Annotated in this window: 59 protein-coding genes (1 of these 59 running past the window's edge); 40 read left to right on the forward strand and 19 right to left on the reverse strand. The window is 55.1% G+C overall.

Translation table 11 applies throughout. The annotated features are described in order from the left end of the window. The 5 genes from PAE68_RS12255 to PAE68_RS12275 all read left to right on the forward strand — a co-directional run. Positions 1 to 351, forward strand: the 3' end of a protein-coding gene (locus PAE68_RS12255) for an acyl-CoA reductase (RefSeq protein ID WP_281887384.1). Its footprint begins 1113 nt before the window's first position; 351 of the gene's 1464 nt are visible here — the last part of the coding sequence; the start codon falls outside the window, past its left edge; its stop codon occupies positions 349 to 351. A gap of 11 nt (positions 352 to 362) precedes the next feature. Further along, entirely contained in the window at positions 363 to 1130 is a 768-nt protein-coding gene (locus PAE68_RS12260; RefSeq protein ID WP_281887385.1) for a 3-oxoacyl-ACP reductase, read from the forward strand. A 48-nt stretch (positions 1131 to 1178) separates the two neighbouring features. Continuing rightward, positions 1179 to 1838, forward strand: a complete 660-nt coding sequence (gene bluB / locus PAE68_RS12265; RefSeq protein ID WP_281887386.1) for a 5,6-dimethylbenzimidazole synthase — start codon at positions 1179 to 1181, stop codon at positions 1836 to 1838. Between the two features lie 79 nt (positions 1839 to 1917). Further along, positions 1918 to 4542: a DNA topoisomerase 3 gene (locus tag PAE68_RS12270; protein WP_281887387.1), complete on the forward strand. Its 2625-nt coding sequence runs from the start codon at positions 1918 to 1920 to the stop codon at positions 4540 to 4542. A 52-nt stretch (positions 4543 to 4594) separates the two neighbouring features. After that, positions 4595 to 5011 (forward strand): DUF4395 domain-containing protein, encoded by a 417-nt coding sequence (locus PAE68_RS12275; RefSeq protein WP_281887388.1) that lies wholly within the window; start codon positions 4595 to 4597, stop codon positions 5009 to 5011. 203 nt (positions 5012 to 5214) lie between these two features. Here PAE68_RS12275 and PAE68_RS12280 read toward each other — a convergent pair whose 3' ends face one another. Both PAE68_RS12280 and trhA read right to left on the reverse strand, forming a co-directional pair. Continuing rightward, a complete protein-coding gene (locus PAE68_RS12280) occupies positions 5215 to 5982 on the reverse strand; it encodes a GT-D fold domain-containing protein (protein WP_281887389.1) in 768 nt (255 codons plus the stop codon). A gap of 119 nt (positions 5983 to 6101) precedes the next feature. Then, positions 6102 to 6737 (reverse strand): PAQR family membrane homeostasis protein TrhA, encoded by a 636-nt coding sequence (trhA, locus tag PAE68_RS12285; protein WP_281887390.1) that lies wholly within the window; start codon positions 6735 to 6737, stop codon positions 6102 to 6104. Between the two features lie 136 nt (positions 6738 to 6873). On the opposite strand from trhA, the gene PAE68_RS12290 reads away from it, so the two are divergent. Both PAE68_RS12290 and PAE68_RS12295 read left to right on the forward strand, forming a co-directional pair. After that, positions 6874 to 7572, forward strand: a complete 699-nt coding sequence (locus PAE68_RS12290) for an SIR2 family NAD-dependent protein deacylase (protein ID WP_281891049.1) — start codon at positions 6874 to 6876, stop codon at positions 7570 to 7572. 28 nt (positions 7573 to 7600) lie between these two features. Further along, positions 7601 to 8572: a helix-turn-helix transcriptional regulator gene (locus PAE68_RS12295; RefSeq protein ID WP_281887391.1), complete on the forward strand. Its 972-nt coding sequence runs from the start codon at positions 7601 to 7603 to the stop codon at positions 8570 to 8572. 65 nt (positions 8573 to 8637) lie between these two features. On the opposite strand, the gene PAE68_RS12300 is transcribed toward PAE68_RS12295, so the two are convergent. The 4 genes from PAE68_RS12300 to PAE68_RS12315 are packed head-to-tail and all read right to left on the reverse strand — an operon-like array spanning position 8638 to position 11165. After that, on the reverse strand, positions 8638 to 9072 hold the full coding sequence (locus tag PAE68_RS12300; RefSeq protein WP_281887392.1) for a protein-tyrosine phosphatase family protein: 435 nt from the start codon (positions 9070 to 9072) through the stop codon (positions 8638 to 8640). Next, positions 9072 to 9494 carry an arsenate reductase (thioredoxin) gene (gene arsC / locus PAE68_RS12305; RefSeq protein WP_281887393.1) on the reverse strand — a complete coding sequence of 141 codons (423 nt, stop codon included), beginning with the start codon at positions 9492 to 9494 and terminating at the stop codon, positions 9072 to 9074. The genes PAE68_RS12300 and arsC overlap by 1 nt, the downstream gene beginning before the upstream one ends. Positions 9495 to 9543: 49 nt before the next feature. After that, positions 9544 to 10836, reverse strand: coding sequence for an arsenic transporter (locus tag PAE68_RS12310; protein ID WP_281887394.1), 1293 nt, complete (start codon positions 10834 to 10836; stop codon positions 9544 to 9546). Positions 10837 to 10850: 14 nt separating this feature from the next. Then, on the reverse strand, positions 10851 to 11165 hold the full coding sequence (locus PAE68_RS12315; protein WP_281887395.1) for an ArsR/SmtB family transcription factor: 315 nt from the start codon (positions 11163 to 11165) through the stop codon (positions 10851 to 10853). Between the two features lie 331 nt (positions 11166 to 11496). On the opposite strand from PAE68_RS12315, the gene PAE68_RS22825 reads away from it, so the two are divergent. Next, positions 11497 to 11703 (forward strand): hypothetical protein, encoded by a 207-nt coding sequence (locus PAE68_RS22825; RefSeq protein WP_397378678.1) that lies wholly within the window; start codon positions 11497 to 11499, stop codon positions 11701 to 11703. 210 nt (positions 11704 to 11913) lie between these two features. On the opposite strand, the gene PAE68_RS12325 is transcribed toward PAE68_RS22825, so the two are convergent. Then, positions 11914 to 13257 carry an N-acyl-D-glucosamine 2-epimerase gene (locus PAE68_RS12325; protein WP_281887396.1) on the reverse strand — a complete coding sequence of 448 codons (1344 nt, stop codon included), beginning with the start codon at positions 13255 to 13257 and terminating at the stop codon, positions 11914 to 11916. A 207-nt stretch (positions 13258 to 13464) separates the two neighbouring features. Here PAE68_RS12325 and PAE68_RS12330 point away from each other — a divergent pair, with 207 nt between their 5' ends. Both PAE68_RS12330 and PAE68_RS12335 read left to right on the forward strand, forming a co-directional pair. Continuing rightward, positions 13465 to 14598, forward strand: coding sequence for a CobW family GTP-binding protein (locus PAE68_RS12330; protein ID WP_281887397.1), 1134 nt, complete (start codon positions 13465 to 13467; stop codon positions 14596 to 14598). A gap of 73 nt (positions 14599 to 14671) precedes the next feature. Next, the gene (locus tag PAE68_RS12335) at positions 14672 to 15160 is read left to right on the forward strand and encodes a Fur family transcriptional regulator (protein ID WP_281887398.1); all 489 of its coding nucleotides are present in this window, start codon (positions 14672 to 14674) and stop codon (positions 15158 to 15160) included. 82 nt (positions 15161 to 15242) lie between these two features. On the opposite strand, the gene PAE68_RS12340 is transcribed toward PAE68_RS12335, so the two are convergent. The 4 genes from PAE68_RS12340 to PAE68_RS12355 all read right to left on the reverse strand — a co-directional run bounded on the left by PAE68_RS12340 (position 15243) and on the right by PAE68_RS12355 (position 18503). Next, a complete protein-coding gene (locus PAE68_RS12340; RefSeq protein WP_281887399.1) occupies positions 15243 to 16463 on the reverse strand; it encodes an MFS transporter in 1221 nt (406 codons plus the stop codon). Between the two features lie 201 nt (positions 16464 to 16664). After that, positions 16665 to 17843 carry a M20 family metallopeptidase gene (locus tag PAE68_RS12345; protein ID WP_281887400.1) on the reverse strand — a complete coding sequence of 393 codons (1179 nt, stop codon included), beginning with the start codon at positions 17841 to 17843 and terminating at the stop codon, positions 16665 to 16667. A 124-nt stretch (positions 17844 to 17967) separates the two neighbouring features. Then, positions 17968 to 18153: a hypothetical protein gene (locus PAE68_RS12350; protein WP_281887401.1), complete on the reverse strand. Its 186-nt coding sequence runs from the start codon at positions 18151 to 18153 to the stop codon at positions 17968 to 17970. 179 nt (positions 18154 to 18332) lie between these two features. Continuing rightward, positions 18333 to 18503 (reverse strand): Spo0E family sporulation regulatory protein-aspartic acid phosphatase, encoded by a 171-nt coding sequence (locus PAE68_RS12355; protein ID WP_281887402.1) that lies wholly within the window; start codon positions 18501 to 18503, stop codon positions 18333 to 18335. A 189-nt stretch (positions 18504 to 18692) separates the two neighbouring features. Here PAE68_RS12355 and PAE68_RS12360 point away from each other — a divergent pair, with 189 nt between their 5' ends. Further along, a complete protein-coding gene (locus PAE68_RS12360; RefSeq protein WP_281887403.1) occupies positions 18693 to 18839 on the forward strand; it encodes a hypothetical protein in 147 nt (48 codons plus the stop codon). A 147-nt stretch (positions 18840 to 18986) separates the two neighbouring features. Here PAE68_RS12360 and PAE68_RS12365 read toward each other — a convergent pair whose 3' ends face one another. After that, positions 18987 to 19163, reverse strand: a complete 177-nt coding sequence (locus PAE68_RS12365) for a hypothetical protein (RefSeq protein ID WP_281887404.1) — start codon at positions 19161 to 19163, stop codon at positions 18987 to 18989. A 132-nt stretch (positions 19164 to 19295) separates the two neighbouring features. Here PAE68_RS12365 and PAE68_RS12370 point away from each other — a divergent pair, with 132 nt between their 5' ends. Continuing rightward, positions 19296 to 20027 (forward strand): phosphonate ABC transporter ATP-binding protein, encoded by a 732-nt coding sequence (locus PAE68_RS12370; RefSeq protein ID WP_281887405.1) that lies wholly within the window; start codon positions 19296 to 19298, stop codon positions 20025 to 20027. A 75-nt stretch (positions 20028 to 20102) separates the two neighbouring features. On the opposite strand, the gene PAE68_RS12375 is transcribed toward PAE68_RS12370, so the two are convergent. After that, positions 20103 to 21077: a YpdA family putative bacillithiol disulfide reductase gene (locus PAE68_RS12375; protein ID WP_281887406.1), complete on the reverse strand. Its 975-nt coding sequence runs from the start codon at positions 21075 to 21077 to the stop codon at positions 20103 to 20105. Positions 21078 to 21268: 191 nt separating this feature from the next. Between PAE68_RS12375 and PAE68_RS12380 the strand changes: the two genes are divergently transcribed. The 3 genes from PAE68_RS12380 to PAE68_RS12390 all read left to right on the forward strand — a co-directional run bounded on the left by PAE68_RS12380 (position 21269) and on the right by PAE68_RS12390 (position 23031). Then, positions 21269 to 22084, forward strand: a complete 816-nt coding sequence (locus PAE68_RS12380) for a hypothetical protein (RefSeq protein ID WP_281887407.1) — start codon at positions 21269 to 21271, stop codon at positions 22082 to 22084. Between the two features lie 199 nt (positions 22085 to 22283). Continuing rightward, on the forward strand, positions 22284 to 22622 hold the full coding sequence (locus PAE68_RS12385) for a TM2 domain-containing protein (RefSeq protein WP_281887408.1): 339 nt from the start codon (positions 22284 to 22286) through the stop codon (positions 22620 to 22622). 13 nt (positions 22623 to 22635) lie between these two features. Next, positions 22636 to 23031 carry an NINE protein gene (locus PAE68_RS12390; protein WP_281887409.1) on the forward strand — a complete coding sequence of 132 codons (396 nt, stop codon included), beginning with the start codon at positions 22636 to 22638 and terminating at the stop codon, positions 23029 to 23031. A gap of 74 nt (positions 23032 to 23105) precedes the next feature. Here the strand turns inward: PAE68_RS12390 and PAE68_RS12395 are convergent, their stop codons facing one another. Next, positions 23106 to 23612 carry a tellurite resistance TerB family protein gene (locus PAE68_RS12395; protein ID WP_281887410.1) on the reverse strand — a complete coding sequence of 169 codons (507 nt, stop codon included), beginning with the start codon at positions 23610 to 23612 and terminating at the stop codon, positions 23106 to 23108. Positions 23613 to 23786: 174 nt separating this feature from the next. On the opposite strand from PAE68_RS12395, the gene PAE68_RS12400 reads away from it, so the two are divergent. Next, positions 23787 to 24329 (forward strand): NfeD family membrane protein, encoded by a 543-nt coding sequence (locus tag PAE68_RS12400; protein ID WP_281887411.1) that lies wholly within the window; start codon positions 23787 to 23789, stop codon positions 24327 to 24329. 8 nt (positions 24330 to 24337) lie between these two features. After that, on the forward strand, positions 24338 to 25909 hold the full coding sequence (locus tag PAE68_RS12405; RefSeq protein WP_281887412.1) for a flotillin family protein: 1572 nt from the start codon (positions 24338 to 24340) through the stop codon (positions 25907 to 25909). A 116-nt stretch (positions 25910 to 26025) separates the two neighbouring features. On the opposite strand, the gene udk is transcribed toward PAE68_RS12405, so the two are convergent. Beyond that, positions 26026 to 26640, reverse strand: coding sequence for a uridine kinase (gene udk, locus PAE68_RS12410; RefSeq protein WP_281887413.1), 615 nt, complete (start codon positions 26638 to 26640; stop codon positions 26026 to 26028). Between the two features lie 176 nt (positions 26641 to 26816). Here udk and PAE68_RS12415 point away from each other — a divergent pair, with 176 nt between their 5' ends. The 20 genes from PAE68_RS12415 (at position 26817) to PAE68_RS12510 (ending at position 49346) form a co-directional block, all read left to right on the forward strand. Beyond that, positions 26817 to 27503, forward strand: coding sequence for a response regulator transcription factor (locus PAE68_RS12415; RefSeq protein WP_281887414.1), 687 nt, complete (start codon positions 26817 to 26819; stop codon positions 27501 to 27503). Next, complete coding sequence (locus tag PAE68_RS12420; protein ID WP_281887415.1) at positions 27496 to 28713, forward strand: sensor histidine kinase; 1218 nt, start codon at positions 27496 to 27498, stop codon at positions 28711 to 28713. Before PAE68_RS12415 ends, PAE68_RS12420 begins: the two co-directional genes overlap by 8 nt. Positions 28714 to 28907: 194 nt before the next feature. Further along, positions 28908 to 30623 (forward strand): efflux RND transporter periplasmic adaptor subunit, encoded by a 1716-nt coding sequence (locus PAE68_RS12425; protein WP_281887416.1) that lies wholly within the window; start codon positions 28908 to 28910, stop codon positions 30621 to 30623. A gap of 23 nt (positions 30624 to 30646) precedes the next feature. After that, a complete protein-coding gene (locus PAE68_RS12430; protein WP_281887417.1) occupies positions 30647 to 31369 on the forward strand; it encodes an ABC transporter ATP-binding protein in 723 nt (240 codons plus the stop codon). Beyond that, complete coding sequence (locus PAE68_RS12435) at positions 31366 to 32541, forward strand: ABC transporter permease (protein WP_281887418.1); 1176 nt, start codon at positions 31366 to 31368, stop codon at positions 32539 to 32541. The genes PAE68_RS12430 and PAE68_RS12435 overlap by 4 nt, the downstream gene beginning before the upstream one ends. A 51-nt stretch (positions 32542 to 32592) precedes the next feature. Next, positions 32593 to 34803 (forward strand): hypothetical protein, encoded by a 2211-nt coding sequence (locus PAE68_RS12440; RefSeq protein WP_281887419.1) that lies wholly within the window; start codon positions 32593 to 32595, stop codon positions 34801 to 34803. Positions 34804 to 35040: 237 nt separating this feature from the next. Further along, positions 35041 to 35445 (forward strand): hypothetical protein, encoded by a 405-nt coding sequence (locus tag PAE68_RS12445; protein WP_281887420.1) that lies wholly within the window; start codon positions 35041 to 35043, stop codon positions 35443 to 35445. Positions 35446 to 35581: 136 nt separating this feature from the next. Further along, complete coding sequence (locus PAE68_RS12450) at positions 35582 to 37243, forward strand: AIPR family protein (RefSeq protein ID WP_281887421.1); 1662 nt, start codon at positions 35582 to 35584, stop codon at positions 37241 to 37243. 170 nt (positions 37244 to 37413) lie between these two features. Beyond that, positions 37414 to 38583: an iron-containing alcohol dehydrogenase gene (locus tag PAE68_RS12455; RefSeq protein WP_281887422.1), complete on the forward strand. Its 1170-nt coding sequence runs from the start codon at positions 37414 to 37416 to the stop codon at positions 38581 to 38583. 19 nt (positions 38584 to 38602) lie between these two features. Next, positions 38603 to 39817: an MFS transporter gene (locus PAE68_RS12460; protein ID WP_281891051.1), complete on the forward strand. Its 1215-nt coding sequence runs from the start codon at positions 38603 to 38605 to the stop codon at positions 39815 to 39817. Positions 39818 to 39869: 52 nt separating this feature from the next. Beyond that, positions 39870 to 40223, forward strand: a complete 354-nt coding sequence (locus tag PAE68_RS12465; RefSeq protein ID WP_281887423.1) for a hypothetical protein — start codon at positions 39870 to 39872, stop codon at positions 40221 to 40223. 291 nt (positions 40224 to 40514) lie between these two features. Beyond that, positions 40515 to 41525, forward strand: a complete 1011-nt coding sequence (locus PAE68_RS12470; protein ID WP_281887424.1) for a 2-oxoacid:acceptor oxidoreductase family protein — start codon at positions 40515 to 40517, stop codon at positions 41523 to 41525. Positions 41526 to 41548: 23 nt separating this feature from the next. Next, positions 41549 to 43852, forward strand: a complete 2304-nt coding sequence (locus tag PAE68_RS12475; RefSeq protein WP_281887425.1) for a thiamine pyrophosphate-dependent enzyme — start codon at positions 41549 to 41551, stop codon at positions 43850 to 43852. 121 nt (positions 43853 to 43973) lie between these two features. Further along, the gene (locus PAE68_RS12480; RefSeq protein ID WP_281887426.1) at positions 43974 to 44267 is read left to right on the forward strand and encodes a hypothetical protein; all 294 of its coding nucleotides are present in this window, start codon (positions 43974 to 43976) and stop codon (positions 44265 to 44267) included. A 30-nt stretch (positions 44268 to 44297) separates the two neighbouring features. Continuing rightward, on the forward strand, positions 44298 to 44828 hold the full coding sequence (locus PAE68_RS12485; protein WP_281887427.1) for a hypothetical protein: 531 nt from the start codon (positions 44298 to 44300) through the stop codon (positions 44826 to 44828). Between the two features lie 138 nt (positions 44829 to 44966). Continuing rightward, positions 44967 to 45671: a response regulator transcription factor gene (locus tag PAE68_RS12490; RefSeq protein ID WP_281887428.1), complete on the forward strand. Its 705-nt coding sequence runs from the start codon at positions 44967 to 44969 to the stop codon at positions 45669 to 45671. After that, entirely contained in the window at positions 45668 to 47053 is a 1386-nt protein-coding gene (locus PAE68_RS12495) for a sensor histidine kinase (RefSeq protein WP_281887429.1), read from the forward strand. Before PAE68_RS12490 ends, PAE68_RS12495 begins: the two co-directional genes overlap by 4 nt. 177 nt (positions 47054 to 47230) lie before the next feature. Then, a complete protein-coding gene (locus PAE68_RS12500) occupies positions 47231 to 47713 on the forward strand; it encodes a C40 family peptidase (RefSeq protein WP_309299328.1) in 483 nt (160 codons plus the stop codon). Between the two features lie 227 nt (positions 47714 to 47940). Then, a complete protein-coding gene (locus PAE68_RS12505) occupies positions 47941 to 48783 on the forward strand; it encodes a DegV family protein (protein WP_281887430.1) in 843 nt (280 codons plus the stop codon). Positions 48784 to 48821: 38 nt separating this feature from the next. Further along, on the forward strand, positions 48822 to 49346 hold the full coding sequence (locus PAE68_RS12510) for an ADP-heptose synthase (RefSeq protein ID WP_281887431.1): 525 nt from the start codon (positions 48822 to 48824) through the stop codon (positions 49344 to 49346). Positions 49347 to 49451: 105 nt separating this feature from the next. Here PAE68_RS12510 and PAE68_RS12515 read toward each other — a convergent pair whose 3' ends face one another. Continuing rightward, the gene (locus tag PAE68_RS12515) at positions 49452 to 50036 is read right to left on the reverse strand and encodes a hypothetical protein (protein WP_281887432.1); all 585 of its coding nucleotides are present in this window, start codon (positions 50034 to 50036) and stop codon (positions 49452 to 49454) included. A 236-nt stretch (positions 50037 to 50272) separates the two neighbouring features. Further along, positions 50273 to 51415, reverse strand: a complete 1143-nt coding sequence (locus PAE68_RS12520) for an IS4 family transposase (protein WP_281887433.1) — start codon at positions 51413 to 51415, stop codon at positions 50273 to 50275. 165 nt (positions 51416 to 51580) lie between these two features. Here PAE68_RS12520 and PAE68_RS12525 point away from each other — a divergent pair, with 165 nt between their 5' ends. Then, positions 51581 to 52360 carry a hypothetical protein gene (locus PAE68_RS12525; RefSeq protein WP_281887434.1) on the forward strand — a complete coding sequence of 260 codons (780 nt, stop codon included), beginning with the start codon at positions 51581 to 51583 and terminating at the stop codon, positions 52358 to 52360. 149 nt (positions 52361 to 52509) lie between these two features. Here PAE68_RS12525 and PAE68_RS12530 read toward each other — a convergent pair whose 3' ends face one another. After that, positions 52510 to 52773 carry a DUF2533 family protein gene (locus PAE68_RS12530; RefSeq protein ID WP_281887435.1) on the reverse strand — a complete coding sequence of 88 codons (264 nt, stop codon included), beginning with the start codon at positions 52771 to 52773 and terminating at the stop codon, positions 52510 to 52512. A 126-nt stretch (positions 52774 to 52899) separates the two neighbouring features. Between PAE68_RS12530 and PAE68_RS12535 the strand changes: the two genes are divergently transcribed. Continuing rightward, positions 52900 to 53544 (forward strand): NUDIX hydrolase, encoded by a 645-nt coding sequence (locus tag PAE68_RS12535; RefSeq protein ID WP_281887436.1) that lies wholly within the window; start codon positions 52900 to 52902, stop codon positions 53542 to 53544. A 278-nt stretch (positions 53545 to 53822) separates the two neighbouring features. On the opposite strand, the gene PAE68_RS12540 is transcribed toward PAE68_RS12535, so the two are convergent. After that, positions 53823 to 54914, reverse strand: coding sequence for an NADH:flavin oxidoreductase (locus PAE68_RS12540; RefSeq protein WP_281887437.1), 1092 nt, complete (start codon positions 54912 to 54914; stop codon positions 53823 to 53825). Positions 54915 to 55073: 159 nt separating this feature from the next. On the opposite strand from PAE68_RS12540, the gene PAE68_RS12545 reads away from it, so the two are divergent. Continuing rightward, a complete protein-coding gene (locus PAE68_RS12545; protein ID WP_281887438.1) occupies positions 55074 to 55940 on the forward strand; it encodes a LysR family transcriptional regulator in 867 nt (288 codons plus the stop codon). The last annotated feature ends 875 nt before the right edge of the window (positions 55941 to 56815 follow it).

Genomic DNA, 56815 nt, shown 5'->3' on the forward strand with positions numbered 1-56815 from the left:
GAGTGGACGGTCATCTACCATGGTCAACCGGGCTTCGAGCCGTCTCCGCTTAATCGGACGATTCATGTCGTTGCAAGCGCATCCTTGGAGGCTGCAGTTGAATATATATATGCGTATAGACCGTACCTGCAATCGGTTGGGCTTGCCGTCGCACCTGGCAGGCTGGAGCCGATGGCGAGTCTGCTCGGACGAGCGGGCGTTACCCGTATCTGCGCGATCGGTCAGATGGCGCATACGACAGCAGGCTGGCACCACGACGGTCGCATGAACCTCGTGGAGCTCATCCGCTGGGTCGATCTGGAGCGAAGCGTGGAGCTGGATGCCGAGCAGTACGATGCGGATGTGGAGTGAGGAGGAGCGGTATGCATTTTCGAGGAAAAACAGTGCTTATCACTGGAGGAAGCCGCGGCATCGGCGCCCGTATTGCGCAATCGTTCGGGGAGCTCGGGGCGACGGTTATCGTGAACTACGTGCGTAACGCAGAGGCTGCTGCTGAGGTGGTCGCTCAGATCGAGCGCTCAGGCGGCGTCGCGGTCGCGCTGCAGGCCGATGTCACCGACGCGGACAGTGTCGAGCGTATGGTAGGGACAGCTGCGGACGAATTCGGCACCATCGATGTGCTCGTCAACAACGCGCTGCGACCGTACAGCTTCGATCCTAAGCAGCGGAAGACGGCGTGGGAGCTGGAGTGGAGCGATTACAGCAGCCAGCTGGAGGGCAGTCTCGGCGGTGCTTTCCTAACGTGCAAGGCGGTCGTGCCTCTGATGAAGCAGCACGGTGGCGGGCGAATCGTGAACATGGTGACGAATCTCATTGACTTCCCGGTCGTGCCGTATCATGATTATACGACAGCCAAGTCTGCGCTGCTCGGCTACAGCCGCAGCCTCGCGGCCGAGCTCGGCGCGTTCAACATTACTGTCAATTGCGTCGCCCCAGGTCTGACGTATCCGACCGATTCGAGCCGGGATACGAAGGAGGACGTGCGCGAGGCGATTACGCGGCTGACGCCGTTAGGCAGACTGGCCACACCGGAGGACATTCCGGGCGCGGTGCTGTTCTTCGCCTCGGACTGGGCATCGTTCCTGACGGGTCAGTGCCTCTCGGTGGACGGCGGACTCGTAATGAGGTAGAAGGGTCCTTGGAGCCTGTTAATTAATTAGGGAATGGCGGTGTTACGTATGTTCTCGAATGAGGATAAGGAAGCGTTCTACAAAATTATGGCGAAGCGGCGCGATGTTCGTACGTTCAAATCGGACCCGATTCCGCACGAAACGATTATGAAGCTGCTCGAGGCCGGACATCAAGGTCCATCGGTCGGCTTCATGCAGCCGTGGAGCTTCATTATTGTTACGTCTCCGAAGGTGAAGGAAGAGCTGGCTTGGGCGGCAGATAAGGAGCGTCGGGCGCTCGCGATTCATTACGAGGGAGAGCGTCAGGATCATTTCTTAAGCTTGAAGGTCGAGGGGTTGAAGCAGGCGCCTGTGACGATCTGTGTGACGTGCGACCCGACTCGGGGCGGCTCCCATGTGCTCGGACGGAACTCGATTCCGGAGACGGACCTGCTATCTACGGCGTGCGCGATTCAGAATATGTGGCTGGCCGCCTGTGCGGAGGGGCTCGCGATGGGCTGGGTCAGCTTCTATAAGAAGAACGACGTTCGCGACATTCTCGGCATCCCGCCGCATGTGGACCCGACCGCACTCTTGTCCATTGGTTATACAGACCAATATCCGGATAAGCCGATTCTCGAATCGTCGAACTGGGAGAAGCGTCGCGAGCTGGAGAAGCTCATCTACACGGACCACTGGGGCGAGCGCTCGGATGAGCGTGCAGACTAGACAACATGGCGGCTTGCATGGCATCATGAGAGAATCATAGGCTTGCCAGAACTGTTCTCATGGGAGGTCCGATTACCGCTTGAAAACATTAGTCATCGCCGAGAAGCCGGACATGGGGCGCAACATTGCGGCTGCCATCGAGCCGAAGGCGAAGAACAACCGAACATATCTCGCAGGAGAGCAATATATCATTACGTGGGCGATCGGTCATCTGATCGGGCTGGCAGAGCCGGACCTGTACGATGAGCGATACAAAAAATGGAATTTCGCCGATCTGCCGATCATTCCGGATTCGTTCAAGCTCGTCGTCAATCCGCGCACGAAAGATCAGCTGAAGGTGATCAAGGAGCTGGCGGCGCAGTGCGACGTGCTCATCAATGCGTGCGACGCCGGGCGCGAGGGTCAGCACATCTTCTCGCTCATCCAGCGCCATCTGAAGCTGAAGCAGCCGGTGAAGCGGCTATGGATCTCGGACTTGACGCCGGAGACGATCCGCAAGGGGTTCGCCGAGCTGCGCGACGGCAAGGAGTTCGAGCCGCTCACGCGGGCGGCCCGGGCTCGCAGCGAGGCCGACTGGCTGATCGGGATGAACGGCTCGCGCGCGTTCACGACGAAGCACCGCGAGCTGCTGTCGGTCGGGCGAGTGCAGACGCCGGTGCTGGCGATTCTGTACGATCGGCAGAAGGAGATTGAGGCGTTCGAGTCTAACACGTTCTATGAGGTGGAGGCGTTCTTCTCACAGGGTGAAACCGAGTACCGCGGACTGTGGCAGGGCGAGCGTCTGACGGATAAGGAGAAGGCCGAAGGCATTGCTGCTCGTGTGAAGGGGAAGGCAGGTCGCATCGACAGCTACGAGGTGAAGGATACGAAGGAGTATCCGTACAAGCTGTATGATCTGACGCTGCTGCAGCGGGAGGCGAACGCGAAGTACGGCTTCTCCGCGAAGAAGACGCTCGACCTCGCGCAGACGCTGTACGAGAAGCATAAGGCAATCAGCTACCCGCGGACGAATTCGAACTATGTCACGGAGCAAAATATTCCGGAGATGCACCGGACGCTGGAGCAGCTGCGGCGGACGTCTTATGCTCCGCTCGTGAACGAAGCGGACAAGCGGTTCGTCCATACGGGCAACCGGGCCGTGTGCAATCCGTCGAAGGTCGAGGATCACCATGCGATCCTGCCGACTCACAAGACGCCGGGAGCGCTGCCGCCGGATGAGCAGAAGCTGTACGACTTGATTGTGAAGCGGTTTTTGTCTCACTTTTTCCCCCCGGCTACTTATAAGATTCATACGGTTCTGACCGAATGCGAGACGGAGCGGTTCAAGAGCACGGTGAAGGAGCAGCTGTCTCTAGGCTGGAAGCTCGTCTACGCGGGTGATGCGAAGGATAAGGAGGCACCGAAGCTTGCTCGCGGCGGCAAGAAGGCGGCGGACAAGGACGATGAGGACGACGGTCCGGGCTCGGCGGAGGATGAGATCAGCACGCCGTTCGCGGTCGATCCGAAGCAGGGCGTGAAGTGCCGCAAGTCCGCGGCGAAGGAGCGGCAGACGAAGCCGCCGAAGCCTTATACCGAGGGTACGCTGCTGAAGGCGATGGAGAGCGCTGGCAAGCAGATCGAGGATGAGGAGCTGCGCGATGCGATGAAGCTGTCGGGTCTTGGGACGCCTGCGACGCGGGCGGCGGTCATCGAGCGGCTGAAGCAGGTCGGCTATACGGTGATGAAGGGCAAGCGGCTCGAGATTACACCGAAGGGCCGGGCTGCTGTTGAGCTCATTCGCGGCGCTGGCGTAGACCTGTTGACGTCACCGGAGATGACAGGCCACTGGGAGCGTCGCTTGAATGAGATTGCACGGGGCTCCGCCTCGGACGAGCAGTTCATGCTTAATGTGAAAAAGTTCACGATGTCCATCGTGGAAAAGGTACGTCTGCAGCAGCCCGCCGCTAGAGATGCGTTCGGCACGGCCGCAGACGACGCGGACGCGAAGCGCGGTGGCCCCGCGCGCCGCGGCAAGGGCGCAGCCAGCGCAGCAGCCGCGCCGAAGGCTGGCGCAGCACGCGGGCGAAGCGCAGCCGCAGCGGAGGGCGCTGCCAGCGCAGCAGCCGCGCCGAAGGCTGGCGCGGCACGCGGGCGGAGCGCAGCCGCAGCGGAGGGCGCTGCCAGCGCAGCAGCGGCGCCGAAGGCTGGCGCGGCACGCGGGCGAAGCGCAGCCGCAGCGGAGGGGGCTGCCAGCGCAGCAGCCGCGCCGAAGGCTGGCGCAGCACGCGGGCGAAGCGCAGCCGCAGCGGAGGGCGCTGCCAGCGCAGCAGCCGCGCCGAAGGCTGGCGCGGCACGCGGGCGAAGCGCAGCCGCAGCGGAGGGCGCTGCCAGCGCGAAGCGCCCGTCTGCGCAGCAGGCGCCGCCAGACGCCGCAGCGATGCCGCAAGCATTCGCCGCGGTCGGCGAATGCCCGAGGGCGGGCTGCGGCGGGCGCATCATTCGCGGCAAGCGCGGCTACGGCTGCAGCGCCTACAAGTCCGGCTGCAGCTTCGTCGTGTGGAAGGACAGCTATGGTGTGTCACTTTCCGAATCCGACATGGCGCACTTGCTCCAAGTCGGCTACACACCACGTATGAAGCTGCAGGATGAAGAGGGCCGCCCCGTACAGGGCAAGCTAAAGCTGCACAACCGGAATACAGGCGAGCTGCGGCTGGAGGCGGACTAGGCTACCTACAGGCTTGTTCGCCAATATTTATTAACAAGCGAGGTCACTCCCAATGAAGCAAATGAACGAAATACCACGCGCTTTCGTCCGCGCGAACCAGGCAGGAATCGTTCTGATGATCGTACTGGCTTCGATCCTGCAGCAGCCTATTCTCATTGCCGCCTTGTGGGCCGTGCAAGTGATTACGCTGTGGCGCGGGCTGAAGGTGAATCTGTTCGTGCAGCTGGCCTCACCGTTCCTGCGCAAAGCAGCAATGTCAGGGCCGACTGAAGCAATGGAGCTAACACGGTTCAACAACTCGATCGCGGTCGGCATGCTGACGTGCTCGATGCTTGCCTTCTGGCTTGACCGCGACGGACTGCTCGGCTATCTGTTCGCAGGCATCGTTGCCGTCGCAGCGCTTGTTGCGCTGTGCGGCTTCTGCGTCGGCTGCTTCCTCTATTACCAGTACAAGCGTCTTCGCCGATAGGCTGAATCGTTAGCACATGACATGAGAGGACCAGAACACGCTGAAAACCAGACTCCTCATGAACAAGAAGCCGCATCCCTCTGCTCGAGAGGAATGCGGCATCTTGCTGTTGTCAGACTAGCGTTGGGCTGTACATAAGGACACGTCAGCCACACCGTGGCAGGCTGCCTATCTATCTCTTTCTTGCTCCTACTTACTCCTACTTACTTCTTCTTGCTTCTCGCCTTCAGCTTGCGCATCCAGCGGAACTTCACGGTGCGGCGCACGTCGCCCTTACGCTTCCAATCGCTCGGCTTCGCCAAGGCGTCCATCATATGACCGATCTCGATTGCCGAACGGCCAAGTCGTCTCTTGATCTTCGTGCACAGGATACGCCCAGGTACACTTGCACCAACGAGCACGAGGTCGTACTCGTGTCTGCGGCGCTTCAGCTTGCCGAGCACCCGTTCCATTTCGTTATAATGATCAAGCGTGCACGTCATGACGATCCGGTAGCCGAGCTTGCGCAGTCGTGCGGCGGCAGCAGGAGCGGCGCGTCCAACGAGTGCGACACGATGTGAACGCATGAGCTTATGCAGGTAGCCGTTCTTGTACATCAGATCGTTCACGAACGAATCCGCAATACGGCGCGGCTTCCAGCCGCTCTTACGCATATATGCCTTCAGCTGTCCGATGCTAGACGGATAATGGGAGAGTCCGACAAGATCCGAATGCTTCACCGACTGCTCCAGGTCGTTCTGAAGCCTCGGGGAGGGCGGCAGCTTCACCCCAAGGAATTGAGACACGTAGTTGAGCGACTTCACTTGACGGCGTGCTAGCAGCTTTGCCATCACATCGCCAAGTCGGATAATGGATACCGGCTTGCGCTTTTTGACCGCGTTATCGGCTAACCTGTATACGGCACGCGGTCCCCATACTTTCCGACCGTAACGAGCTTCGATCCGCTTGATGCGGTTTTTCGTGTCCAACATAAGTTCATGATGCCCCCTTCAATTGGCTGTCCATAGCATTCTATGAAACAGCCGTTGAACGGTGCACCTATTTTCACAAGATAGACGATCATGCTGCTATAGAGGAAGCGATAATGAGCTCATCTTGGCAGCACATACACATAGATCGAGATGAAGTGACACAGGCTGCCCCCCATGACGAACGTATGCCAGATCGCATGGTGGTACGGGACCCGTCTCCATAAATAAAAAACGGTACCGATCGTGTACAGCGCTCCGCCGTAGACGAGCCAGCTCAGCCCTTGCACAGGAAGCTGCTCTTGCAGAGGCTTGAATAGCAGTATGATCATCCAGCCGAGCGCGATGTAGAAGAAGGTCGTCGTCCGATGGTAGCGATACATGTTGCGCAGCTTGAACACGAGCCCTCCGAGCGCAAGCGACCAGACGATAGCCAGAAAGCTAAGGCCCAGCGATCCTCGCAGCGTAACGAGCAGGTAGGGGGTGTACGTGCCTCCAATGAGTAGAAAAATAGCCGCATGATCCATCTTCTCGAACCTCTCGATCCAACGCTCGTCCCGAGCGCTATGCAGCAAGGTCGACGATACGTAGACGAGCAGCATCGTCACTCCGAATATGGCGAAGCTAATGACATGCCAGATCGTGCCGTAACGAATAGAGCGCTCCAGCAGCAGAACTAGCGCGGCTACGCTCAGCACAGCCCCAATGCCGTGACTGACCGCGTTCGCCCGTTCCTGCTTCAAGATGGCTGAATTCATGATAGATTGCTCCTTCCATCATTATGTAAGCGGTAGTATGTCCGACGGCTACGTATTGGTATACGTTGACAGTGCTTTCGATGTATAATGGCAGGTGAATGATAAGGAGGTGTACGGTGTGTCAGATGTGCACAACATGCTGAAGCAAGCAGCAGACGTGTTGAAGAACGCTTCCCGTGCAGTTGTCATGACGGGCGCAGGCTGCTCGGTCGAGGCAGGCATTCCGGACTTCCGTTCGCCGTCGGGCTGGTGGCGTCAGATCGATCCGCGAACGGTCGCAACGACGGAGGCGCTGGAGCACCGCTATGAGCTGTTCCACGCCTTCTATGCAGCGAGAATTGAGCAGCTGAGGGAGGTGCGTCCGCACAACGGGCATTCGATCCTGAGTAAGTGGGAGCACCAAGGTCGCCTTCAGTTGATCGCTACGCAAAATGTAGACGGACTCCATCAAGCGGCGGGTAACCGGAACGTGCAGGAGCTGCACGGCTCGATCCGGCATTTCCGCTGTGCGTCGTGCGGTCGACCTGGGGCGGAGCAGGCCTTCTTGGATCGTGCGCCTTGCACGTGTGGAGGGCGCCTTCGTCCAGATGTCGTTCTGTTCGGGGAGCAGCTTCCCGAGGAAGCATGGCACGCATCGCTTGCGGCGATTCGGGCTGCGGATGTCGTGCTCGTCATCGGGACGAGCTTGCAGGTGTATCCGGTGAACCAGCTTCCGTTCCTGACGGATGGGACGCTGATTCTGTTGAATGCGGAGGAGACGGGTGAGGATCATCGCTTCGATCTCGTCCTGCACGGACGTGCTGCACAGCTGCTGCAGGCGATGGATGAGCAGTAGATTACACATATCTCTAGGCGGTGCTGGAATGACGGACAAATTAATTCGGTTAATGCGCATTATTAATCTGGTGCAGGGCAAGCCCGGCATCTTGGCGAAGGAACTGGCCGAGCGCTGCGAGACGACCGAGCGCACGATTTATCGTGACTTCGAGACGCTGAGCGCGATGGGCATTCCGATGACGAATCTCGGTCATGGACGCGGCTACAGCTTCATCGGCAATTTCTCGATGTATCCGATGAATTGGACGGAGGAGGAGGCGCTTGCCTTCTCCATGCTGCCGTCCGTGCTGGAGCAGGTGAAGCCGCTCGTTCCTCCTGGCTTCGAGACAGCGTATGAGAAGGTGATGGCGACGCACCGTAAGGAGAAGTCGCGACAGGCCGACGTTCTCGAACAGGTCGCGGACATTATACAGATGGGGACGCCTGCCTATCGGGAGGAGGGCTCGCATTATTTGTTCCCGATCATTCAGGCGACACTGTCGCAGAAGACGATCGAAGCTGCTTACTATACGCAGAGCCGCAATGAGCTGTCTAAGAGGCTGATCGATCCGTATTACTTGGTCCCACGGGAGAACCGCTTCTACGTGATTGGCTATTGCCATAACGCGCAGCAGGTGCGTACGTTCCGTGTGAGCCGGTTTCGGAGTGTGGAGGTAACGGAGCAATCGTTCGATAAGGCGGACTTCAACCTGCGTGCCTACTTGCGGAATACGTGGTCGATCGAGCGAGGGGAGGAGCAGATAACGTTTAAGATTAAGTTCTCGGCGAATGCGGCCCGGTATGTGAAGGAGGAGGAGCTATTCGTCCATCCGAAGCTGACCGAGCTGCCAGGAGGCGAGCTGCTGTTCCAGGTGACGCTGAACCATGACCGAGAGTTCCTCGGCTGGCTGGCGCAGTACGGACCGGATGCGGAGATCTTGGAGCCTGCTTCGTATCGTCAGGTGATGCTGGAGAGGCTGAGCCGCTGGCGGCAGATGTATGAAGGGGCACTATTGTAACTGAAAAAAGTACCGAGCGCTCGCTCGGTACTTCCGTGTCATGCTGCAGCTGCCATTGCGCGGACTTAACGCTTGAAAATCGACTCCAGCGCCTCGCGCTGCGGCGGTTTAATATTTACCTTCGGTCGAATACTCTTCGCCAGCGCTTCGGCTTCGTCCAGCGTCGATGCTTTGCCAAGCTTCAGCAGTGTGCCTGCAGCTACCGCACCTGTGCGGCCACTCCCGCCGCCGCAGTGGAAGCCGACCTTCTTGCCGCTCTCGTAAGCTGCTAGCACGTGATTAATCGCTTCTGCGAACAGTTGATCCTGGGGTCCTTCAGCCTGATCGCCGAGTGGAACTTGAATCCACTGGAGGCTTGCATGCGGGTAGGCGCATTGCTCAGCTTCGCCGCGAAGATCTACGACGACCTCGATTCCTTCATTGTGGAGCATCGCTTCGACATCGGCTGCGCCGCCGAAGAAGATGCGATCCTCGACGAGACTTTGGTAGTTTTTGGTCATTACTTGCCTTCCTTCACGAACTGCTCGATGCGGGCCTTGATGCTATCCCGAACTTCGCGGAACTTCGCTGTAATTTCGTCCTCTGTCCCTGTTGCCTTGGCCGGGTCCTCGAAGCCCCAATGCCATCTGACGGCCTTATCGTTATGTACGACAGGGCAATGATCGTTGGCATGACCGCACAGCGTAATGATGTAGTCGGCTTGGCTCAGGATCTCAGGGTCAATCACGTCTGACGTATGGCTCGAAATATCGATGCCCGCTTCATTCATGATAGCAACGGCTCTAGGGTTCAGACCGTGCGCCTCCAGACCAGCGCTTCGTACCTCGTATTGCTCGCTGCCCAGCGCTCGTAGGAATCCATCAGCAATCTGGGAACGGCAAGAGTTACCTGTGCATAAGAAATAGACCAGCTTCTTCTCCATGTGAGTTCGTCTCCTTTAATGTGCGGTGTAGTGTACGATATGTGATCGTTTAATGAATAACGGAAAGCCATAGGTACAGCCCGACTAGTGTGATCAGCAAGGTCGGAATCGTGAGCACGACTCCGATTCGGAAGTAGTAGCCCCACGTAATCTTGACTCCCTTCAGAGAGAGCACATGAAGCCAGAGCAGTGTCGCGAGTGAGCCGATCGGCGTAATCTTCGGACCGAGATCAGAGCCGATGACGTTCGCATAGATCAAGCCTTCGCGGATAACGCCATCCGTCTGCGTTCCCTGGATCGCGAGCGCATCAATCATCACGGTAGGCATGTTGTTCATGATCGAGGACAGAATCGCCGCGAGGAAGCCCATACCAACAGTCGCTGCGAGCAAGCCATGACCCGCGAAGGAATCAATGAGCTGTCCGAGCGCATCCGTCAGCCCGACATTCCGCAGACCATAGACGACGACATACATCCCGATGGAGAAGACAACAACCGTCCATGGCGCGTTCTTAATCAGCTGCTTCGTCTTGACCGCTTCACTGCGTCGAGCGAATCCGATAAAGACGAGAGCGGCGACACCGGCAATAATCGAGACCGGAACGTGAATAAACTCGCTGACCATATAGGCGATCAGCAGCACCGCTAGAATGATCCAAGACAGCTGGAACAATCGACGGTCCTTGATCGCGTCCTCTGGCTTCTTCAGCTGCGACAGCTCATAGCTTGCCGGAATGCTGCGGCGGAAGAATAAGTACAGCACGGCAATGCTCGCGCCCAAGGAGAACAAGCTAACGACGAACATGCGGCTCGCGTACTCGACGAACCCGATGCCGAAGAAGTCGGCGGATACGATGTTCACCAGGTTACTAACGACGAACGGTAGTGAGGTCGTGTCGGCAATGAATCCACTCGCCATAATGAACGGGAGCACCATCTTGTCATCGAACTTCAACGCTCGCACCATCGCCAGCACGATCGGCGTTAAGATCAAGGCCGCTCCGTCGTTCGCGAAGAAGGCTGCAACCGCCGCTCCGAGCAAAATCACATAAATGAACATGAGCGTGCCGTTCCCCTTGGCAATACGGGCCATATGAAGGGCGGACCACTCGAAAAATCCAATTTCATCCAATATTAACGAGATGAGTATGATCGCAACAAAGGCTAGCGTTGCATTCCATACAATTCCGGTAACGGTCGCGACGTCCTGCAGACTCACGACTCCGCACAGCAGCGCGAGAACGGCGCCTGCGCTCGCTGACCAGCCGATGCTCAAGCCCTTGGGCTGCCAGATGACGAAGGTCAACGTCAAAACAAAAATAACGATAGCTAATGTAGTCATAAATCCTCCATCCATCATTCACAGCAAGCCGGTGTGATCGTGTCGAGTTCTTCTTGCAACGACGGGATATAGCTTAGTGCAGCCTCGATATGAGGCTTATCGCTGACGGTCAAGGCATAATAGATCCACTGACCTTTGCGATTCTCCTGCACAAGCCCCGCCGCCTTCAGCTTACGCAGATGCTGACTTACGTTGGGCTGGGACATCTTCAGCAGATCCACAATCTCACAGACACATAGCTCCCGTTCTCTGAGAAAGGCTAAAATCGTCAGCCGCGATTTATCCCCCAGCAGCTTATATTGCTCACTCATCACCCCAAGCTGTTCCAATTCGTTCACCTCATTCATTAGCATTCATGCTGTGCTATGACGCAATATGAATAATATATAATTATTTCGTTATATAAGCAATAGTTTATATATGATTTTTTGTGCTGCAGTTGAGGCGCTGGCTTTTTATTTTCCGATGGGAGGAAGAGGGATGTCGAGGTTTGATGAAATGTATGAACAATGGATGGAGGAGCAGCTTCAGCACGAGCAGAACGTTAGAAGATGCGAGCTGCTCGCTAGAGGACTCTGACACGGAACGGTACAGTTTCTTCGTAAAGTATGGTTTCCTGCTGTCGGGCACTTTGATCATCTGCACGCAGAATGGGAGGTGGTGGACATCCATCGTGGCTACCGATATATCGACCTTGCCTATATGCCGAACGGAGCGAAGGTAGGGATCGAGATTCAAGGCTTCGGGCCTCATGCGCGGGACTTGGATGTGCTTAGACCAGCTCAGAGATGCTGCGGTTGGCTCAGCCTATCGGCTCAGCGGGATTCGCATCTTGCTGGCTTCGCTCAGACAGGTGACGATGGTTAGGTCCGAGCGGGCTTACATCATCGCAGGTCGATTCGCATTGAATCGAGTCAAGTCTTGTCCCATTCGAGCTTCAATCCATGCCTTGGTCAAATCGTACATTCGTACCGAGATTTCAACTCGTAACTAAGAACCCATTAGATCGTATCGATCAAAAAAAAGGTTACATAATAAAAATTATGTATATTAATATTATGTCTACTATCACATCCACTAACACCCCTCCACCCGCACCACACTACCTCCCGGTGTCACATTGGCCGACTGTCCCTTCACCAGCCACCGCTCGGGTGTGTCACGCACTCCGCTAATCTCCAGCTCGAAGCGGCCAGGAGGCCAATACATCGAACGGAGCAGCAGCTGATGACCGTCTGTAGACACCTCGCTCACGCTTGCACGCTGGCGGCTTCCATTACCAGCCCAATGAACATAATACGCGGCAACCGCTGCAGAGTCCGGATCGATTCGCTTCGAGAAGGAGATCAGCAAACATTCCAGGCTAACTCGCGTCGCGGACAGCGGCAATGGAGGCTCGGTATACATCGAGCGGCCGATTGAATATTCGTAGGCCGTCCAGAAGCTGTAATGCTGGTGCATCGTTTCATGTGCGAAGCGTCGCAGCCAGGAGGCGCTTCGTCGCATGTGCGGCAGTGAGCCGATGTCCGTCTGAATGCCGACGGGCAGCTGGGGGAACTCCGAACGAATCGCTGAGAGATAAGGCTCGTAGCGCCCTACATAGCTCGGTGTCAACCACAGCTTCGTCCAGTCCGGCCAGTGCGTCTGAAGCATGTGGGCATCAGGCTTCACGAGTCGGATCATCGCGCATGCGTCAAGCCCTTGCAGCTCCCGAAGTGTGGCAGGGCCGCTGCGACCGGCATTGATCGCGAGCGACCACGTAGCGACACGGACGTCTCGCCTCGAATCCCGTATGCCGCCGACACCGTTGACCAGCTCATCGACCAGCCGGTTCACCGACTCCACTCGGCATTCCACCCAGAGCGCATAGCGCGATCGATCATTCTTATAATACCGAGGCGACCGCTTGTTCCTGAACTCCGGCATCTCATGCCCACCACTGAACCGTCGGAATGCCTCCAGCCCATGAGGTCCGATGTCGCCATAGATGCCAGTAGACAATCCATTCCACTCGGGAAAATAGCATTCAGCAATGTCCACGCCGCTGAACGGATAGGTTCGCAGAAGCTTCGACAGCGCTGCCTTCTTCCACCTGGTATAGCCATCGCTGAACGGGGATAGCCGTTCGAAGCCGTCGTTCACCGGCTTCAGCAGCTCCATACGCCAGCTTCGCCAATCGCTCGGCATATTGGCCGTTCGGTAAGTGCCATTGCCGAGTGTCATCGCCCACACCTCGATGCCTTGATCGACTAACGCCTGCACGAGTGGACCATTCACCTCCGTATCGTCGGTGATGAAATAACGCACCGCCCTGTAGCCGGCCTGCCGCAGCTCGGCCGCAACGCTAGCCTCCGAGCGATCGACATAATAGGCGAAGGTCGGGTCGATTTGAATAGTAGGTTCAATGCGTAGCTTCGACACGTTACACACCTCCAGCAAATGATCGCATATGATGTCGATTATAGACTTTTTCCATGAAGAGGCGCTACTGCCATCTATCGACATCTATTGAAGCGCTTGCGAGCTTTGTCGGAAGGAGATGTCGGTTCGCGGCGCTGGACAAGCTCCATCGTTTGACAATACCCGTAACCCCCATTACAATGTGAAGAAAAAAATGGAGGAAAACCGATGAAGCAAGCGGTACCTGTACATATATTAAGCGGCTTCCTCGGCAGCGGCAAAACGACGCTGCTGACGCAAGCGATCGACTATTACCGGGAAAGCGGCCGCAAGCCGGCCGTACTTATGAATGAGCTCGGCGAGGTCAATCTCGACGGTACACTCGTCGATGCAACCGTGCCGATGACAGAGCTGCTCGGCGGCTGCATCTGCTGTACGATTCGCGGCGATCTCGGCATGGAGCTGAAGCAGCTCGTCGATGAGCATCAGCCGGATGTCATTCTAGTCGAATCAACGGGAGCGGCGAATCCGCTAGAGATGCTCGATGGCGTAACAGACGCATCATTACTGACGGAGGTCAAGCTAGCCTCTGTCATTACGGTCGTCGATGCGCAGCAGCTGGCGGAGAAGTCGGTCAACCGCAAGGGGAAGACGTACCGGCTTATGGCCGATCAGATCCGGTGCGCGACGCTGCTGCTGCTGAACAAGACCGACCTTGTCCCGCCGAGCGAGTGGGTACAGCTGGAGACGCTGATCCGCGAGCTGAATCCTGCGGCGCCAATCATTCGGACCGTGCGAAGTGTGATCGAGATGAGCGTGCTCGAGCGTCTGGAGGGCGGAGTCGAGGAGCGCCACCGGCAGGCGAGCTACGACAGCGCAATAGCTACACCTATCGAGCGCGAAGTCGTAGCCCGAGACGCTGCACATGAGCACACGGCACCTGGAAGCTGCACCCACGAAGGGCATGCACAAGCTGCACATGAGCACACGGCACCTGGAAGCTGCAACCATGAGGACCACGCTCCAGACAGCTGCCCGACTGCTGCCCAGCATCACCATTCCCACCGCCATGTGATGGTGCACACGCACTATTTTAAGAAGCCGATTGACAGTGAGAAATTCGAAGCGCTCGTAGCCGAGCTGCCAGACGACATTTTCCGCGCGAAGGGTGTGCTGCGATTCACAGATACGACGAGTCCGTTCTGGTTCCAGTATGCGTACAAGCAGGCGGATTACATGAAGATCGCACCGAAGCAGGACGTCCCGAGCGTCGCAGTATTTATCGGCGAGCACTTCGATCCTTCCCAGCTTATGGCCAAGCTGAACGCATTAGAAGAAGAGAATGCTACGTCGTCTGCTTGACTGTACAGGATGACATGAGTCATTATGGAAGAGGGCGCACGACACGCCTAGAAGGACGAGAGAAGAGGTCGCTATGGGAAATCATGAGCACAACGTACAGGAGACGATCGAAGCGATCGTAGCAGCGATGTCGATGAAGGGCTGGCGCATTACGGACCAGCGGAAGACGCTTGCTGCGCTATTCGCCAAAACGCACGGCTACTTGTCGCCCAAGGATGTCTATGAATACATGAAGTCTTCATACCCGGGCGTCAGCTTTGATACGGTGTATCGCAATATTAGGCTGCTTAGCGAGATGGGCGTGCTGGAGCAGATCTACTTGAAGGATGGACTGAAATTCCGTGCGCGCTGCCACTCTCATCATCACCACCACCTCATCTGCATGAGCTGTGAGAAGACGGTGCCGTTCGAGTTTTGCCCGATGAAGCATATGCCGAATCTTCCAGATAACTTCCAGGTGGTCAATCATCGCTTCGATATATTGGGCTACTGCAATCAATGCAGTGCGGAGCATTCAACCAATAGAGATGATGAACAATCTCTCCATGCTAGCGATACATAAAGGGGCATTCACCTCTTGTTCAAAAGTCAAGGCTGAGCGCTCGCTCAGCCTTGCTTGCATATATACCAGCATGGCATGTATATTATGCTCCACTCTTCGGCTTGATCGCGAGCAGAGCCACGAGCAGTGCAGCGGCGGAGATGCCGCCCATCGCCCAGAACGTGCCTGCAGCTGACCAGATCATCGAGAGCGACACCGCCGGAGGACCTGCCGCCACGCCGATGAAGCGCATGCTGCTGTACACCGATGTAACGGTGCCCCGCTGCTGCTTCTCGATCCCTTCGGTGATGAGCGCGTCCATACAGGGCAGCGCGACGCCGATGCCGATGCCGCCAAGGCCGACCCAGACGAATAGCAGCCAGAGCGGATTGAGTCCGAACCAAGCGATGCCTGCCATCGATATGGTGAGGAGAGCAAGACCGCCTACTCCGAGCCACTTCATTCTTGGCTTGTTCTCACCGATAATGCGCCCTGTGATATAAGACGACAGACACAAGGCGGATAACGGGATGGCGAGCAGCACACCCTTCCATACGCCGTGAATGTCGAACAGCCCCTCCAGCACATCGGATAAGTAGAACAGCACCCCGAATAAGACGAACATCGCGACGACGCCGATCGTGAAGATCGCCGACAGCCAGCGGCCTTCTTGATGTGCGATTTGGACTAAAGACGATAAGAATTCCTTGAATCGGAGCTGCTTGCCGTTCCCGCCGCTTGATTCTTGAGCTGGGGCTTTAATCAGAAGCATCACGAGTACGACAGAGAGAAGACTCAGTACCGGAATAGATAAGAACACCACATACCAGGCCCATAATGCGAGCAATGAGCCGAGTATAGGACTTGCTACTTTACCGAACGTGTTGGACGTTTCGATCATACCGAGCGCCGAGCTGACATCGCTCTCCTGCTTAAACATATCTCCGACTAAGGGCATGACGATGGGGGCCGCGCCTGCAGCTCCGATACCTTGTATGAACCGTCCGATCAAGATGATCGTGAATGTCCACGTCCCCGCGAACCATGCCGCTGTACCGCACAGCAAGCCGCCGAGTCCCGCGATAATTAGACTCGGAATCATCACTTTTTTACGGCCGAACTTGTCGGATAAATATCCTGCGATCGGTATGAGTACAATCGCGACGACAGAGTATACCGTAATGAGTAAGCTCGTCTGGAACGATGTAATGTGCAGCTCCTTGCGCAGCAGAGGCAATACCGGGATGAGCATCGAGTTGCCCAGTGTCATAATGAGAGGCACGGATGCGGCCGCAATTAAATCCTTCGTTTTTCCACTTTGCAAACGAGTGATCCACCTTTCCAGCAGCTGACAAGTTCACATGCGGTAATACGCAGCAGTAAGCGATCCGTAAAGTACCGGCATAACGCTTACTACGCTGGCTGAAGCCTCAGCTTGAGCGCTACCCGTTGTATTATGCTCCGCTTACGAACGGTTGCGACATGGAGATAACTGGTTCCTCATCGTACGACAAAAGCAAGCCAATCAAACAGATTGGCTTGCTTTGTAAGCATGGAAGGTGGTGCGGACGCGTGCCAGCAGCTCAGGAGTCGCAACAACGTCGTACGCCGTTGCGGCAAGCGCTTGAGCGCCGAGGAGCATCCCTTCGAAGGCGCGGGGAAGCATGGCAGCATCGCGAAATTGTGTCGTATGCAGCATATACGGCTCATCCACGACTTGGATGAACGGGTGAATAGCGGGGCAGTGGACGGACACGTTGCCAAGGTCAAGCGAGCCGTGGTCGTTGCCGCACTGAATGGCGCTCGGTGCTACGCCGAGTGCGATTAAGTTCTGTGTGAATGCCTCAGACAGCGGCTCATTCGTGGCCAGCTCATCATAGGAGTACTCGTAATTCGACCACTTCATCGTGCAGCCTGTCGCAAGCGCCGCACCCTCGGCGCAGCGAAGGACGCGCTGAACGAGCTCATTCGTATATGGGCGATCAGCTGCCCGGATGTAGAACTGTGCCGCCGCGTAATCCGGTATAATGTTAGGCGCCTTGCCGCCCTCTGTAATAATACCGTGCAGCCTGGCGTCGCTGCGCACCTGCTGCCTGAGCAGCGCGATGGACTGGAACAGCAGCAGGACAGCATCGAGCGCATTGATACCGTCATGAGGGCTTGCCGCCGCATGGGCTGCCTTGCCGAAGAATTCGAACTGGATCGCATCCATCGCTAGCGAGCTGCCCGACTTCTCATACGCATAATACGGGTGAGCCATCAGCGCTGCGTCAACGTCGTCGAAGAGACCGGCCTCCGCCATCGTCACCTTCGCGCCCTTCGTCTCCTCGGCTGGCGTACCGTAGACGCGAATCGTACCGCCGGTCTCCTCAATTGTTGCCAGCAAGCCGACCGCCGCGGCGACTCCCATCGTAGCAATCAGATGATGGCCGCATGCATGACCGAGGTCGGGGAGGGCGTCGTACTCGCACAGGAATGCGATCGTCGGACCTGGCTTCGCCGCCTTGTACGTGGCGATGAACGCAGTAGGGAGGTCGAGCACCGGTGTCTCCACAATAAACCCATGCCGCGCGAGTGTGCTCGTAAGTCGGGCCGCAGCCTGCCATTCCTCATGGCCGAGCTCTGGATGACTGCCAATGAAGGCGGCCAGCTCGAACCATTCTTCATGCAGCTCTTGAATGCGGTCTATCATTCGTTGCTTCATCGTCATATCTCCTTCTTGGCATCACTCTATATTGTATTATAAGGAAAAGAGCCGCTCAGCGTAAGGCCGAGGGCTCTAATGGAAATCGGTCGAACCGAATTGTCGTTTGAATCGAAGTGTTAACTTACTGCAACGTACGGCGCTGATCGAACATCTGCTCTTCCAGCTGCTTCTTGATCTTGTGCATGACCTCGACTTCCAGCTGATGATTTTGCGGGAAACGGACGCCTGTCAACGAGAGCGCTTCATTAAATGTCAGCTCAACCGAAATCTTCTTCTCCTGCGTCTGCTGTCCAGCTTCATAGTTCATTGTGCATCGCTCCTTTAATCATATTGAGTCGTGCATCATGAATGGAATGGTAGGTACAATTAGTGGCGCTTACATTGCGGGAATCCTTGATACGCCTCGATTTCAATATAACATATCATGTAACATTTATCAAGTGGGGCGCACAAAAAAAGAGGCCCATCTTTGCGGTGGCCTCCCGATTATTTCACGCGTTCCTTCATTTTTATTTTTTGGATCGTCAGGACAAGACTATCGATTTGTTGGCTGAGCTCGACCACCTGGGGATCTACAAAGCTGCCTCGTTGCTCCACCAGCAAATATAGCTGTATTTGCATGCGCTCCAAGCGTCGCTTCAATTCCAGTTCCTTCATTACCCTTGTCCCAACTCCCTGACTGTAATGTAAACAATAACTTGATCATTATAATACGAATCTAGCGTAAAGTTTGTTGGACGGTGTCGAATGAAATTTATATATTTTGTGACAAAATTATACATGCGTCGCATAGGAATTCCAGCCTTGATCCATACTACAACTCGAAAGTCAGGAGGTGACGCGAGGATGGACAGTGCAAAAGCCAATACGAAGAACAACCCGAACTACAAGGAAAATAAATTTACAGAGCCGGAAGCGATTATGCATGCCGACAAAGCAGCAAACCGCCCGCCGAGCTTGAACGAGGTTCCGAAGGAATCGAATCCGCAATAGAAGTCTCTCTATCCAACGTACAGGATGCCGGTCGCTTGCAGCGGCCGGTTTTGTCATATTCGGTAACGCTCATGAAAAAAAGGCGATGCAAGCCGCCCATCAAGGTGCGGTCGCGATCGCCGTTGATCTGTGTCCAGCAAGCTGAACTTATCGGTTCAATTGCTCGTTCTGGTTGTGCCCAAGCGCCAAGTTATTGATCTCCTCGGCTACTTCAGATGGCATGCGTGTACGGAAATAACCGATCACCGCTTCAACGGCCTCATTCGCTTGGCCCTCCGTAATGTTAGCCTGCTCACTGACTAGCTTCACTAATTGATGCTTCATCATAGATCCATTCCTCCTTATGTCGGTTGCGGATGATGCAGATACGACCATAGGGTGCGCCTGTTTGTGGTTTTTATGTAGCCAATCATGATATAGTCTTCCATATAAGCAAGTAAAGGAGTCATTGTCCTTATGATTATAGTACGCAACTTGACGAAGTCGTATCAGAATCATCCGAAGGTGCTGGACAAGCTGAGCTTTCAGGCTGACGAAGGAGAGCTGATCACGCTGCTCGGCGCAAGCGGCAGCGGCAAGACGACGCTGTTCCGCTGTCTGCTACTGCAGGAGAAGTGGGATGAAGGGCAGTACATCTATGGCGGTACAGAAATCACCTCAAGCAGCCCGCTGCAGAAGCTCAAGCTTCGCAAGGAATGGGCCTATCTCGAGGAGAAGCCGCAGTTCAATCTGAAGCAGACGGCACTGAAGAATGTATTGGGCGCGCTTCTGTTCAAGAAATCATGGTGGCGCTTCCTGACGAATTCGGTCTCGCAGGACGATCATATCGAAGCGATGGACTATCTCGACCGCGTCGGCTTGCTCGATAAGGCTCACGAGCCCATTGAGAAGCTGAGCGGGGGGGAGAAGCAGCGGGTCGCCATATGTAGAGCGCTGATCAAGGGGGCGAAGGTCATCTTCGCCGATGAGCCGGTGTCCGGTCTTAATCCGCAGGCGGCGAGCGTTGTCATGGAGGATTTCAAGACGATCTGTGCGCGGGAGAAGGTTACGATCATCTGCAGTCTGCATCAGTTGGAGGCAGCGGAGCGGTTCGCGACTCGCATCTGGGGCCTTGCAGGCGGCAAGCTCGTGGTCGATATTGCCGGCAGACGGCTGACGCAGCAGGAGAAGAACCACATCTTTGGTTAATGTGCAAAAATGTCAAGGCCCGCACTTCCTAAGCCTAGGAAGCTGCGGGCCTTACGCATGCAGGCTGCGGTGCAGCTATCGAGTGCTCTCAATATGCTGCGCAATCCATCGCCCGTGCAGCCGTCCGGTCTCGATGAACACCTCATTCGCGTCCCGTCCAGAGGCGGCTACGCCTGCGATATAGATGCCCGGACAGGTCGTCTCCATCGTCTCCGGGTTATACAACGGAATCTCGTCATCGTCGCGAAAGCGTGCGCCGATGCTTCGGAGCAGGCTGCGGTCCGGACGGAAGCCGGTCAGCGCCAGCACGAAATCGCTGGCAAGCTCATGCTCCGTCCCTTCCTTCGCCACGAAGATGCTATCCTCTGTAATTCGAGTCACCTTAGCATCGAACCACATCTGAATGCGTCCCTTATTGACCATGCTCTCGAAGATCGGCTTCACCCAAGGCTTGATGACGGGGGAGTACGTCTGGCCTCGATAGACGACGGTGACCTCTGCACCGGCCCTCAGCAGCTCCATCGCAGCATCGACTGCCGAGTTGCTGCCGCCGATGACGGTCACCTTCGTTCCCGCATAAGGGTGAGCCTCCCGGAAGTAATGACTGACCTTGGACAGCTCCTCGCCTTCGATGCCGAGCTCGTTCGGCCGGTCGAAGTAGCCGGTTGCGACGATGACACGCCGCGCGGTGACCTCTCGCTGATTGCCTGTTCGCGAGCGAACGTTCAGCTTATACCCGCTCTCGTCGTTGCCGTGAATCTCGGTGACCTCGTGATAGGCAGTGATCCGCAGCTCGTTACGGCTCGCAACGGTACGGTAATAGTGTAGCGCCTCATGCCGATACGGCTTCTCATGCGGTGTCGTGAACGGGTAGCCGCCGATCTCCAGCAGCTCTGGTGTGCTGAAGAACTGCAGATGAGTCGGGTACAGATAGATAGAGTGGACCATATTCTCCTTCTCGATGATGAGCGGATCGATGCCGATTCGTCTCAGCTCGAGCGCAGCGGACAGACCGCACGGGCCGGCGCCGATAATGACGGCTTCTTCCATGCTGTGCACCTCTTTTACGATCAAAGTATAGTCAAGCATCAAGTAGCTGATTGTTCTTCTTATCGTACTTGATCCTGAGGGCTGATGCCAATCCCGCTCAGATTCTCTTACGTGCACCGTCATATCCGAACAAGTTCTCTCATAGAGTAGATTCATAGTGATCATGATGGAGAGAAATGAGGGTATATGGGATGAACTATGTATTCAACGTGCTAAGCGAGCGGCGCCGTGCTGGAGCAGCTGTCATGCTGCTGCTGCTAGCCTTCTTCTTCGGCTATATGCTATCACTGCTCGTCTGGAATGCAGCTGCTTATCGGAAGCCGGCCTCGTTGCCACAGCAATCGCCCTATGTCTATGGCACTTATGAGGCGACAAATGGCGTGAAGCTGCACGCGATGGGAACGAGTCCGGAGCGGATCGTGCTACGCGCCGTCGAGACCAATGTGACGGAAACAGGGGATTACGGGATCAACGGCGGCTTCTTCTGGAAGGGGGCTCTGCTCAGCATTGCAGTGATGAACGATATGCCGCTTAAGGGCAAGCCGCACGCCTACGGCTCTGGCTGGAGCAACATCGACGTGCCGAAGGGGACGCTCGTCTGGGACGGCGGGGTTGGCCGCTTCTCCGTACAGGTGGCCGATGCCGCGAACCGGCTGCAGGTGACGGATCGCGCCCGATATTGGGCGCAGGGCGGCATTAGCATGTCGCTGGGCGACGACAAGCGATGGAGGCTGCAGGCGGCTCGTGAGCGGATGCCGCAGATGGACAGGCCGAAGCTGCGCTCCGGCGTCGTGTATGAGCACGATCAGACCGTATGGCTGGTCGTATCGGAGACGCCATGCACGGCGGAGCAATTCCGCACCGCGATTCGCGAGCAGATTGCCCCGGGCCGTCTTGCTGACGGTGTCTTCCTCGACGGGGACGGCTCGGCTCAGATGCGCAGCGCCGAGGTCGAGCTGAAGGGCGATACGCGTGCGGTGTACCAGATGATGGCGGTGGAGCGGTGAACAGCGTTGTAGCAATCTTATGAAGTTAAGCTCAACGTCACGCGAGGGAGTACGAACGAATGCGAATGCGAGCGGCATGGGGCTAACCTGTGCCGTTCGATTTCATTTGATACAAGAAAATTTTAGAAAATTTTTATACTATTAACTATTAATATCATGTATGATTGTAATTATCTTTTATTTTTTTGGGGGTATGTCGATGTCGTCACTTATTCAAAAGCAGTCTTTGACAGGAGAGCAGCTGCAGCTGCTGGCTTCTGAAATGACCAAAAAGCAAAAATCAAGCGGTACAGCTTGGATTCTATGGATATTTACGGCCGGATTGGGTGGTCACCGCTTTTACTTAGGACGCATAGGCTCCGGGGTTGCGATGATGTTGACACTCGGGGGGCTTGGGATTTGGGCATTCATCGATTTGTTTTTGCTGTCGGGGATGATCAGAGAAACGAATGAGCGCATTGAGAACGACATCATTTCCGAAATTCGTCTGATCCAGAAGGCGAAGGCGAATTCGGAAGCAGCTGCTGGGAAAGTGTAACAGGACGCAGCCCATGGATCATTTGAAAGAAAAAAGTGAACTGACGTTAGAAGAGCTTGGTATTCTGGAATCAGAGATGCAAAGTCGCAGGAAGTCGCGGGAAGCGGCCTGGGGGCTCTGGGCGGGCTTGTCGTTCTTTGGAGCGCACAGGTTCTACACAGGGGACTATGCTTATGCGAGCATCATGCTATTGACTAGTATTATTCCGCTGATCGGACTCCTACTGCTCTCTACCTTTTTGCATATGGATGGGTTCGGCTATGTGTTGCTGTGGTTCTTCGGCTGCTTGCTGGCGGGCTCTGTGATATGGAGCTGGCTAGATGCGTTCTTCTTGAATCGTCGGATTGACCAGTGGAACCACGAGGAGGAAGCAAGGATCCTTCAGAAGATAAATGGCTTGCGCAAGTAGTATCATCAATAAGGGTTAAAAAAAGAGCGGGCTATCCATTCGATAGCCTGCTCTTTTTCGTGATGCTGGCGTTATTAGACAGACAGACTTACCTGGTAGCCTGCTTGATTCTTAGGGTGACTCTGATTCAAGAATACCGCGCGGTCGTTCTTCAAGACGATAACCTCGAAGAATGGAGTGAATCTTTCCTCGGAAATATTAAAGCCCTTGAGGAACTTAGCGAACAGCTCTTGCTCTTCACGCTCAGGTTCTCCATCAGCCAACGAAGAATCGACGAGGTTCACCAGGATGCACATCTTCTGTGCATCGGTCAACAGCGGAGCGGCTTCACCGATGAACTTATCGACGGAGTTGGAACGCACGTATTTAAAAGCGCGATCCAGCAGCTCACGGTTGTTCGCACCGACGCCGATCACTCCATTTTTGCTTTCTCCGCCTAGTACGGAGAGAAGCTGTCCAATTTCTTCCGTATCCATTTCGCCGTCAGACTGCATCATGTACAGCAGCGATGCAGCAAACGCGAAGTGAGGAGTCATACCTTCCGTTGATTTGTCACCTTTAAACATGTCAAATAATCCCACAGTAATTCCTCCTAATATGTAATTTGGCTAGCTCTAACACTCTTAGATACGTGAGCTTACGAGATTCGTTTCATCATTTACAAGAAAGTAATAATTGTAAAATGCTGCAACCTGATGTCAGGTTGATGCGTATCACCTCTACATGTGATCTGTCAGCCGCCTGGAGGGATAGCGATGCTGGAATTGTACACGATGTTGCTCATTACGGGAATCTTGTTCGCCGTCGTCTCGGTGCTGCTCGGGGATGTGATCGGTCAGGCGCTCGACGGTGCATTCGATTGGATGTCCGGCGATGCGCTGCACGCGCTGCAGCCGATGGTGCTGTTCAGCGGGATGACGGTGCTCGGCGGAGCGGGCTACATGCTGACGAAGTTCAGCTCGCTCAGTGCGTTCTTGACGCTAGCGCTGTCTGTACTAATCGCGGTGGGCACGTCGGTGCTGATCTACTTCCTGTATGTGAAGCCGATGAACAACTCGGAACGGTCGGTTGCCTTCTCCATGAAGGAGCTCGTCGGCAAGATTGGTGAGGTGTCCGTGCCGATCCCGGCGAAGGGGTGCGGTGAAGTCGTGTATCGTATCGGTGGTGGGCTGACGAATCAGATCGCGGAAAGCTTTGACGGTACAGACATTGCTTCAGGGGCGCGCGTCGTGACGATTGAGCTTCGTGACGGTGCGGTACTCGTGTCGCCTCTGTACGACAATCTGGATGGGGAGTGATCGGGAATATGGATGAGGTGCTCGTAATACCTGGTATTGTAGTCGGGGTTATTGTTGTCTTAGGGCTTGCGTTCTGGGCCAGATACAAGACGGTAAGCCCGGATGAGGCGATGATCGTTACAGGCTCGTTCCTCGGCAGCCGCAATGTGATGGAGGATGATACGGGCCGCAAAATTAAAATCGTACGCGGTGGTGGCGCCTTCATCATCCCGATATTCCAGCAGGCCGAGTTCATATCGCTCCTGTCGCATAAGCTCGACGTATCCACACCTGAGGTGTATACGGAGCAGGGCGTGCCGGTTATGGCTGACGGCGTCGCGATCATTAAGATCGGCGGTTCGGTCGAGGATGTCGCGACGGCTGCCGAGCAGTTCATGGGCAAGCCGACCGAGGCGCTGAAGGGTGAAGCGCAGGAGGTGCTCGAGGGTCATCTGCGGGCGATACTCGGCTCGATGACCGTTGAAGAGGTATACCGCAACCGCGACAAGTTCGCGCAAGAGGTGCAGGGCGTAGCGGCAAAGGATCTGAAGAAGATGGGTCTGCAGATCGTATCGTTCACGATCAAGGATCTGCGTGACAATAACGGCTATCTCGAGGCGCTCGGTAAGCCGAGAATCGCGACGGTCAAGCGGGATGCCGAGATCGCGGAGGCCGAGGCCGTCCGTGATGCGCGTATTCAGAAGGCACGCGCCGAGGAGGAGGGCCAGAAGGCCGAGCTGCTGCGCGATACGAACATCGCCGAGGCGAACAAGGAGAAGGAGCTGAAGGTCGCTTCCTTCAAGAAGGATCAAGATATGGCCAAGGCCGAGGCCGATCAGGCGTACCACGTGCAGGAGGCGCGCTCGAAGCAGAGCGTCGTCGAGGAGCAGATGCGCGTCGAGCTCGTGCGTAAGGAGCGCGAGATTGACCTCGAGACGAAGGAGATTCTGCGTCGGGAGAAGCAGTATGACGCTGAGGTGAAGAAGAAGGCGGACGCCGACCGCTACGCGGTCGAGCAGGCTGCACAAGCAGAGAAGGCGCGGCAAATTACGCAGGCCGACGCGGTTCAATACCGAATCGAGGCCGAGGCGAAGGCGAACGCCGAGCAGAAGCGGCTCGATGGTCTTGCCGTCGCCGACGCAGAGCGGGCGAAGGGTACAGCGGAGGCCGAGGTCATCCGTCTGCGCGGTCTTGCGGAAGCGGAAGCGAAGGAGAAGCTGGCCGAGGCGTTCGAGAAGTTCGGCGAGGCCGCGGTGCTCGACATCATCGTGAAGATGCTGCCGGAGCTGGCAGGGCGCATTGCCGAGCCGATGAAGGGTATCGACAAGCTGACCGTCGTCGATACCGGCAACGGGCAAGGCGCAACGCGCGTCAGCAACTACGTCACCGAGCTTATGGCGACGGCGCCTGAGATGCTGAAGAGCGTCAGCGGCCTCGACGTCGAGGCGATGATCCGCAGCTTCACAGACCGCAAGTCGACAGGTGCTTCGTCGGCTTCGACTGCGAGTCAAGCTGCGGTAACTGGAGCTGCCGGCAGCGACGCAGCGTTGCCGCAGCCAGGCTTCGGCTCACAGGCGAAGGGATTAGATAAGCAGGTGTAGCAGTAAGAGTTTGAAATCCGGCCGAGCGTTGATGCTCGGTCGGATTTTTTGTACATGTTAGAAGAAGCAGCGTTCAGAACAATGTGCAGATGCAAAAAAATAACGACATGAATGCTTCATGTCGTTAAATACTTCTCCGTCAAAATCGATAACAGCTGAATGCCGACTTCGTTCTGCCCGCCTTCGGGGATGATGATGTCGGCATATTTTTTGGACGGCTCGATGAACGCTTCGTGCATCGGCTTGACCGTGTTCAAGTACTGGTCGTGCACGGACTGGATGCTCCGTCCCCGCTCCTCGATGTCGCGGAGCACGCGGCGCAGGATGCGGACGTCGGGATCGGTATCGACGAACACCTTAATATCGAGTACCGCACGTATATGCTCGTCCGACAGCACGTGCAGTCCTTCGAGAATGACGATACGGTTCGGCTCGAGCTTTACCTTGTCTTGGGTCGAGCGAGCATGTGTAGAGAAGTCGTACACGGGTGCATGTGTCGTCTCTCCGGCCTTCAGCTGCTGCAGATGGGTGAGAAGCAGCTCGTTATCGAAGGCGAGCGGATGATCGTAGTTGATCGTCTCGCGTTCGCTGAACGCTAGGTGCGAATGGTCCTTGTAGTAGTTGTCTTGGGAGATGAACGTAACCTTGTTCGCGCCGAGACGGTCGATGACCGAACGGGCGACGGTCGTCTTGCCGGAGCCGGTGCCTCCGGCGATGCCGATGATGAGCATAGGTCTATTGTGCCTCCTGCCGCTGACAGTGTCGAATCTACATTGGGATATTGTAGCATAATGTTCGGGGGAACACGAGAGGTAGTGGAAGCTCATTCCCCCGTTGACGCGAAGGCGGTCCGCACGATAGATTAATACGAGCAGGATGTTCAAGGCGTATAAAGGAGTGGACACCGTTGCGTGTGCTGGTAGTGGAGGATGACAAGCGGCTGCAGGAGGCGATTGCCTCGGTGCTTGCCGATGAGCAATATGAGGTAGATCGGGCGTCTGATGGCGACGAGGGCTATCGTCTGGCGCTTCAGGGCGTGTACGATATGCTGGTGCTAGACATTATGCTTCCCGGCATGAACGGGCTGAGCGTGCTTCGCAAGCTGCGCAGCGAAGGCGTGGACACGCCATGCTTGTTCTTAACCGCCAAGGATGCGGTGAGCGACCGTGTACAGGGACTGGATGCTGGTGCGGATGATTACTTGGTCAAGCCGTTCGCGATTGACGAGCTGTTAGCGAGGCTGAGAGCGCTCCAGCGCCGGAAGAAGGGAGCGGGTGCCGATCAGCCGCTCTCCTATGCAGGGCTGACGCTCCATGAGCATCGTCTGGAGGGAGATTATGGCGGGACGTCGATCAAGCTGACGAGCAAGGAGTTCGAGCTATTGTCTTACCTCATTCGTCATAAGGAGCAGATCGTGCGCCGGGAGCAAATTTTTAGCAGCGTATGGGGACTCGAATCGGAGGCCAATGAGACGGCGGTCGATCTGTACGTTCATTATTTGCGCAAAAAGCTGCAGCCGTACGGCTGTGAGCACTATATTCGAACGATCCGCAGCGTCGGATATATGCTGAAGGCGGAGGGGGTCTATGCTTAACCGGACGCGATACCGTCTTGTTGCATTGTTCTCGCTCGTCTTCTTTGTCATTATTAACGGTCTGGGAGCAATTCTGTACTATTCGACGGAGCAGCGTCTGTACGCCCAGACGGACCGGACGATCGAGCGGGAGCTGCACGGCTTCACCTTCATGATGAACCGTCAGCCCACGCGCCGAGAATTTATGCCTCGCCCGACGAGTCTGATGACGTATTTGCACTGGGACAATGAAGGGAAGCTTGCCTTCCAGGCTCCGCGTGACGGCGTGGACGAGAAGCTTGCCGAGGCACTGCGCGGCGCTGGCGTAGTGGAGCAGTTCGTGAACGTGAAGGTGGACGATGCAGCGTACCGTGTGCTGACGCGCTCCACCCCGTCCGGCACGCTGCAGGTCGCCTATGACCTGCAGCCGGAGCGCAACGTGCTGGATAATCTTATGTTCATCTTCGCGACCGGAAGCTTGGCGAGCATCGTGCTTGCGGTGCTGACGGGCCTGTTCCTCGCGAATCGGGCATTCATTCCGATCCAGAAGGCGTGGGACCAGCAGCAGCAGTTCGTCTCCGATGCGTCGCACGAGCTGCGAACGCCGCTCTCGGTGCTGCAGCTGAACCTCGAACGTCTGTTCCGTCATCCCGACCGAACGATTGTAGAGGAGAGCGAGAAGATCGCCATCATGATTGACGAGACGCGTCGCATGAGCCGAATGGTCGGCGATCTGCTGACGCTGGCCCGCTCCGATGCGAATCGGACGCAGCTATCGCTATCGAAGGTACAGCTGCCGTCCATCCTAAGTAAGGCGTGCCGTCCGTTCGCCGAGCTGGCACAGCTGAAGGGGGTGCGTCTCGAGCAGCAGGTGCAGGGCGCTATCACGATCACGGGCGATGCGGATTATTTGCACCAGCTATTCGTAATTATATTGGACAACGCGCTGAAGTTCACAGCTGAGGGTACGATACGAATCGAGGCGAGAAGCGAGGGGCTGCATGCGGTAGTCGTCATCTCGGATACAGGTATCGGGATGAAGAAGGAGGAGCTGCCGCACATCTTCGATCGGTTCTATCGGGCCGATCAGGCCAGAGGACGCGGGGAAGGTGGGACAGGACTCGGGCTTGCCATCGCCAAGTGGATTGCCGAGTCTCATGGCGGCACAATTCGCGCCGAGAGCACCGAAGGTGCGGGAACGTCAGTGGAGCTGCGCTTCCCGCTTGCATAGATGAGAGGCCATGTCCCGATGCACAATCTATAGAACGCCGGAGGCTGCATGTAAGCCTTACGGCGTTTTTTGGTTTATTTTCAGCGCGGCCTAAGCTTCTCTTAAGCTTCTCCAATTTTCTTTTAATCTACGTCTGGTTTAATAGTCCTATAACGCAATCAGCGAACTGTCGTTATTCGGGAGGTATGGAGCCAGTGAACAAGAAGAAGACGATCATCGTATTAGCTGCTGCTATCATCGTAGCAGGGGGAGGGACAGCCGTATATTTGACCCAGATGAACAAGCCTGCAGCTACGACGGCGACGACCCAGCAGCAGACCGTGAAGGTCACGAGGGGTAATCTGGAGTCGACGATAACGGGGACTGCACAGCTTGCCGCCGAGCAGCTGCAGATGATTACGCCGCCGAAGGAAGGGATGATCAAGACGATCAACCTGTCGCGTAATCAAGAGGTGAAGGAAGGCGACCTGTTGCTGGAGCTGACGGACACGAACATTCTGGAGCGGCTTGACACAGCAAGAACGACGCTGTCTATGTACGAGAGCGATATGAGTGAGCTGCGGACGCAGCAAGGCTCGCTTCGGGTGACCGCTCCTGTCAGCGGCAAGCTGATCCTGGCACCTAATCTAGCGGAAGGCTCGAACGTATCGAAGACGACGCGGATCGGGACGATTGCGGATACGCGCACGCTTACGGTAACATTGCCCTTCATACAGGAGCAGGTCGAGCAGGTGAGGCCGGGAGCTTCGGTGGAGCTTACCATCGATGGCTACTTGCTCACGAAGACGGGCGTAATCGAGTCGATGACAGCAGGCAGCGGAGCGGATGTGAGCGGTAACCGGATCACGAGCGTCGTCGTCCGCATCGACAATGACGGGACGCTTGACGCGGACCTGACGGTCCATGGCGCGCTTCAGGCGGGCGGCCTTGAGGTGAAGTCGACGGGGGCCGCGAAGCTGCAATACAAGACGACGACGACTGTATTCGCGGGCGTAGCGGGCTCGATTAGCAGGCTGGAGGGCACCAGTAACCGAACGGTGAAGGCTGGAGAGCAGCTGGCAACGATTGTGAACGATACGCTGGACAAAGATATTCGTAACAAGCAGCTACAGATCGACCAGCAGACGAAGACGATTGCGGATCTTGAGGAGCAGCTGGAGGGGCTGAAAGTATTCGCACCGTTCGATGGGGTGTTCTCCACAGACTTTGCCGATACGAAGTCGAATGTGCTGAGCTCCTACCGCGTCGGCTCTACGATCAAGAGCGATGTGAAGCTCGGGGCTGTAGCGAGTCTGGATACGCTGCAGCTGGCTGTGAGCGTGGATGAGTTGGACTTGCCGAATGTAAAGGTGGGACAGAAGGCGAGAGTGCGCGTCGATGCGATGGCGAATAAGACGTATGAGGCCGAGGTCACTCAAGTATCAACGGTCGGTACGACTGCCAATGGCGTAAGTACATACAGCGTCATTCTGAGCATGAAGAGCAGTCAGGAGCTGAAGTACGGCATGACCGCGAGCGCGGACATCATTATCGCTGATCGCAAGAACGTGCTGCTGCTCCCAACGCAAGCGGTACAGCAGCGAGGCGGACGCAGCATGGTGTCGATTCAGAAGGCCGATGGCACGGTGGAGCGTAAGGATGTGAAGGTCGGCGTCAACGACAGCACGAACGTCGAGATCGTCGAGGGCTTGTCCGAGGGCGATCAGGTCGTCATCGCCGGCGCGACGCGGCAGAGCGACTTGACACCGCAGCAGATCGAGCAGATGCGCAACCAGTTCCAGCAGGGCGCAGGTCAGTTCGGCGGTGGACAGGGCGGTCAAGGCGGCGGAGGCCAAGGCGGCGCTCCAGCTGGCGGTGGAGGCGGCCAAGGTGGAGGTCGTACAGGCGGCGGAGGCGGCGGAAATCGATAATAGCCGAGAAGAGGTGCACGGATATGAGCTTAATCGCTCTGAAGGATATAGTGAAACGATTTAAGCGCGGAACCGAGGAGCTGACCATTCTCAAGAGCGTCTCCTTATCTGTGGAGAAGGGGGAATTCGTCGCCATCGTCGGACCGAGCGGCTCGGGTAAATCGACGCTGATGAATACGATCGGCCTGCTCGACGAGCCGACAGAGGGCTCCTACGTGCTCGATGGCGTTGTGACCGAGAAGCTGAAGGACGATCAGCTGGCGGAGGTGCGCAACAAGAAGATCGGGTTCATCTTCCAGCAGTTCAACCTGCTGCCGAGATTGAGCGCGATTGAGAATGTGGAGCTGCCGATGATCTATGCAGGCGTGTCCAAAAAAGAGCGTAGAGAGCGCGGCATGATGATGCTCGAGAAGCTCGGCATGGGTGGCCGGTCGCATCATAAGCCGAGCGAATTGTCCGGCGGTCAGCAGCAACGTGTAGCCATTGCACGGGCGCTGGCGATCGGACCAGCCATCCTGCTCGCCGATGAGCCGACAGGGGCGCTCGATTCGACGACCGGACGCGAGGTGCTCGAGCTGATGATCGAGCTGAACGAAGGCGGCAATACGATCGTTCTGATCACGCATGATCTCCATATTGCGGAGCATGCGAAGCGGGTCGTGACGATCCGTGACGGCCTCATTGTTGGAGACAAGCTGAATGCCGGAAGCCATGAGCGCACAAGTCTGGAGGTGCAGCACGGATGAAGGCTTCGGAATTAATTACGATGGCGCTCAAGACGGTGTCGGCCAATTGGATGCGGACGCTGCTGACGATGCTCGGCGTCATTATCGGTGTCGCCTCGGTCGTCACGCTCGTATCCATCGGTCGAGGGACGACCGCTGCGATCGAGCAGCAGTATGAGAATCTGGGTACGAACCTGATCACGGTCAACATTATGGGACAAGGCCGCGCATCCGGACTCGATTATGAGGAAGTGATGCAGCTGGAGCAATTCTCTGAGTTCAACTTCATCGCTCCGGCAGTCACGGCTGGCAATACGAATATTAAGTACGATCGGAATCAGGATGAGTATTCGATCATCGGTACGAACGACCGCTACTTCTCAATCACGAAGACGAGTCTTGCTACAGGACGGCTGCTCTCAGAATCGGATGTTAGCTTCCGCACGAACGTAGCTGTCGTCGGAAGCACGGTAGCAAGCGAGTTGTTCGGCTCGACCAATCCAGTCGGAGAGAAGATCAATATCAAGGGCTACGAGTTCACCGTTATCGGTACGCTCAAGTCGAAGGGCTCCACCTTCGGCACCTCGGTGGACGAATCGATCGTTGTGCCGATTACGACGGCGGTGCGTCAGCTCGGACTTGGCAATATTCGCACGACGTATATCGAAGCGGCAACCAAGGAGCAGATGACGGAGGCACAGACGACGTTCTCGAACTATTTGACCACCAAATTCAAGAGCACGAGCGGCTACCGTATCCTGAACCAGGATTCGCTGATGGAAGCGCGGACAGCAGCAACGAGCTCGCTCACGAGTCAGCTCGTCACCGTCGCCTGCATCTCATTGCTCGTCGGCGGCATCGGTATCATGAACATCATGCTTGTGACGGTGACAGAGCGGACGCGGGAGATCGGCATACGCAAGTCCATCGGCGCCAAGCGCAAAAACATTCTCATGCAGTTTCTCTTCGAGGCGGTCGTCATCAGCGGACTTGGCGGTATTCTGGGGCTCTTGCTCGGTATCGGCCTGTCAATCGCCTGGCCGTATCTGAATAAAGCGCAGCTTACCGTCATCTCGTGGGACATCAGTCTGTATGCGTTCCTGTTCTCCGTTGCAGTCGGTATCATATTCGGCATCTATCCGGCGAACAAGGCATCCAAGCTGCGTCCCATTGATGCGCTGCGTACGGATTGATTAAGGTAGGTCGTTATTCATCGTAAGACAATAATGAAGGAGGCAGCGAACTTGAACACAACGCACAATCAAACGTCACGTAAACGGGTCCGGTACATCGTGCTCGCCTGGGTATTAACAATAGGCCTTCTGGCTGCTTATACTTGTAATCCTACTGTGTCGTGGGCAGGCAAGGAAGGCGTCTTCGTCAACGGCAGCGTCTACTTCACACTGGAGGAGGTGACACTGTCCAAGGGAGCGGACAGTCAGTCGATGCAATTCCACGTCACCTTTACGAATGGCGGCTCAACCGCCATCGACTATAACCGGTACGGCGTGAAGGTGACTTCGTCAACAGGTCATAGCTATTATGCGCAGCTTACGGAGAAGGCAGATGCGGTCGTCAAGCCGTATTCGGAACGCACGTTCTCGTATATGGCTAAGCTCGCACCAGACTTGAACCCAAGCCAGCTTAAGGTCAGCATCACCGATCGCAGCCGCAGCGCAGAGCTCGGCGCTCTGTCCGTCGAGAAGTCGATTGCGCTGCAGGAGAACAGCCATCAATACGTGTTCGCTCTATCGAGTCTTGATTCGTCGTTGTCGGCGAATACTTATGTGTCAGTTGATGCGGATCAGCTGTATGTATATCCGGATCATGGCAAATGGCGCCTGACGCTTCAAGCGACGGTCAAAGTATCCGGCGCTAGCTCCTGGGACCCTGCGTCCGGCATGACCTATGTGCTGACGGACGGAACCGGCCGCTCGTTCAGCCTCGCAGCCTCCAAGCTGGAGGAGACGTCGTTGGAGGGTGCCGTCCTGACCCGGCTGCAGCTGACAGGTAATCTGGAGTCCGAGCCATTGCTCGGTACGCTGAAGCTAGGCTTCGCAAGCAAGTCGAGCGGCAAGACCATCGGAGAGCTCGCAAGCCTCGACGCGCTCCAGCTGCTCGTTCAGCCGGGCGAGCCTGCTGTCTTGAACCGTCAAGGACTGGAGAACGTGTCGGTCACTCTGACGAAGGCGGAGGAGCTGCAGCAATCCGGCAAGCGACTGGCGCTGCTGACAGCTGTCGTCCACAATGACGGTCCCCGCTCTATTGCAAGACCTGCATTGACAGGCTTGCTCGTAGCCAAGGAGCTGCAGGGCTCGCTGACGATGGAGACAATCGTCGGTGACGATGCGTACATCAGCTCCGGGAAGTCGATGACGTATCAGTTCGTCGTCGAGCTGCCGGAGGAGCTGGAAGCAACTGGCTACACCTTCTATGCATTCGAGCCTTCGACTGTTACCTCTAGTAGTGCGGCGGCCACTGGTGCTTCGAACTCCTCGGGCAATGGAGCGGGCAGCAATGCAGGGAACGCAAGTAACTCCGGCAATGCAGGGAATGCAAGCAATGCAAGCGGTACGACGGCTGTAGCGAGCACGAGTGCGCCAGTGGCCGCGGTGAGCCTGCCAGATGGTCTGACCGAATCGGAGGGTGTAAGTGCAGACGTGTATACGTTAGGCCAGCCGCTCGTCTTCTCAGCTGGCAACAAGGCTATTGATGAGAACTTGGAAGTCTCTGTAATTGAGATGAATTCGTATACGAATGTCGAGAGCGGCTACCGCTCCGTCCTCGCGAAGCTGAAGTTCGTCAATAACGGCCAAGAGACGTTGAAGCTGCCGAGCTTCGCCACCGAGGTGCAGGACGCAGGTGGCCACGCATATCCGGGAACGAAGCAGACGACTGCGCTGACGCAGCTCATTCCAGGTGCAGCGTATGTGTACAGCTACGCGTACATGCTGCCGCCGACGGTGAAGGGCGGACTGAAGCTCAGCATTTTCGAATCGACGGCAACTGAATTGAAGCTTCCAATTGCCTCGAGCTGGATCGCAGTGCATGACGCGGATGCTGACCAGCCGAACCTGTTCGGTACGAAGCTGTCGGTCTATCCGTATGAGGTCGATTTGCGTTACTGGGACTTGAGCGCTAATTATAATAAGGATTCAGGTATCTGGGCGTACAAGCTGGTTCTGGATCTGAAGATTCAGAAGACGGAGCAGGTGCTTGTCGACGATGCAATGACGAAGCTGGAGTTCGAGCTGGCGGACGGCTTCGGACGGGCACTCGGCAGCAGCACGTACGGCCTGCAGGGCACAGGCAAGCTCATAGACGGTCTTCAGTCGGTTACACTGACGAGCGTGCATAACAATCAGTTCAGCTACCCGCTGAACGTGAAGGTGTACGAGACGGTGCAGACCGCTAACGGTCCTGTGAAGAGACTGATTACGACGCTGAAGCAATAAGAGAGCCGTAGCGATAGAAGAAGTACACGTTCAAGGGGACGCTTCATACTGGAGGCATCAAGGAAGGACGGATCACACCATGCTAGCTGCAGCTTAATCGTAGCAGCGGGCATAGCATGACACATCGGGGCAAGTTGTGGTATTCTCGTACCATCGACCAACTCGCTAGATAGAGCGGTGCCGACTCTCATTCGCCGCTCGACCAGCGGCATCCGCCGACCGAAGGAGGAGTGCCCCTTGAACGACGATTTCTTACGCATTCAAGCGTTGGAAGGCGAGCTGAAGCATGCTCATAAGAAGCGCGGCTTCGGCCTAACCGTCTCGACGAAGGAGCTTGTGTACCAGAAGCCACACGCGAATTACTATATCCGTCTTGAGCATATAATGAGCATCACTCCGTACCAGTTCCCTGTCGGCTCGAAGCCGCTGCGCATTAACCGTGAGAAGCACAGCGCGAGCGAGACCGTAACGGTGGAGACGGGCATGCAGCATTATCGGTTCTATGTCAGCGAGGCAACGCTACATAACCGGAGCGGTATTTTTACACTCGGGGCGTCACAGTTCATTTTACCTGTTCGGCGGGAGCTTCTTCTGGCCATCTCATCATATGGTGGATTGAACGGTGTAGATACGATGATTTAATTGGAGCGAAGCATAGCTTTTGGGGGAGGCGGCATTCTCTGTCCGGTAAGTGGGCAGGGGGTGTCGCTTTCAACTTGTAAGCTACCTTGTTTTTCATTATCATAAGTACCATGACAGGGTCTGGAAGGTGAGTATCATGGATATTGCCAAGCAAATCGTCGATCAGTGGATACGCAAATTGGTCATGGAGCATCCAGATTGGTTTAGTAAGGATCGAGACGAGGCTAGAAAAATATCAAAAGCTTTCGTTATATTGGGCGTTTCTTCGTACTTGGGCGTTGACCCCTCTGAGGCTGAGACCTTAGTGACCGATGGAGGAAATGATTCGGGTGTTGATGCGATATATATCGGAGACACGGATCACGATAACGTGAGCTTTCCTGTAGTTATTTTTCAGGCGAAGTATAAGGTTGATCTCACGAATGATTCACACTTTCCCGCTAATAGTATTCTTAGGGTGACGAATGCAGTTAAGCATATTTTTAACCCGAAGAAGGATATGTTGACGAACAAGACGCTTGAGCAAAAGGTTACCGAAATTCGTGCGTTAATTATGGACGGTTATATTCCTGAAATCAGATGTGTGATGATGAATAATGGTCTCGCGTGGAATATGGAGGGTGACCAGCATTTCGAAGAAATCAATAATGACCAAATTTCCTTCGAACACTATAATCATCGGAATATTGTGGATCAGATCCAAAAGAAAAATCAAATTCACACAACGATTACACTTGCCGGAAAAAGCGTAGTGGAAGACTTTAACTACAAACGTGTTGTCGTCGGTAAGATGAACGTCAAAGATATTGCAGAGCTGTTACATAAGTTTGGTGATTCGCTTCTGGAAAAAAATATAAGAAAGCACTTGGGCGTACATAAAAATCGAGTGAACTCGGACATTCAACAAACATTGACTTCAGACAAAAAGCCCAACTTTTACTTTTTTAATAACGGGATTACGATGGTGTGCAGTCAGTTCAACTACAATAAATTCACAGAGGAGAACCGACTCATTCATGTGAAAGACCTACAAATCATCAACGGCGGTCAGACGAGTAAAACGATCTTGCAGACGGTAACTGATAACCCGGATGTTGATTTTTCTCAATGTTATGTCCTAGTGAGACTCTATGAATTGCCTGGTGAAGAGCACGAGGAGATGTTGGCAGATATTACGTTTGCTACGAACAGTCAAAACCCTGTAGACCTCCGTGACTTGCGTGCGAATGAAAGACAGCAACGACAATTAGAAACCGCCGTACAACTATTAGGCTTTACATATAAACGAAAACGAGAAAACACCATCACATTCGGTGATTCGATTCCTTCTTCGGTTGCTGCAGAGGCTGTATTTGCGGTATGGAACAAGCAACCACATTTGGCGAAATATAAACGCAACGAACTATTCGGCAAGTTTTACCATGATATCTTCATGAATCTGAATGCTGCTCAATTGATCATAGCTGTTGTCCTGTTCAGATATTGTGACAATCAGAGGAAGCGGGAGGATCTTATCGCACAATATCCACATGTGCCGTACAGTAATTACTATATGTCTGCAATTGTGGGAGACTTGCTGCTAAAGGATCTACAGATTGAGCTCTCGCAGCTGACACACAAGAACTTTGAAGTGGCGATGCTGAAGGTTGAAGGTAACAAGGATAAATTGTATTCTCGAGCTAACGACAAATTAATCTGCGCACTCAACGAAATGTACCCAGAAGGCTATGAAAGGATAGATCCAAGAAGGCTTTCTTCAACGTTCCGAAGCGGATTTTTACTGGAAAAATTATTCTAAATGGAATTGGCGCAGCTCCTTGAAAAGGGCTGTGCCTTTTTGAAGGCGAGCCTTACTTACTTCTGCGTAAGCAGCTTACATTTTTTTCAGTCATTTTCAGCTGGCGAGTAGATGGGTATAATAGACAGCGTGTCAATTAGTGCAGCATAGACATGAGGAGGAGATTCATCGTGAATTCGTTTACTTTCTATAACCCAACACGCATTATGTTCGGTCCGGGGATGGCGGATCAGGTCGGGGAGCAGGTGGCCGCACTGGGCAGCCGCAAGGTGCTGCTCGTATTCGGGGGCGGCAGCATCAAGCAGACCGGGCTATACGACCGCATCACCGAGCAGCTGGCAGCCAGCGGCATTGCGTTCGTCGAGCTCGCGGGTGTTGACCCGAATCCGCGGTTGACGACGGTACATAAGGGAATCGAGCTGTGCCGTTCGGAGGGCGTCGAGCTGGTGCTCGCCGTCGGTGGGGGAAGCGTCATCGATGCTGCAAAGGCGATTGCAGCGGGCGTACCGTATGAGGGGGATGTGTGGGATTTCTACATGCGTAAGGCAGAGGTCAAGCGTGCATTGCCTCTGGCCACCGTGCTGACGATAACAGCAACGGGCTCCGAGATGAACGGTAACACCGTTATTACGAATTGGAAGGAGCAGCTGAAGAAGGCGTTCGGCAGCATCCACACGTTCCCGAAGCTGTCCATTCTCGATCCAACGCTGACGTTCTCGGTACCGGCGAATCAGACGGTGTACGGCATTGTGGACATGATGTCGCATGTGTTCGAGCAATACTTCAGCTTGACGCCGAACACGCCGCTTCAGGAACGTCTATGTGAATCAATACTGCAGACGGTGATCGAGAACGGTGAAGCAGCGCTTCGCAATCCGCAGGACCTGGACGCGCGCTCCAATCTGATGCTGTGCGGCACGTATGCGCTCAACGGCGGCATGATCAGTGTCGGTGTGCAGACGGACTGGGCCTCCCACGGCATCGAGCACGAGGTGAGCGCGATCTATGATATTGCGCACGCAGCGGGACTGGCCATCATCTTCCCGAACTGGATGAAGTATGTGTATCAGGCACGGCCGGAGCGGTTCGCCCAGTTCGCGGTACGCGTCTGGCAGGTTGATCCAGCAGGCAAGAGCACGGAGGAGCTGGCGCTTGCGGGTATTGAGGCGACGAGACAATATTTCACGCGGATCGGCGCACCGGCAACGCTCGGCGACCTGAACATCGGCGAGGAGCATCTCGAGCGCATGGCGAAGGAGACGGTCCGCTTCGGTCCGGTCGGCTCGTTCAAGCCTCTCCACGAGGCAGACGTGCTCGAAATATTGCGCATGAGCTTGTAGGAAGGCCGGACGAAGGGTGATGAGTCGATTGGGGAGCCGAGCTCAGCATATTCTGTTTGTCATCGTCACCGTACTGTACTGGTGCTCGATGTATGTCTATATGCCGATTCTGTCTCCATATCTGGAGCATGTCGGTATCGCCTACACGATGGTCGGAGTCGTGTTGGGTAGCTACGGCTTCACCCAGATCTTACTTCGTCTGCCCACTGGCATCGTATCGGATCGTCTGCGCAAGCGAAAGCCGTTCGTCGTGCTCGGACTGCTGTGCTTGTCGCTGAGCTGCGTCTGCTTCCTCGTCAGCGAGCAGCTCGGCTGGATGCTCGGCGGACGTATTCTCGCCGGGGTCGGGGCATCGTCCTGGGTCGCGTTCACGGTCATGTACGCGGGTATGCATGCTAAGGAGCAAACGTCTCGCGCGATGGGGATGATCAGTCTGCTCATCGCAGGCGGTCAATTGCTCGGCATGAGCATGAGCGGGCTGCTCGTCGAATCGTTCGGCTGGTTATCCGCGTTCTGGGCGGGGGCTGGGATCGGTCTTGCCGGTTGCCTGCTCGCACTCGGACTGAAGGAGCCTGGCGGACTGGAGGACCGCAAGCCGATGCGGCTCGAGGACGTGCTGCCCGTCATGAAGGATCGGCTCTTGTGGAAAGTATCAACGCTATCGATACTCGCCCATAGCGTGCTGTTCATCACGATGTTCGGCTTCACGCCGTCCTATGCGCTGCATCTCGGTGCAAGCAAGCTGCAGTTAACGCTCCTCGTGCTCGCCTTCATGGTGCCGCATGCTGCGACGGCGTACTACTCGGGTCGCTCGCTTGCGCCGCGCTTCGGCGCTTGGCCGGTCGTGCTGACGGGCTTCGTCGTCAGCGCCGTGTGCTCGGCCGCGACGTCGGTCGTGCCGACGTTCGGGCTGCTCGTGCTGACGCAGGCAGTGAACGGCTGCGTGCAGGGGCTGCACTTCCCACTGCTGCTCAGCCTGTCGATCCAGCATGTGGCCGAGGAGAAGCGGGCAACAGCTATGGGCTTCTACCAGGCGACGTATGCGATCGGCATGTTCGCCGGGCCGTTCCTTGCCGGAGCGTTGAACGATTGGGGCGGACTGCGCAGCGGCTTCTACTTCGCGGGGCTCGTAGGTCTGATTGCCGCGTACTTGACGCATCGCTGGTTCTTGTCTGCTAGCGTGCGTAGCGTGAAGGGACCTGTACCGGTGCAGGGCAAAACGGAGACGTCATAGCCGCATAACAGCTGCCTCAATCGCAGACACTGTCAGATGAGGTGATGTGCTGGTGCTATGGCTAATAATTGCCGGGTCGATCGTCGGCCCGTGGCTGATGGTACTCCTGCGCCGCTGCAGACCGCAAGCGGCGCTCGTGTTCGACTGGCTCGCGCTAGCCGCGCTGTACGGCTTCGGCCTGAGCTCGGCGGCGGCCGTATATACGATCCGGGTGAACCATACGGTGATGATGACGGAGGTGCACCGCATCTTCTACGATCCCGTATTCCTCGCCAGCGCGGCTTACTTCGGATTGTACGTGCTGTATGCCGCATGGTGGAGCTTGACTGCAGCTGTTCCAATGCGATACTTCCCAGATGCAGTTGTCAAGCTGACGTTCGGCCGGAAAGCTGAGAAAGAACGATGAAAACTGAGAAATATAGGAATTAATGACGTCCTGCTTACGCGCTCTGATCAAGCCGTGCAGGGCGTCTTTCTATTTAGAGGTAATAGGCCAGTACTGTATCAGTGACCACACGAAGAACGATGAAACAACGCTGTCTCAGAAGCTGTCAACAAGCATATTTTGCTAGTGAAACCGCCGTTCTGTGAAAAAAATGCTATAAAAAAACACTATGCGCAAAAGTTATAAGCTGTTATACTGTTCCAAAGGAATCATTTCCTTCTACTTATCTGTGTAAGAGGGGGCGTTAATAGCATGAAGGTTCTTCCGAAAACGAACGAACTCGGTTTCTTTGAAATTCGGCTCGAATCGATCGGTGGTCTGGGAGCCAACCTCGCGGGTAAAATGCTCGCTGAAGCTGGTGTTGTTGGTAGCGGTTTCAACGGCGTAAGCTTCTCTTCCTACGGCTCCGAGAAAAAAGGTTCTCCGGTTAAGGCACATATCCGCTTCTGCGATCTGGATGTGAACATCCGTGATACGACGCCTGTTGAGCGTCCGCACGTCGTCGGCGTGTTCCATGAAAACCTGTCCAAAACAAATAACGTCATTAGTGGCATCTATGAAGATTCTGTTGTTCTGGTCAATTCTGAGAAGGATCCGGAGCTGTTGAAGGATAAGCTGAAAATGATCGGGGGCACGCTCGCGGTTGTTGATGCTACAGGCATTGCGCTTGATGAGAAAAACCGTGTCAACATGGCGATGCTGGGCGGACTGTTCCGTCTGTGCGAGTTCCTCGACTTCGAGCATATGAAGAGCATTATTCGCAAAAGTCTGGAGAAGAAGTATCCGGGTGCAGTAGAGCCGGCTCTGCGCACGTTCCAGCGCGGCTACGACGAGGTGAAGTTCCAGACGTTCGCCGTTCCGGAAGGTCAAGAGATGCCGAAGCCTACACGTTGGGACGTTCCGGTATATGGCTACCTGTCCCAAGCAATCGGCGGTATGGTATCGAATCCGGGTAACAGCATTCTGAAGGATTTGTCGATCTCCCGCAGCGGCATGATGCCTCACTTCGACGATGAGAAGTGCATTCACTGTGCAGCCTGTGATACGGCCTGTCCAGACTTCTGCTTCGTGTGGGATGAGCAGGCGGACAAGAAGGGCAGGCCGCAAATGTTCCTGCAGGGCATCGATTATCAATATTGCAAGGGCTGTCTGAAGTGTGTCGTAGCCTGTCCGACCGAGGCGCTGTCCTCGAACCGTGAGACGGAAGGCTATGCGGAGGAGCACCGTGTTCCTCATCGTTTCGACCTGGCGCAAAACAATTGATCCGGAAGAGGTGAACGAATACAATGTCTATCGATATCAATAAAGAAGTAAGCAAGGGCACCGTGGAGCAGCGTATGGTGTACGAGTCGGGTAACGAGATGGCAGCCTATGCGGCTCATCAAATTAACTATCACGTAATGGGATATTTCCCAATCTCCCCATCGACCGAGGTGGCTCAGTTCCTCGACTTGATGAAGGCGAACGGGCAGCATGACATTAAGCTGATTCCAGCTGACGGCGAGCACGGCTCCGCAGGTATTTGCTACGGTGCGTCGACGGCGGGCGGTCGCGTATTCAACGCGACGAGCGCGAACGGTTACCTGTACATGCTCGAGCAAATGCCGGTGCAGTCGGGAACACGCTTCCCGATGGTTATGAACCTCGTCTGCCGCTCGGTATCCGGACCGCTGAACATTCACGGTGATCACTCCGACCTGTACTACGCGCTGAACACGGGCTGGCCGATTCTGATGTGTCGTGACCCGCAGGCCGTATACGATATGAATATTATGGCGATCAAGCTTGCGGAGGACCCTGAGGTTCGCTTGCCGGTTATCGTGGCTTCCGACGGCTACTTCACATCTCACCAGAAGCGCCGTGTCCAGACGTTCGCGAAGCGTGAGGACGTACATGCGTTCGTCGGCGAAGCGCCGCAAAACTTCCCGCACGTGCTTGATCGGAACAATCCGATCACCGTTGGTCCTTACATGAACGAGCCGGACTACATCAACAACTGCTACCAGCAGTCTGAAGCGATGTACCGTGCTGGTGAAGTGTTCGATCGCATTCAGAAGGAATACGAGCAGCTGACAGGCCGCGAGTATCCGATCCTCGACCTGTACCGGATGGAGGATGCTGAGGTAGCGGTCTTCCTGATGAACTCCTCGTCGGAGATCATCAAGGACGTTGTCGACCAGCTCCGCGAGCAGGGCATCAAGGCCGGCTCGATCGCGCCGAACATGATTCGTCCGTTCCCGGCGAAGCAGATTGCCGAGGCGCTCAAGAACGTGAAGGCTGTTACCATCGGTGACCGTGCAGACTCTTACGGCGCTCACGGCGGCAACATGTCGCTTGAGATTCGCGCAGCACTCTTCACAGCTGGCTATACCGACACGCAAGTCATCAGCCGTGTATATGGCCTCGGCGGTAAAGACTTCTACGCTGAGGATGGACATGCGTTCTTCCAGATGGCGATTGATGCGATGAATGCGGGCAAGGTAGATGTTCCGTTCGACTACTACGGACATACGGCTGGCGATCCGAACAAGAAGCCAATGCGCGTCATCGAGCCGATGAAGTACGAGGATCTGAACACAGGTCTTATTACGGTTAATAAAGATGAAGAAACAGGCCAGCTGAAGGTAAAGGTTCCACCGATCCGCCAGCTGACGAAGAAGCCGAAGCGTCTTGCTCCAGGTCACGGCGCATGTCCGGGCTGCGGTATCTTCTCCGGTCTCGAGCTGTTCTTCAAGGGTATCGAGGGCGATATCGTGGCGCTGTTCCATACAGGCTGCGCGATGGTTGTTACGACTGGTTATCCGTACTCCTCGCATAAGGCGACGTACATCCATAACTTGTTCCAGAGCGGTGCAGCTACGCTGTCCGGCGTCGTGGAAATGTTCTGGGAGCGTAAGCGCCGCGGCGAGCTCGATCATCTGAACCTGCCTGCGGACTTCACGTTCGTCATGATTACAGGCGATGGCGGTATGGACATCGGTATGGGTCCTGCGATCGGTGCTGCATTGCGTAACCATAAGATGATCATCCTCGAGTACGATAACGAGGGCTACATGAATACAGGCGCTCAGCTGTCGTATTCGACACCGCTCGGTCACCGTACCTCGACGTCGAACGTCGGCAAGCATCAGGGCGGTAAGCTGTTCCACCATAAGGATACGCCTCAGATTATGGCGGCGACGAACATTCCTTATGTGTTCACAGGCTCCGAGTCGCTTCCGCAGGACCTTCTGAAGAAGGCGGCGAAGGCGCAATACTATGCACAGAATGAAGGTCTGGTGTATGGTAAAATTCTGATCACGTGCCCGCTGAACTGGCTCTCCGAGGAGCAGATCGGTCAGACGCTGATCGACGAAGCGGTGAACAGCTGCTTCTTCCCGATGTACGAGATCGAGAATGGCGTAACGACGATCACGTACAATCCAGAGGACAAGAACAAGCGAATTCCGGTCGGCGACTGGCTCAAGAACATGGGCAAGACGAAGCATCTGACGAAGCCGGAATACGCAGATGCACTTCAATCGTTCGAGAACGAGGTCGAGCGTCGCTGGAGCCGTCTGAAGGCTAGACACGAGAATGCTTACCTGTAAAGCTCTATAAGAGCAAATAGCACCCCGCGATACGGGGAAACATAAGAGGCGCAAACTCGACAAGGGCTTGCGCCTCTTCTCTACGAGCTGTACATCTGAACCGACAGGAGGTGCTGTACCGATGCCTTATGTACTGCGACAAGAGCAGACTGGCGAGATCGCCGCATGCATCCAGAAAAATAATTACAACATCGACTACTACGGTGTGAAGCAGTGGGACGATGAGGAGGAAGCCGAGGCGCAACGAGACACGTTCTTGAACGACCTCGGACACGAGCACTTGGGCGGCTGGCTTGTGGTGAAGCTGGATGAGCATCGCGTGAAGGTGTGCAATGTGAAGCTGAAGAACGATCCGACAAGGGTGCTGACGATGACGCCCGATGGAGCGCTTAACGTACATACGCGTCAAGGCTAAGCTATAACGGCATGGAGGCGATAATAATTCATGGAGCTGACGACGAATCCTTTTACCGTATTTGAGACCTTGAGCAGCAAGGAGGAGCTGGAGCAGTTTCGAGTCAAGATGAGCGAGGGCGGCTTCACGCCGTTCCGGCTGTTCCTGGAGCGATTCCGCGACTGGCTTAAGAGCTATGAGGATGCAGGCTGCGAGCGGACCAGCGAGCTGCTGCGTACAGCGAGGGAGCTGTTCCCGGAGCCTGGTGCCTTCAGTCCATCGTGGGCGAGCATCTGGGACGAGTTCGAGAGCATCTGCTTCCATAAGCAGACTGTATTCGAAGCGATCCCGGCCTCAGAGCGAGAAGGCGAGTGGCAGGTGCTGATCGACAATCCGTACACAAATTCGGAGCTGGTCTGCTATCCGAGTCTGTCGTTCATCGAGGGCGCCTATATGTATGCGTACTTCCGTACTGATCTGAAGCAGAACGAATATATTCGACTTCAGAAGATCCAGAATGTGATCATGGCATTCGGTAGCGACCGTGAGGAGCTGTCTGCGGGAGCTCATTCGAACAAATAGATGCAGGCTCGAAAGCGTATGCGCGATTTGGCGTGTGCGCTTTTTTTTTCATATCGAACACGTATGGTGTTGGAGCATAGAGCCGTATTGCCGCGGGTAGCCTATTATTATGAAATTCACTTACGGGCGGCGATGCAGGTGAAGGAGCGAATACTGATCGTAGAGGACGAGCCGCATATTGCGCGTGTGCTAGAGCTGGAGCTGCGGCACGAGGGCTATGAGGTGACGATTGCTACTGACGGGCTGCGCGGTCTGGAGCTGGCTGGTAGCGAGGCTTGGAGCTTGATTGTGCTAGATGTGATGCTGCCTGGAATCGATGGACTGGAGCTGCTGCGCAGATTAAGAGCGGAAGGAAGCTCTGTTCCTGTGCTGCTGCTGACGGCACGCGATACGACGGACAATATCGTTGAAGGGTTAGACCTTGGCGCTGGTGACTATGTCACCAAGCCATTCGCAGCGCCTGAGCTGCTGGCCCGCATCCGCAGCTTAATCAGGCTGTCTCGACAGACGCCAGTGGCTGGTAGCTGTCCCGGGGGTGAGCTGCTGCATGCAGCAGGACTCTCCCTACATACGTCTACTCGCAAGGTCGAGCGGGACGGTCAGTCGATTGAGCTGACGCCGACCGAGTTCGAGCTGCTGCATTACATGCTGAAGCATCAGGGTGAGGTGCTCAGCCGCGACCGTCTAATCGAGGACGTGTGGGGGTATTCGCATACTGGGGACACGAACGTCGTGGATGTGTATATCCGCTACCTGAGGCAGAAGATTGATCAAGGCTATAGGCCGAAGCTGCTACAGACCGTACGAGGTGTCGGCTATAGGCTGGAAGGTGCAGAGTCATGAGCCTCCGTACACGATTCATCCTGCTAACCTCGATCTGGATCATGCTCATCATCGCGGTGTTCAACGTGTCTCTCTACTATTATATATCGAGCAAGACGACGGACAACGAGACGCGCATGCTATGGAATAAGGCGCAAATTATATTGCGCAATCCCGAGGTGCGGGTGCCTGCGAATTGGGCGCGGGCGGAATTGCTGCAAGAATTCAGCGACGACCAGATGATGATCCGCATCATCTCGCCGGAAGGCTCGGTGAAGGCGGGGATGTCGGCGCACGTGCGGCTGTCAGAATATCCGATCGTCTACCGAACGAGCTATCATTCCGATCTGGTGAATGACTTCGGCTTCCGCATGCTATTCCTTCAGGTGCCGATTCTCGATAAGGGAACTCAAGTCGGCATGCTGGAGCTGGGTAAAGCGCTTCACGTGACCAGTGAGTGGATGGAGCTGATTGATACGGGCTTGCTGTGGACGAGCGGAGCCGCCGTCGTCGTTGCTCTCATTAGCGGTGTGTTCTATACCCGCTTCCTGTCCAAGCCACTCCGTGATCTGGTCGATACGATGAATCGGGCGCGAACGAGCCGTACGTTCACAGGGCTGCATGTGAAATATACCGCGTCGAGCGATGAGATCGGTCAGCTCGGCCTGACGTTCAATGAGCTGATGGATTCGCTTCGCGACTATGATCGGAAGCAGCGGAAATTCGTCTCCGATGCTTCCCATGAGCTCCGAACACCGTTGACCGTCATCTCTAGCTACGTGTCGATGCTGCGCAGATGGGGGTGGGACGACCCGCTCGTCCGAGAGGAGGCGCTTAGTGCTATTGACTCGGAGGCAAGTCGAATGAAGGAGCTCATCACGACGCTGCTCAGGCTGGCAGAGGTAGAGCGGCTTGAGTCTCACGCTGCGAAGCTGGAATCGCTCGATCTGGCACAGCTTGTGAGCGAGACAGCGGGTCAGCTTGAGCTTGCGTTCGAGCGGGACATTCGACTGAGCTGCAGGCCGAGTCGCATTCCTCTACGTGGAAGCCGCTCCCAGCTGAAGCAGCTGATCATTATTTTGCTCGATAATGCGCTCAAGTATAGTTGTTCTGCGATACAAGTCATCGTCGAGTCGGAGCATGGACACGTTCGGCTCGTCGTCGCCGATGAGGGCATCGGCATTCCTACGGAGCATCTGCCGAATGTGTTCGAGCGGTTCTATCGTGTCGATGCATCGAAGGAGCGAGCCAAGAGCGGAAGTGGTCTTGGGCTGTCGATCGCCAAGGAGATCGCGGAGCGTCACGGCGGCTCGATCGAGATTAATAGTGAGGTAGGAGCAGGGACGAGCGTGACGGTCGAGCTGCCTAGCGTATTGGAAACGGGTGGAATGGCAGGAAGCTAGAGCAGGGTGGTGGCGGTGGAATCGATGCGGAACGATTTTAATCGTTTTCTCATAAAGGGGTCTGAGCCCTAGCGCCCCAACGGATTATTGTAGCATTGCCAGCTTCATCCTACCTAGGCGTGTGGTATAGTGGCTTCAGGCCATGAGCCTAACCCACACCCAAGGAGGACGACTACAATGATGCAGCCATTCAAACAACTACTCAGCCGCAAGGTTGTCGCCGTCAGCTTGAGCGCGGCGCTGCTTATGACCGGCACCCTAGCTATTCCCGCTCCCGAGGCTGGCGCGATGAGCTATTCGAAGGCACAGGATGTCATCGCCACCAGCAAATCATATATGGGCACACCGTACAAGTTCGGAGCGAAGCTCGGACAGACGAAAGTATTCGACTGCTCCTCGTTCGTCTGGACCGTGTTCAATCAGTATGGCAAGAAGCTGCCGCGCACGTCGAAGGAGATGTCCAAGGTCGGCACCTACGTCTCGAAGGCGAACCTGAAGCCAGGCGATCTTGTATTCTTCTACTCCCCGATTCATCATGTCGGGATCTATATCGGCAATGGCAAGGTGATCCATACGTACGGAGCGCCTGGTGTGACGATCTCGGACATGACGAAGGGCTGGTGGAAGAACAACTATACGACGGCGCGTCGTGTGATGTAAGCAGGAAGAGAGAGCGTTCATAGAGCGGCTGAACAGGCTGTATGCGGTGATTGGCTGCCGTGTGCAGCCTTTTTGGACATTTAACGGACAATTAACCCTATGAATGATTAACCATGTAAGCTATAACGGTTGCAGGAGGAGTACGGAGCATGTCATAATGAAATCACGCTGGAGCCTGTTCGTACAGGATAGATAGACGCAATATGAGAGAGTAGGAGTGATCCTGATTGGCAATTCGATTGATAACAGATGGCGGCGTTGACTTTCCGTCGTCCTGGACGGAGCAGCAGTCGTTTCAGGTCGTTCCGCTGCATGTGACGTTTGACGATCTCCCTTACGATGTGGGGCAAGGGATGAGGTCGTTCTATGATAAGATGAAAGCGCATAAAAACTTACCAAAAACAGCCAGTCCCTCACCAGGAGATTTCGTGCAGGCGATGGAGAAGCATCCTGACGATGACTTGATCGTCGTGACGATCTCGTCGAGTCTGAGCAGCACGTACGCGCATGCGATCATGGCGAAGGAGCTCGTCGAGGGGAACGGCTCGTCATCGCGCCGTATTGCAGTCATCGACTCACGCACGGCGTCGCTCGGCACAGGACTGATGCTGCACCAGATTTTCCGCGATATGGAGACGGGTCTTGGCTATGAAGAGGTAGTGGCGCGTGCCGAGGCGCGTGTGCCCAAGACGAAGACGTACTTCTATCTCGATACGCTGGAGAATGTGATCAAGGGCGGCCGTCTGGATCGAGCTAAGGGGGCGATCGCTTCGGTGCTGAACGTGAAGCTCGTTATGCGGGCGAACGAGGAGGGAGCCGTCGAGGTCGCGGATAAGGTGCGAGGGAAGAAGAACGCGATTAACCGTCTCGTGGAGAAGCTGGAGGACATACGCGGACCGCTGGACGAGCGGGTGCTAGGCGTCGCACATAGCAATTGCCTTGAGGAAGCGCTGGAGTTAAGAGATCGCATTCTGAAGAAATATCCGTTCCGTGAGACGTTCATTGCAGAGATGGGTCCGGTCATCGGCACGTATGCAGGTGAAGGCGGCTTGATCATATGCTATAATTAACGGATGGATCGATGTAACTGTTGAAGGAGGAGTCTGCCATGTCCCGGCGATTCGTGATTGAGGCCGTACTGGTGGCCATCTACGGGGAGCTGCTAGCGCCCAGCCAGCCTGTTGAGTATTTAATTCCTTATCATACCATTATGGAGCTGTATGAGATGAAGGACAGCCCGGAGCCGGTGATGCCGGAGGCCGAGGATGATGCGCACGTGAAGAGTAAGATCGGCGAGCTGATCGCTTATTTCGATGATTCCTTTAACCGGAAAAAACTGGAGCGCGCACTCGGTGTCCCTTGGCGGATCAGCCCTCCGCTGCCGATTAATCCGAATGTGACGTTCCTCGTTGTGAATGCAGCGGAGAATGCGCAGTATGGGGAAGCGCTTGACCCGATCGAGACGGAGCTTATCCTTACCTCGATGCGCGAGCAGGCGCCGATCGTGACGGACCAGCTGGAGCTAATGGGGAAAATTATTCAGCTTGAAATACCGGTTCAAGTGTATGACGTGTATGATTTCGAGTTTGCGGTGGAGCAGGGCATTCACGCAGATGATTGGATGGCGCCTTAACGCTTACACGTAAGCAGACTACGTACAGGCATAGGAGACTCCCCGATGCGCTAGGTATCGGGGAGTTTTCGTGTGCACGAAGGCGAGTGCGCGTCTGGTGAGGCGTCAACGGCTCGAGGCTGCAGAGGGACGAAGCTTGGCGGCGAGCTCTTGCACAGACAAGCCGTTCAGCTCCGGGAAGCCGCCCTGCTGCAGCGCAATGATCCGGTTATCCACCACCGGGTATACGGCTTGCCAGCCTCCGCCGACCAGTGTGTACGTTCCACGTTCGGCTGTCTGCTGAAGGAACAATACATACAGCCCTTCCGTGAACGGGCCCGTATAGGTGTCGTTCAGCGGATCGGAGGGCTTGGGCAGCGGCTCAACGCCGTCTACGACCAGCTTGAAGCTGGTAGAGGCTATGGAGCCCTTGACCGTGCGCTTCACGAGTGCGGTCTGCGTGTAGTGATACAGCTTACCGCTGCCGATGCTATGTCCTGTCGGGTATGGCTTGCTGTCATCCCGCAGCTCAGTGTATACGATGAGGTCCGCTTGTCGCACCATGCTATCTAGACTCGCGAGCTTCACATGGTTAATGTGCAGCCCGGCCGGATCGTTGGCGGCACTGGCGCTTGCGGCAGGCGGCGTGCTCCAGGCGACCAGTAGTATCAAGAGACAGAGTGCGAGGCGCAGCTGTGCGGCGAGTAGCATTCGTCTGTTCAGTGGAATAAGCTCCTTTACTCGTTATATTCGCCTTATGTTCCCATTCGGGCTTATGTTCTTATACGTTGTCTCACTAGCGTTGCATAAAACTCATCATCACTAATAGTCAAAAAATTCAGTCATTTATTCTGGGTCAATCAGCCAAAAGGTCGCCCCCCATATAAAGGTAACCTGTCCATTTGGTAATTATATGTAAAAAAGGATAGGATTCTGTGAACTTTGCACTAAACTCTCTTTCGCCTACCTGCAGATGTTCGACTTGGTTTGTAATGAATACGTTCCATCCAGATTTCTGCTGAATTCCATAGCAAAACCTTTAGCCACCGGTATAGATCCAGCAGACTGTGTTTGGTGCCCGTTTCCATCTTCACCAGCACGAGCAGACAAAAGGCGATGAGTGCCATCCACACCTGATTCATAACGGCTTGCTCACTGGTTCCATAAAATGTCTTGATGCGTACGTGCTGCTTCATCCATTTGAAGAATGTTTCAATCGCCCAGCGTTCCCGGTAGATTTGTCCGATTTCATCCGCCTCTAAGTCGAAGCGGTTCGTGAGAATGGTAATCGGATTGCCTTCGGTATCTTCCGTTTGGATCAATCGCAAGACGTTTTCCATTCGCTTCTGCGGTGTTCCGATGTACACCATTTCATCCGATTTCACACGAGCATCAGCTGGCAGTTTAAACGACTCAATCTGACGGATGGCGGTATTCTTTTTCGTCCGAGTCACAAAGAAAATGCCACGGTCGCAGTAGTCGTCAAACTTGGCGTAGTCGATATAGCCGCGATCAAACACGTAGGTGCAACCCACTTCGTCGACCAGGTCATCCAACTGACTGCGGTCACTCTTCTTGGCAGGTGTCATGTTGACCTTCTCGGGAACAGCAGTTTCATCATCCATATACGCCAGGCGAAAGTGTAGCTTGATTCCAGCTTTCGTTTTCCGGAACTCAGCCCATTTGTATTTTTGCAGGCAAAGTCCGATGGTCGTAGAGTCGATGATCTTAAAATCTTTTCGAAGGGAAGGAGGAGCTTCGCTTCGGCGAATGTGCTGCACCAGCGACTGGAATACTTGTTCCAGCAAGGAAGAGTCGACTTGATTATGCTTCCGGCTTAACTGGGAGGCGGAGATCGATTGGATTCCGAGTTCCCTTTGAAAGTTTTCACAAAGCACATCGGCAGCTATTTCACGAAGCCCGTCTCGCTGCTGAATTTGCGCATGCAAGAACAATTTAAGGTACGACAATGTTGTAAGCTTCTTCACATATTTATCTTGTTCCATTTCACGAACACGATCTGTGAACGTCTTCGCACAAATTGGAGAAATCCATTTACCAAATGAAGAAAATAGGGTATCCTTGTCCATGGCTGATCCTTTTCAGTGGATTATGGACAGGTACTACCTGCCATTCCATTGTAAAGGATTTTTTTCATGTCTGCGGAACAATTAGAGTGAATATTATGATGATTCTGAGAACATTAATGCAACGCTAGTGACGTTGTCTGATAAAAAAAAGAGAGGAGCGATCATATGTTCGATCCGACGATCTATGATAATCTGAAGGTTGTGCTGGAGGGAAAGCTGTACGATCTGGATGCAGAGGGAGGCCTCGCCATCGTCGCGAGGCACGACAGGGTGGACCTCGCCACGATGAGCCGCACGTTCGAGATGATGCTGCAGCCGCGCGGGGGCGCTAGCCGCGCCATCGTGGCGCTCTCGAGCGGAATGGCCGACTTCGCTGCCGAGCATCGTATGCTGCGGCTGGCGGAGCACCGCCCTGGGGCGTCGCTGTCGTTGACACTCGAGCTGCCGTATGAGCGAGCCGAGCAGCTGGACAAGGTTCATGCGTATTCGCTGCGTCTATGGGGCGAGGAGGTGGACATCGCACATGAGTTGACTCGCACGGTGCAGCCTCGGGATGTGTTGGGGCATGCGGTCGGGGAAGTGTGGAGTGAGGCGTGCGAGGGTACGACTAGTGATGTGTCAGACGAGGCGTGCGAAAGTGCGATTAGGGATGCGTCCAAGTATACGACGGGCGAGGCGATCGTGGATAAGTTCATGGACGCGGCCGATCGTGTGACCGTGGATGCGACCGTGAATACGTCTGGCGACATGTCCAAGGATGCGTCCACGGACGTGTCCAAGGCTGTAGCGAGAGCAGGCGGCGAAGCCTCTGCGATGCCCGACGGCTGCTACCGCATACATATCCACTTCCGCCAGAGACTGGATGAGAGCCACATGGAGGAGCTGGAGCAGTGGCTCGACATTGCGCAGATGTATGTGACAGACGTAGAGGCAGAGCGCTACTAGCTGCGCCAGCTTAGTTCGGGGGAGATGTTAAGCAAGCAGGGGAGGATCGCTTCTGGATGCGTCAGCTAAGATCAAGCTGTCTGCTCGTACCGCGCTCCTCCACCGCATCTGAGAAGCAAGCCTCTTACAGCTGCTGGAGTGCTGCCTACTTACACCTGCTGCTTGGCTGCGTGCTCGCGCACCATCTGCTCCGTCACATATACCCGTGTCGGGGAGATGCCTTGCTGGGCATGCTCGTTAATGGCCGACGTAATCCGATTGATCAGATCAACCTGGAATGGACGGCCTGCAGCGCAAGCCGCAACGGCCTCTTCAATGGCGCGCTCGCGAGCCTCCTCCAGCTGCAGAAACTGCTGCAGGTGGGCGTTTTGCTTCGAAACGTGGGCGGTAATGGCTTGATGAACGTTACTCATATGAGATCAATTCCTCCGATGAATGTAGAATATTAGTGCGTTGCGCTGGACATCCCTCACATTTTACACATATTACGCTGTACTGACAATGGGCGCCAACGGAGTTGCTGAGGAAGGAGAATGGACATGTCGAACGATAAGCAGCAGGAGCTATTCGACATCTACGATGATCGAATGAATCGGATCGGTACGGCGACTCGCACAGAGGCGCATACGCAAGGGCTATGGCATGCGACCTTCCAGTGCTGGCTCTGGTATGAAGAGAACGGTGAGGTGTATGTGCTGTTCCAGGAGCGGCATCCGGATAAGGATACGTTCCCGGGCCTGCTCGACATCTCGTGTGCGGGGCATCTGCTCGCTGGGGAGTCGCCGGAGGATGGAGTAAGAGAGCTGGAGGAGGAGCTAGGGGTGACGTGTGCATTCGAGGAGCTGCATAGCTGCGGCATCTATGCCGAGTCCGATGAGATCCGGGACGGGCTAATCGATCGCGAGTATTGTCACGTCTACGTGCTGCATAGCGAGCGGCCGCTAGCGTCGTACCATCTGCAGCCGGATGAAGTGACCGGACTGTATGCGCTTCGTCTCGAGCACGTGAAGCTATTAGCGAGCGGGCTGATGCTCGAGCCGGTGCGGATCAGTGGAGTGAAGCCGGACGAGAGCGGGACGCTGGTGAATGTGGAGCGACTGGCGACGCAAGAGCAATTCGTCCCTCATGCGCAGTCGTATTATGAGCTGGTCATGCGAGGGATTCAGGCGCAGCGTGGACGTTAAGAGGAGGCTTGCTGTTCGTTACGTTAGTAGCTGGCTCGCCAATCTCACTCGTCTTAATGGGAAATGGTGTTTGGTGAACATAAAGTGTTAGACTGGAGTCGTTGAATTACCGCATTAAACGAAGCAGCGGCGGACCAAGACTTGAAAAATAAAGTCTTAGACTGCCGCTGTTATTATTCAACTAACTCGATTGCCTATGTATGTGACGCTTCGATTCGGGAGGTTTCATTGGCTAATTTGACAGGCTGAACGGGAGACAGGAATGAGATCAGGGACCGTCATTCGACGGTCTCTTCTTCTTTCAGCGTCGCAATCGGCTGCAAAAAATGGTGATCGAAGGCGTTCAACGCTTCACCTGCTTGCACTTTCTTCACCCAATCGGGATTAACTAGAGCACTGGTACCGATTGCAATCAGATCGGCTTCGCCCTTCTCAAGCAGGGCCTCCGCCTGTTCCGGCTCGCCCAGCTTGCCGTTGGCGATGACGGGAAGGCCGCTGTAACGTCTGGCCAGCTCGGCAAGCGTCGGGCTACCTTCCCCGAAAGCTGGAGCAAAGGCTTTATACTCAGTTGTATGAATATAGTGGGGGGACGCCGCTCTTAACCGCTCAAAAATGATCTTGGCATCGCTCTCGCGGTCAGCCCATTTGTGATGGAAATCGTTCACCTTTCCTTGCGAAATGCGAACGCCAACCACATAATCCGGGCCTGTGGCAGCGCGAATCGCTTCCAGCACCTCCACGACGATCCGGATTCGACGTTCAGTCGAACCGCCGTATTCATCCGTCCTATGGTTCGTGTAGTCTGTGAGGAATTGATCCAGAAGGTAGCCGTTCGCCGCATGGACTTCTACGCCGTCAAATCCGATCTGTTTCGCGCGGCTTGCGGCCTGAGCGAAGCTTTCAACCACCGCGCGTATTTCCTCCAAAGTCATTGCCCTCGGAACGGCGAACTCTCCACTCCCGCCGTGGTCTTCCAGCATCGTCCCGACCGGTCTCACCGCGGATGGAGCGATAGGCGTAAAGCCGCTGTGCTGTACGAGCGCGCCAGCATGCATCAGCTGCGCGACAATCTTCCCCCCTTCCTGCTGAACAGCTTGAATGACAGGCCGCCATGATTCCGCCTGCTGATCGCTGGCTATGCCGGGCTGATTCTCGTAGCTGCGGCTGTTCACCAGATCCGGATAAATCCCTTCTGTGATGATGAGGCCGAAGCCACCCTTCGCAAAGCGAGAGTAGTAGCGGGCCATACGGTCGTTCGCTTGGCCGGACGGCTCCGCGCTGGTCCGAGTCATTGGTGATAGCACCGCCCGGTTCGATAACGTTAATGAACCTAATTGTAATTGTGAAAAAAGATGAGAATCGCGTATCATCTTAAAAACCTCCTTCAATAGAACCGTAGTTTGAATCGCGGCTTACCTGCGATTTCGTGTTCTTGTAATGAATTGTAATTCAGTAATTCCATATCGTAAAATGATTAAAAGGGATGGTGTCATCAATGATAATGATGTCTTGAGATGAGGGGAATTCAAATGGAACTAACCGATCTGAGAGTGGTTTTGGCCATTGTGAAGGAAGGCAACATTACCCGTGCGGCGGAGAAGCTAGGGTATGTCCAATCGAATATTACAACGAGGGTACGCAAGCTGGAGCAGGAGCTGGGGGTGCAGCTTTTCCACAGGAGCACGAAAGGCGTAGAGCCTACTGAAAAAGGGCTGCTATTCAGCCGATACGCTTCCAGTATATTGCATATGGTCGAGGATGCCGCTCTAGCTGTCAAGGAGCCGGATCAACCGTGCGGGCCGCTTGTCATCGGCGTTGTAGAAACTATCGCATCGTCTGCTGCATTTATTAGAGCGCTATCCGATTTTCAAATCAACTATCCGGAGGTTTCATTATCGCTTGTGACCGGCACTTCGCCGCTAAATTACTCCAGGTTGCAAAACCGTGAGTTGGATGGCGCCTTCTGTACGGGAGAATTCGATCTGTCTTCGATGCAAGTCGCCTATGAGATTCAGGAAGAAGTCATTCTGCTGCAAGGCAGTCAAGATGCTTCTGCTCCCGAAGTGGCGAAGGCGTCGTGGATTGTGTTTCCTAAGGGGTGTCCCTTACGCGCTGCAGTTGAGCATTGGCTTCAAACTCAGGGAGTGGCTTCAATGAATATGATTGAGGTGAGTGCGCTGGATACGATGCTGAATTGCGTACGTGCCGGAATCGGTTACGCCCTTCTAACCGAATCGGTCGTGACCTCGGACGATGAGCGGCTCCGTGCCCACTCGGTACCGGAGCCATATCGCTACGTAACGACGCGTCTGATTTCCCGGAAAGAGCAGTTCCGCAGCAAAGCGTTCTCGGCCTTCGCGGCGTGCGTCGAGTCGGCGGGAAAAACTTCGGATTGAATCCCACTAGAGTAAACGTTCTGCTCTGACCAACAGCGAGAATCATTTCCCGGGTAAGCGCAGGAATTGATTCCTTCTTTGATTTTTCAGACATTTTCGACACATCGGCTGCCATTCCACTGAATAAAACGTGTTACCGTGTCGGTATTCGGCACGGTTCTTCGGTTATGCGACGAGTGGGCAAGCCATATTGCCCGTTGTTCCCTCCTCGTACTCGTATCATTTCCTGCATAATTCCAGATTACTGGAAAATACTACTGTATGGAAAGCGAGGTAAAGGTGGATGCTGCGTAATGCTGGAACGATTTTTCATGCTCACTTCTTATTGAACCAAATCTTACGGCTTAGGAGATAGCAAAGTAAGACGATTCCGTATACTAATAATATTGAATAGATAAAATTTAACCTCAAAACTTCAAAGCTGACATTGTTATCAAGAAAGTCTGTTTGCATCTTAAAGCGATGCGGAAAGCCACCCTCATACCCATTTAATCCTGACTTCACTAGGTCTTGATTTATAAAAGGTATTGGAAATCCAAATTGTGCTTTTCTCAACTGTTCTTGACTTTCAATTTGTGTGGTTCCTAGCAACGCGGTCAATAAAACAAAACTAGTACATAGAAACAGAGTAACACAGCAAAAGACAAATTTCTTAACCATATCGTAAGCATACCCTCCAACTTGTGGACTTTGTAAAATTATACCTCTGTGCTGATTGAATGCAACTGACTGACGTTGACCACGGAGCCAATTCTCTCGTACTAGTTATATATCATTATTGGCTACGAGTCGAAGCCGTATCTTCTCTGAAGGGGACGTGGGGACGGGGCCGATCTGTCATACACCGATGTTATGGTGAATATGATGTGTAGGCT

Source organism: Paenibacillus sp. YYML68 (genome assembly GCF_027923405.1).
Classification (GTDB): domain Bacteria; phylum Bacillota; class Bacilli; order Paenibacillales; family NBRC-103111; genus Paenibacillus_G.

Excerpts from the sequence above, each read along its gene's own strand:
- PAE68_RS12405 (WP_281887412.1), top strand. The coding sequence starts at position 24,338 with ATGGATGAGGTGCTCGTAATACCTGGTATTGTAGTCGGGGTTATTGTT.
- bluB (WP_281887386.1), top strand. The coding sequence starts at position 1,179 with ATGTTCTCGAATGAGGATAAGGAAGCGTTCTACAAAATTATGGCGAAG.
- PAE68_RS12375 (WP_281887406.1), bottom strand. The coding sequence starts at position 21,077 with ATGGAAGAAGCCGTCATTATCGGCGCCGGCCCGTGCGGTCTGTCCGCT.
- PAE68_RS12520 (WP_281887433.1), bottom strand. The coding sequence starts at position 51,415 with ATGGACAAGGATACCCTATTTTCTTCATTTGGTAAATGGATTTCTCCA.
- udk (WP_281887413.1), bottom strand. The coding sequence starts at position 26,640 with ATGCTCATCATCGGCATCGCCGGAGGCACCGGCTCCGGCAAGACGACC.
- PAE68_RS12380 (WP_281887407.1), top strand. The coding sequence starts at position 21,269 with ATGAACTATGTATTCAACGTGCTAAGCGAGCGGCGCCGTGCTGGAGCA.
- PAE68_RS12485 (WP_281887427.1), top strand. The coding sequence starts at position 44,298 with ATGGAGCTGACGACGAATCCTTTTACCGTATTTGAGACCTTGAGCAGC.
- PAE68_RS12360 (WP_281887403.1), top strand. The coding sequence starts at position 18,693 with ATGGACAGTGCAAAAGCCAATACGAAGAACAACCCGAACTACAAGGAA.
- PAE68_RS12350 (WP_281887401.1), bottom strand. The coding sequence starts at position 18,153 with ATGAACTATGAAGCTGGACAGCAGACGCAGGAGAAGAAGATTTCGGTT.
- PAE68_RS12365 (WP_281887404.1), bottom strand. The coding sequence starts at position 19,163 with ATGAAGCATCAATTAGTGAAGCTAGTCAGTGAGCAGGCTAACATTACG.
- arsC (WP_281887393.1), bottom strand. The coding sequence starts at position 9,494 with ATGGAGAAGAAGCTGGTCTATTTCTTATGCACAGGTAACTCTTGCCGT.
- PAE68_RS12335 (WP_281887398.1), top strand. The coding sequence starts at position 14,672 with ATGGGAAATCATGAGCACAACGTACAGGAGACGATCGAAGCGATCGTA.
- PAE68_RS12400 (WP_281887411.1), top strand. The coding sequence starts at position 23,787 with ATGCTGGAATTGTACACGATGTTGCTCATTACGGGAATCTTGTTCGCC.
- PAE68_RS12330 (WP_281887397.1), top strand. The coding sequence starts at position 13,465 with ATGAAGCAAGCGGTACCTGTACATATATTAAGCGGCTTCCTCGGCAGC.
- PAE68_RS12470 (WP_281887424.1), top strand. The coding sequence starts at position 40,515 with ATGAAGGTTCTTCCGAAAACGAACGAACTCGGTTTCTTTGAAATTCGG.
- PAE68_RS12420 (WP_281887415.1), top strand. The coding sequence starts at position 27,496 with ATGCTTAACCGGACGCGATACCGTCTTGTTGCATTGTTCTCGCTCGTC.
- PAE68_RS12530 (WP_281887435.1), bottom strand. The coding sequence starts at position 52,773 with ATGAGTAACGTTCATCAAGCCATTACCGCCCACGTTTCGAAGCAAAAC.
- PAE68_RS12385 (WP_281887408.1), top strand. The coding sequence starts at position 22,284 with ATGTCGTCACTTATTCAAAAGCAGTCTTTGACAGGAGAGCAGCTGCAG.
- PAE68_RS12370 (WP_281887405.1), top strand. The coding sequence starts at position 19,296 with ATGATTATAGTACGCAACTTGACGAAGTCGTATCAGAATCATCCGAAG.
- PAE68_RS12280 (WP_281887389.1), bottom strand. The coding sequence starts at position 5,982 with ATGTTGGACACGAAAAACCGCATCAAGCGGATCGAAGCTCGTTACGGT.
- trhA (WP_281887390.1), bottom strand. The coding sequence starts at position 6,737 with ATGAATTCAGCCATCTTGAAGCAGGAACGGGCGAACGCGGTCAGTCAC.
- PAE68_RS12515 (WP_281887432.1), bottom strand. The coding sequence starts at position 50,036 with ATGCTACTCGCCGCACAGCTGCGCCTCGCACTCTGTCTCTTGATACTA.
- PAE68_RS12480 (WP_281887426.1), top strand. The coding sequence starts at position 43,974 with ATGCCTTATGTACTGCGACAAGAGCAGACTGGCGAGATCGCCGCATGC.
- PAE68_RS12450 (WP_281887421.1), top strand. The coding sequence starts at position 35,582 with ATGGATATTGCCAAGCAAATCGTCGATCAGTGGATACGCAAATTGGTC.
- PAE68_RS12435 (WP_281887418.1), top strand. The coding sequence starts at position 31,366 with ATGAAGGCTTCGGAATTAATTACGATGGCGCTCAAGACGGTGTCGGCC.
- PAE68_RS12510 (WP_281887431.1), top strand. The coding sequence starts at position 48,822 with ATGTCCCGGCGATTCGTGATTGAGGCCGTACTGGTGGCCATCTACGGG.
- PAE68_RS12275 (WP_281887388.1), top strand. The coding sequence starts at position 4,595 with ATGAAGCAAATGAACGAAATACCACGCGCTTTCGTCCGCGCGAACCAG.
- PAE68_RS12345 (WP_281887400.1), bottom strand. The coding sequence starts at position 17,843 with ATGAAGCAACGAATGATAGACCGCATTCAAGAGCTGCATGAAGAATGG.
- PAE68_RS12535 (WP_281887436.1), top strand. The coding sequence starts at position 52,900 with ATGTCGAACGATAAGCAGCAGGAGCTATTCGACATCTACGATGATCGA.
- PAE68_RS12525 (WP_281887434.1), top strand. The coding sequence starts at position 51,581 with ATGTTCGATCCGACGATCTATGATAATCTGAAGGTTGTGCTGGAGGGA.
- PAE68_RS12430 (WP_281887417.1), top strand. The coding sequence starts at position 30,647 with ATGAGCTTAATCGCTCTGAAGGATATAGTGAAACGATTTAAGCGCGGA.
- PAE68_RS12495 (WP_281887429.1), top strand. The coding sequence starts at position 45,668 with ATGAGCCTCCGTACACGATTCATCCTGCTAACCTCGATCTGGATCATG.
- PAE68_RS12300 (WP_281887392.1), bottom strand. The coding sequence starts at position 9,072 with ATGACCAAAAACTACCAAAGTCTCGTCGAGGATCGCATCTTCTTCGGC.
- PAE68_RS12295 (WP_281887391.1), top strand. The coding sequence starts at position 7,601 with ATGACGGACAAATTAATTCGGTTAATGCGCATTATTAATCTGGTGCAG.
- PAE68_RS12460 (WP_281891051.1), top strand. The coding sequence starts at position 38,603 with ATGAGTCGATTGGGGAGCCGAGCTCAGCATATTCTGTTTGTCATCGTC.
- PAE68_RS12390 (WP_281887409.1), top strand. The coding sequence starts at position 22,636 with ATGGATCATTTGAAAGAAAAAAGTGAACTGACGTTAGAAGAGCTTGGT.
- PAE68_RS12355 (WP_281887402.1), bottom strand. The coding sequence starts at position 18,503 with ATGAAGGAACTGGAATTGAAGCGACGCTTGGAGCGCATGCAAATACAG.
- PAE68_RS12545 (WP_281887438.1), top strand. The coding sequence starts at position 55,074 with ATGGAACTAACCGATCTGAGAGTGGTTTTGGCCATTGTGAAGGAAGGC.
- PAE68_RS12540 (WP_281887437.1), bottom strand. The coding sequence starts at position 54,914 with ATGATACGCGATTCTCATCTTTTTTCACAATTACAATTAGGTTCATTA.
- PAE68_RS12475 (WP_281887425.1), top strand. The coding sequence starts at position 41,549 with ATGTCTATCGATATCAATAAAGAAGTAAGCAAGGGCACCGTGGAGCAG.
- PAE68_RS12260 (WP_281887385.1), top strand. The coding sequence starts at position 363 with ATGCATTTTCGAGGAAAAACAGTGCTTATCACTGGAGGAAGCCGCGGC.
- PAE68_RS12310 (WP_281887394.1), bottom strand. The coding sequence starts at position 10,836 with ATGACTACATTAGCTATCGTTATTTTTGTTTTGACGTTGACCTTCGTC.
- PAE68_RS12500 (WP_309299328.1), top strand. The coding sequence starts at position 47,231 with ATGATGCAGCCATTCAAACAACTACTCAGCCGCAAGGTTGTCGCCGTC.
- PAE68_RS12290 (WP_281891049.1), top strand. The coding sequence starts at position 6,874 with ATGCTGAAGCAAGCAGCAGACGTGTTGAAGAACGCTTCCCGTGCAGTT.